Source organism: Aliiglaciecola sp. 2_MG-2023 (assembly GCF_030548145.1).
Lineage (GTDB): Bacteria > Pseudomonadota > Gammaproteobacteria > Enterobacterales > Alteromonadaceae > Aliiglaciecola > Aliiglaciecola lipolytica_A.
This window is the reverse complement of sequence record NZ_JAUORY010000001.1, coordinates 57,672-115,342: the sequence shown is the minus strand read 5'-3', so window position 1 is coordinate 115,342 and position 57,671 is coordinate 57,672. Positions and strand designations below refer to the sequence as shown.

Below are 57,671 nucleotides of genomic sequence, written 5' to 3'. Positions count from 1 at the left end.
GTCGCAGTCCTTCACATATGGTGGTCACTGCATTCGCCTTGTTGACCACATGAGTTTCCATTTTTTGGGTCAAACGATAGCGTAAATCCCCTTCTTTACAGGTACCGTGGTCAACCGCCGCATCTTCCCAAAACGCGCGGATCTCATAGACTAGGGGCAATCCTGTTTTTTTTGCCGCTTTGATAGCAGCTAAGCCGTTTAGTGCTGGAGAGTGGGCATGTAAAATATCAGGTTTTTCAATTTCAATGGCTTCTAAAATCCTGTCTCTTAACGGATTAACTAAAGACAATTGATTCAAAACCGGTAATTTACTGGCAATGCCATCGGGCGGCGTAGTGCGATAAAATTTTAGGCCATCAACCTCTTCAATGTTGGCCTCACATATTCCTTGTTTAGCACTAGTAACATGACAAGTTTCCCAGCCCCTTGCACGCTGCTGATTCAGGATAGAGCGGGTACGAAACGTATAACCGCTATGCAAAGGGATAGAATGATCCAAAATATGCATTATTTTCACAACTTACTGGGCCTTCTGTTGACGTAAAAACGACTCAAACATCATTAATGTCCATAATGACGCACTATTATCTCGTCGCCCCGAGACATGATCATTAATCAATCGTTGTAACTGAGATTTGTTAAAATAACCTGATTCTGTCATTTGCTTCGACAGCACGCCTTCGTAGAGACGCTCTTTCAAGGGCCCTCTAAACCAATTTGCTAACGGCACCGCAAAACCCATTTTTTTGCGATAAAGAACATCGTGGGGAAGATGTGGTTCTAACGCCTTTTTAAATGAGAGCTTACCCACGCCATTTGCAAGGTTTTTACTTGTGGGAACATTAAATGCCCACTCTACAAATTTGTGATCGATAATAGGCACTCGGACTTCCAATGAATGGGCCATAGATGCCCTATCCACTTTAGTTAAAATATCGCCAACTAAATAGGTCTTCATATCGATATATTGTGCAATTTTGGTTTCATCCAAATGCTTAACTTTGTCACCGTATTTTCTAAAAATCTCTAGTGACGTATAGCCATTAAGGCTTTGTTTATAGTCTTCAGAAAATAATTTAGCTCGATCACCTGTGCGCAGAATACTCATGGTATTGTGATACCCTTCGACGGTATCCATAGCCATAGATTGAAAGGTTGTTTTTGCTCGCAGAAACTTCGGTGCCCAATCGGCTTTAGGATATAACTTGCCCAGTGGACCAAAGATAGGTTTGCGTATTCCCAGCGGCAATAAATTACGAATTTTTTCTTCCCCCTGGTGCATTCTGTAGCGACTATAACCAGCAAATAGCTCATCACCACCATCACCAGATAAGGCAACGGTCACATGCTTCCTGGCTAATTCGCACACCCTAAAAGTGGGGATTGCCGAACTATCCGCGTAAGGCTCATCGTATAAATGTGCCAACTGATCCACAAGGTCAAAATCATCCTGCCCAACGACTTCAACTCGATGATTAGTTTTATAGCGATCTGCGACTGATTGTGCATATTCTGTTTCGTTAAACTCTTTTACATCAAAACCGATTGCACAGGTATTCACAGGTTCCGTTTGCAACTGCGACATCATAGCGACAACGGCACTTGAGTCTACGCCTCCGGATAAAAATGAACCTAAAGGCACATCAGCAACCATACGGATATCGACCGCTTCTTTGAGACGCTCTACAAGTTGCTCATCGATTTCCTTCTGATCGAGCGGATGGTCATAGTTTACAGGTACATCCCAATACTCTTTAGATTCTGGTAATCCTCTATCACCTTTGTGCAACATTAAGGTGTGACCAGGTGACAACTTAAAGGCGTTTTGATAAATAGTGTGAGGCTCTGGAACATAACCTAGGCTGAAGTAGTCTTCAATAGTGGTATTTCTAAGATCACGATTAAAAGCTGGGTGAGCTGTGATGACTTTTAATTCAGAGCCGAAAATAAACTCACCGCTAGGTAATAGACTGTAGAAAAAAGGTTTAATGCCCAAACGGTCACGGGCAATAAACAAACACTCTTTTTGTCTATCCCATATAGCAAAGGCAAACATCCCTCTTAGTTTATGTACACATTCTTCACCCCACTCTAACCAAGCATTAAGGATAGTTTCAGTGTCACCATGGGTATTGAATGTGTAACCTTTAGCAGAAAGCTCTGTATGCAATTCTTTAAAGTTGTATATTTCGCCGTTAAAGACAACACAAGCACGCTTATCAGCGCTTAACATCGGTTGAGGGCTGCCTTCTAAATCGATAATAGATAGACGTCTGTGAGCAAGCGCCACGCCTGGGTCAAAAAAGTAATCACCTGCATCAGGTCCTCGATGAATTTGTCGATCATTCATCTTTGCAATCAAATCAGCATCAACTCGGGTTTGATCTGACAGGTGAAAAATACCAGCTATTCCGCACATTCGTTAATCCTCAACCACTAAAGGCTTGATAAAGCTCATTATATTTTCCAACCATTGTATCTATACTAAAGTTTGCCACGCAATGGTTTCTTACGATAAGGCCATTTTTATGCTTGAGTTCAGGCGAACTAACATATTGACTCATCGCCGAGACTAGTGCGTTAATATCATTAACTTCAACTAGATGTGACTTTTTTAAATCTGCTGCAATCAATTCAGGATTTCCACCAACATTGGTGGCAATCACCGGTAAGCCGCTTGCCGATGCTTCAAGAATAGTGTTCGAAATCCCCTCAGCTAAGGAAGGCAATACAAAAACATCCATACAGTTCATTAGCTGTGCCACATCGGAACGATTGCCAGCAAACCAAACTTGCGATGACAAATCTGCTTGTTGTGTCCTAGCCAACATTTTTTCCATCAGCACGCCATCACCAACAATGACTAAACGGAGACGCTCTTTATGTTCAGGAAATTGACCAACAAGCGCGATGAATGCTTCGAGTAAAAAGGGTTGATTTTTAACTTCGGCTAAACGACCTACAGTGCCAAAAACAAGCATGTTTTCGGTAGCGAAATGTTCAGGAAATAAGCTGAGGTCAGAATTTTGAGGAGTAAATTTATCGACATCGACACCATTACAAATATGTCGGATGTCATCAGTATAAACACCAATCGTATCGCGCAAATAATCAAAGGCTTCAGTAGATAACGCAACATACTTATGAATATAGGTTTTCATAAAGCGCCTAAGCATTTGATATTTTTTGTTTTGGCCATGCATATCATTGACATCCCAACCGTGTTCACCATGAATACGGTATGGCACCCTGCACCACCATCCTACCAGCTGATTTTCGATAGTAGCAGTATTACGAGTGTGCAGAATATCTGGGTTGAGCTTTTTTAATAATTTACGCAATTTAAAAAAGATACTTATGTCGTTACCATCTTTTTTTGCTAAATCAAAAAACTGTACATTTTGAGTTTCAATACGCTGACAAAAAACCTCTGAGTTCCCTTTCAGAGTAACAATAGTATGTTGATACTGTTTTGAATCTAAACGGTTTATCAGATTGACCACGCCATTTTCTAATCCACCGGTATCAAACCGATAAATAATATGCATGATATGCGTTTTTTTGAAATCCATATCGGTGTCATTCCCCTCGTGATAATGCTTACTGCCTGCCAACCTTATTTATAACGGTAATATGTATCATCCACCATTACGCTCACTCAGTATTGATTGTAATTCACTGTTAAAAAGCTCTTCTGACATCTCTTCTAAGGCTTGCTTGCCTTTCTCATTCTTATTATCAGGCACTGATAACATGATTAAATAGCCATTTTGCGCTTGACCTAACAAAGCTTGAACTGCCTGAACTAATTTAATCTCTAAGGGTTTATGTGTCACCCGCCAAGGAGAAACATAGGTATAGGTTAATAAACGTTTATTCCCATAATTATCAATTATCTGCATAGTTCGATAAGTTGGATTTCTATCTTCTGACACGATTGACCATCTTTCGATGTTATACAATTTATTGCGACCGTTAATCAGTTCTTGCCCTTGAATATTGGCATTGTAATATGCGATATAAAATTCAATCCCATCTTTGGTACCGCGATAAACATTGGTTGGATTATAAAATATGGGCAACCAGGTCGCGTTATTATCAATTCCCTTTAAGTCAAAAGCCTTGGCAAAATCAGGATTGACAGGGCTAACTGGATTTTCGAAAGAAGACTTATATGCAATGCTTAGGGACAAAATAACTACTAAAGCACCAATTGGTTTGATAATTGACGAAGTTGGATACTTAGGCCCAAATTCATTTTCTAACTTTTCAGCTTTTGGCAGCGGATCGGCCCAGCGCCCCCCTACCGTAAACATAATCAGAATAACCAAACCAAAAAATAGCCAACCATATATTAAGTGATCAACACCTGTGGCGTACTGCATATCTGACAGATGGGCTATCATAACGATACCGTAAGCTCTAATGCCATTAGCAATTAGTGGTAGAAAGATGGAAAACAGGATAAAAATTATGCGCTTTTTAGCATTGTTATAGTTTAAATAGGCAAACAAGGTGCCTAAGGTAAATGAAGCGATTAAATAACGAATACCTGAGCAGGCGACTGCCACCTCAAATAACCCACCTGGAATAGCGATATAAAGTCCTTCGCGAAAAACAGGAATACCGGTTAATTGAATAGCAAAGACGGTAATATCTGCGGTTAATTCCTGAAGCTGAGGGATCAAAAACTCGCCTGCAGGAACACTAAATAACCAAAAGACGGAGGTAAATAGCATAATTCGCGCGACTTGATTGCCCATGACGCACCAAATCATCATAGGTAACATCGCAAAACTTGCGAGCTGCTCTATCACCAGTACTTGCGCCATACTGCCAAACAACCAGACAAAAACTGTACCCAAAACAAAAATCAACGATATATAGGATGGTTTAAGGCTAGCGTTGTTTAATTTAGTCCATTTGAGTTTAATCAAATAAATACAAATGGGGAGAATAATAAAGCAATGAGTGAAGGTTTCAGATCGAATCCAGATGGCCACAGTTGACGCGATACTGTCATGGAAAACCGCGCCCCATAATACAAATATCGTGATTAAATATTTAAAGATGCTACTTTTCCAAAATGTCATAACTAAACCTTAAATAGTGCAGGTAACTTGCCCATAGTGGCAGTCCACTGTAAATTTTCCATAATCCACTGACGACTCTCAGGTACTTCAGTTTTCGAATCCAAATAATCACACACGGCCGAACAAAACAGTTCAGCATCATCAGTCACTTTGATATGCGCATTCTTTGCATCAATGCCTTCAATTGCCATATTTGTTGCAACAACAGGTTTTGCCATTGCTAACGCTTCTAATACTTTATTCTGAATGCCTCTGGCAATCTGCAATGGCGCTACAGACACTTTAGCGAGACGAATGAAAGGTCGAACATCTTTCACTCTTCCAGTCACCACAATTCCATCGGTGTTATTTAAAGACAATATTTGAGCCGTTGGATTGCCCCCTACCACATAAAAACTGGCTTTGGGATATCGCCTTCGAACGCTAGGCCAAACATGGTTAACAAACCAAATCACAGCATCTACATTGGCCCAATAATCCATCGCTCCGGTAAACACAACATCAACATTCAACGAGATGGGTTCCATCTCTGAATCCGGTGAAAAATATTCGACATCAACCCCATTTAACAACCCTTGCACTTTGTTAAATTGCGTATCGGCTAGTTGTTGTTTGAATAAATCGGCTTCAGGATCGGAAACAAATAAAGCACATTGTGAGCGCTCGCAAACTCGGGTTTCAAATGCTTGCAGTTTATGATGTTCACGATGATAAACCCACTTGGCGATACCTGATTTATTTTCTGCGTATTGGCGCCACTTGTCAGAATCTACGTCCACGTAATCAACAACTTGATGAATACTTTTGCTATGGGCAGAGGTATACATTGCCATCACTGAGGAATAAATAAACACTTGCGTAATATTTTGTTGATCCAGTGTTTTGTTAACCCATCGCTGCATTTTAGAATTGGCATAATAGGGTTCAGATATGGATTTGCCGGTGATAAAAGCGGTTAACCCTTTTACTTTAGCCCAGGTTTTATTCTGCCCAAGTAGAAAAACTTGCTTGCAATATTTATCTAATTTAGACGCATATTGCCAATCATAAGGATCATCAACAAAACTACCTAAATAAATATCGAATTGCTCGCTCAAGACTTTGAGCATATTGAACGAGCGAATCTTGTCGCCCTTGTTAGGCGGAAATGGTATACGGTGACACAAAAACAGCAGTGGTGGCTTAGTCATTCACTTCTATCCCAAAAATTTGGATAGAAAGGGACCGATACGACGGCTCAACCAAACAGGTAACTTTTGCCACATTTTAATAAAAAACTGATATTTTGGATTATTAGGACTTAAATTAGGTAAGGCCTGGCTTTTTACCAAATGAAATTGGTAATGCAATGCAACGGGTTCCATTCCCCAAGTGCGCTTGTATTTAAATGCACCGGAATCATCCTTACTTCGACCAAAATCGAAATACGAGCACTCCTTGTTTTCTCGTGCATGGCACATTAATTGATAATACATAAAGTCATTACTTTTTAATGCTCTAGCATCAAACAAACCACCACCGTAAAAAGGTAACACTTGATTCTTATAATAAAAACTTAGTACCGACGAGACCGCTTTTTGATCTTTTTCCACGGTTAACACATCGCAATTATCACCAAACTCTTGTTTCAGTGATGCAAAATACTTCTTCGGAAAGACCGGTGTACCTAGGTTTCGTACACTTTCTGAATAAACATCGTAGGCGGTTTTAGTGTCTTCTTCGATACGAAAATTCAAGTCGTTTTTCAACGAGTGCCTGACTACCGCTCTCTGTTTCTTTTTAATTCCCGCAAGAATGGCCTCTGGTGTTTCCGCAAGCTCCCATCCAAAGGAAGAATGAGCGCATTTTTCAGTCAATTCAGGGTTATTACGAGTAAAAGGGTAACGCATTTCTAAATAATCGACGCCCAATTTGTGCGCAAGTGCAATAGCCTGGTTTTCAAGAAATAAGGTAGCGTCTTCAGAGTTAGATGCAACGCCACCATAAACACAAAATGGTGTGGAAATAAGAGCATGGCCAAAAAGTAAACTTTTTTGTTCAACTAAGGGAAGCACACCGACAATTTTGTTATCGGTTGTGGCGTAGAGATAATGACAGGCATGCCCGTAGACTGATTCGATAACCCGCTTCCAGCCAGTCAAGTGGAAAAAGGTGCCGGTTTCAATACTATCTACAAAATCATCCCATTTTTGCGACTCTTGCGCGTCATCACCTAACCTACAGAGTTGGTAGTTTTCCGTCACTTATGCTACTCCATATACATCTTTCATCGTCGACCAATTAAAGTCTGCCAGTAATCTCTCTAATTTTGCCTCAGTTTTATCCAAATTTATATAATGTCTAAATCGAGACTTTAATGGTGCATTGGTCAACCTAGGTTGCTCACCGTCAATCTCCCACGGGTGAAAATAGAAAGAATAAGGTTGCTTTTCCTGATTCAAATAACGATTGACTAACATTTGTGTCATCTTGTAGGGATATAACCGAAAGTAACCACCGCCACCAATAGGAACTTGTTTTCCCATTAATTTCAAAGTCGGAATAGGAATTTCAATGATATTTTCAGGACGTTGGTAGGCAAACCTTGGCCAGTCTGGCGTGCCGTATAAATCGTGTTTGACCGGATAGGTACTCGAACTATACTTAAATTTAAGCTCCGCCAAGACTTCAAACGCCCACTCATTGTCATAACCGATTGAAAAGCTCGGTGCTCGATAACCAATGACATCTTCACCAATAAGATCTTCTAAATGATTTTTTGAGCGAATAATATCTGCGGTCAGTTCTTCACGTGTTTGCTGGTAAGCCCGCCTATGAGCATATCCATGACTGGCAATTTCATGACCTTGGGCATGAATATCTTTAATCAATTGAGGATAAAGTTCAGCCACCCAACCGAGTACAAAAAATGTCGATTTCACATTCGCTTTGGCAAAAACATCGAGTAACCTTCGGGTGTTAGCGTCAACACGGGGTTTGTACTGATCCCAATCTTCAGGCTTGATAATTGAGTCGAATGCAGAGACGTGAAAAAAATCTTCGACATCAACTGTCATTGCATTTAGAGCCGTATTTTTCGCCACTTCATCGTCCCTTTCCAAACAGCACCACTTCGACTGTTCGAATAAAAATAAGCATATCTAACAGTAAACTCTGATGTTTTACGTAATAAAGATCAAATTTCAACTTTTCCATTGAATCTTCCACACTCGCGCCATAAGGGTAATTGAGTTGAGCCCAACCAGCTAGTCCGGGTTTGACGTTATGGCGCTGATTGTAATATGGAATTTCTCTAATTAATTGCTCAACAAATTGAGGCCTTTCTGGGCGCGGACCAATAAATGCCATTTCACCTTTTAGCACATTAATTAACTGAGGTAATTCATCAATACGATACTTACGTATAAAAGCCCCTATCCGGGTTACGCGGTTATCATTTGCCGAAGCCCACTTGGCACCATCTTTTTCGGCATCTGGGCGCATACTACGAAACTTGATAATTTTAAATAGCTTACCGTTTAGCCCTACCCGTTCTTGCTTATAAAAAACCGAAGTTCCTGTACGTCGACCATCATCAAGATAAATAATGACGGCGGTTAGCAACATGAAAGGCCAGGTAAACAGCATCACAAAAATCGCCACAAAGGCATTGATACCATATTCAAGAATATCTCTTAAATAGTTTTGCGAATTAAATCCATTTGAATATACCACCCAACTCGGATACATCAAGTTCACCACAATTTGGCCCGTTTCCCGTTCCATGAAATCAAGCAAATCGGTAATCTCAACACCGCGTAACCTGCAATCAAATAAAACTTCGATGGGTAAGGTACCTCTTCGCTGGTCGCAGGCAATAATAATTTCGTCAATTTCATTATCAATAACGTAATTACGGAAATTGTCGTCAATTTTCACATGCACAAGGCGCTCATTACGAATACCGTCCTCTCGATTGTCTCCTGGGATAGGAATGAAGCCCAATAATTCAAAACCTAACCTATCCACATCTCGGCGCATGCGCTTTTCAATAATAGAGGCTCTTTCCCCCGCTCCAATGACGACAATTCGAGTACGCCCGAGTCCCAGTAGTCCTAAACGATTAGTAAAATAGCGGAATGTCACCAGCGACAGAATCACCACCCCTGAAGCAACCGGCAAGAAATAAGGATGCATCCTCAGTTCTTCCATGAAGGTACTGGTAATTACTTCTACAACGAAATAAGTTAGGGCTAAGCTAACAAAGATTCGTCTTATAATGCCACGGAAGGTTTCTCTTAATTTGGCTTCATACAATCCCACAGAGAGAGATGAAACCAACACTAAAAAGGTCATAAGAGAGATATTAGCCGCTAGTTTTAAAATGCTTGGAGATTCTACATCTAGAATACTCACTACTAAAAAGTTTGCTAAGTACGCAGAATAAGAAACGATCACTGCTTCTGCGAGAACAAGAGCATTGGACCTTTTATTTTGTTTGTTGGTCGCTGCCATTAGCTCTTACCTATGGATTTATTTGATAAATTTATCATATGCTAAACGAATTATTTGAGATAGACTAACTTTTCTGGTCAGCTATTATAGAGATTAAAACGCTCGGGTAAATGGCTGATTTGCTACATTTGTTTCTGTTTGGATAGGAAAGACATAATATGAAAGCAAGTAGAATAGCTCAGTTACTGATTGCAGCAGCTGCATTTACGGCAATAAATGCATGTACTAGCTCAGGCAGTTCGTTGCCTCAGGCAACAACAAGAGCATCTTTAACCACTAATATCGATGACTATAGCTATTTGATTGGACCAGGTGATAACCTTTCGATTTTTGTATGGCGCAACCCAGATGTATCCGGATCATTTTTGGTTCGTCCAGATGGCATGATTACTACATCTTTGGTTGAAGACATCCCCGTTTCCGGTAAAACCCCAACAGCTCTAGCGCGAGATTTAGAGCAAGAGTTGGGTAAATATATTCGCGATCCTATTGTCACAGTTAGTGTTAGTGGTTTTAATGGTCCCTTTAGTGAACAGGTTAGAGTGATAGGTGAAGCATCTTCTCCTAGAGCAATTAGTTATTCGGAAGACATGACATTATTAGACCTAATGATTCAAGTTGGCGGATTAACTGAGTTTGCGGATGGCGACGGTGCAAAATTAATTAGAGTCGTTAATGGTGAGCAAAAGGAATTTTCAGTGAAGTTAGATTCACTGGTTAAAGAAGGGAATATTTCAGACAATGTAGACATACTTCCCGGCGATATATTAATTATTCCAGAAGCTTGGTTTTAGGCTTTTGCGCATAGTAATAATTAGTAATTTAAAGGTTAAGAAGACATATCTATGTTAGGAATTCAGGAAACGATAGACCAGGTCCTCACTTACTTAAAGGGTGTTTGGATAAAGAAACGCTACATTATTATTTCAACTTGGTTAATTTGCCCAATTGGATGGGCCTATGTAGCAAGCTTACCCGACCAATATGCATCATCTGCACGTTTATTTGTTGATACTAGTAGCCTGTTGCGCCCTCTATTGCGAGGGCTGGCTGTATACAATAATCCCAGTGATCAAGTTAGTTTAGTCGCCAGAACTTTGTTAAGTCGTCCTAATCTGGAAAAGATTGCGCGAGAAGCGGATTTAGATATCACCGTGACCACGCAAGCAGAAATGGATGACCTAATAAACAATATGCGCAAAGAGATTAAGCTCAATAGTACTGCTGAGCAAAATATCTATAACATTAGCTATAATTCCCCGAGCCCAGAATTAGCTCAGAAAATTGTGCAAATTACCCTTAATGAGTTTGTCGAAAACTCTTTGGGTAATAATCGCCAGAGTAGTGACTCCGCTGAAGAGTTTATCAATCGACAAATTGAAGAATATGAACAACGTTTGGAAGAAGCCGAGCAACGATTGGCTGAATTTAAAGTTAATCGCATCGATAGAGCTCCAGGCACATCGAGGGACTATAACACTCAGCTTCAAAGAGAGATAAGTGAACTTCAAGCAACAGAACTTCGGGCACTCGAACTGACCTCTCAACTAAATGCCGCAAGAGCCCAAATGGAGGGTGAAGCCCCAGTATTCGGTTTAACGGCTCCTGACTCGCGAGTTGCACCATCAATAAATACAAAGTATGACTCTAGGATCGAAGCTTTAGAAGAACAATTGAATAATCTGTTGATTCAATATACCGAAGCACACCCAGAAGTCAAAAATACTCAAAGCTTGTTGGATAAACTTTACGATGATAGAGAAGAGCACATCAAGGGTCTAACCAACGTTGCAGAAGAAACCGGGTCATATAGCCAATTTGGTAACATAAATCAAAACCCGGTTTATCAAGAATTAAAACTCTCTGTTGCCCAATATGAAGGTCAGGTCGCTCAATTAAATGTGAGAGCTGATAATATTAGGGCGAAAATTATTGAGTTAGAAAAAATTGTTGATTTAGTTCCGCAAATTGAAGCGGAAGCCCAAGGTTTGAACCGTGACTACCAGATAACCAAAGAAAAGTACCTAGAGTTAATTAGTAGACGGGAACAAGCTGAATTGTCTCGTAAAGCAGAGGCCACCTCTGATGATGTGCAATTTAGAGTAATCGACCCGCCTACCTTACCTACCAAGCCTTCGGGCCCAAACAGAGTAATTTTTTACACTATGATTTTGTTAGTTGGATTTGGCTCTGGTCTGGGTATAGCATTTTTACTGAGTCAAATTAACCCTGTTGTTTTGAGTCCAAGTCAATTGGTAAGCAACTTTGGCATTCCCGTATTTGGTAAGGTGTCGCATATTGATGCTAAAGAGTTGGCAAAAGTAGATAGACGACGTATGTTGTTATTTAGTGCTTCAAGTCTAGCAATCTTCATAATCTTCTTAGGGCTTGTATATGCAGATATTGCTTATGGCAGATTACCTATTTATCTTTTGGAGAACTTAATATGAGTACAATAGAAAAAGCACTGCAAAAGAATAAAAAGCAAAAAGCTGAAAATAGAGACAAGTCTTTAATCGAAGCGGCGCGAGAAAAAGCGCAGGTAATGACTCAACCAAATGAAGCGGAAGAAGCGGTAACAGCAGAATCCCCGTCCATTACAAATGATAATCTGAGAGAATCAGATGGCGACGCGACCGTTTCTTTGGATACAAACTTAGCAAGTTCTTCGACAGAAAACTCAAGGTTTGACATTTCTTCCAGCATTTCTATAACCGATTCAGATGATAATATATCGAAGGAAAAGTTTATTCCTTTAACTCATATTCAAAAAGACGGTTTTGTCTCTAATATGGGTAGAAATACCATTAACGAAGAATATCGAGCTATTAAACGAAAAGTGCTTAGTAATGCGTTTGGCCCTTTGTCTAAAACATTGACCAACGCCAATATTGTGATGGTCACTAGCCCTAACCCTAATGAAGGGAAAACATTCACAGCTATTAATTTAGCCTTGAGTATCGCCCTAGAGCAAGATAAGACTGTGTTATTGGTTGATGCAGATGTGCTTAGGCCAAGCGTTATGAAAACCATTGATCAACCGTTTGAAAGTGGCTTAATGGAGTATTTATTAGGGGAAGTGGATGATTTGTCCGATGTGATCCATCACACTAGCTTAGATACGTTGAGGATTATCCCTGCGGGTAAATCCCACCATTTGTCAACCGAATTACTAGCCAGTGAAAAAATGCTAGAGTCTGTTAGCGAATTTGCGAATCGATATCCGGATCGGGTAGTTATTATCGATAGCCCTCCTCTGTTAGGCATTAATGAAACCGCTATTTTGGCTAATTTGGCAGGTCAAGCTGTGGTGGTAGTTCAAGAAGGCAAAACATCTTTAAACCGCTTATCTCAAGCTGTAGAACACCTTAATCCAGACATGGCGAAAGGTTTCATTATTAATAAGGCTAAGAAAAGTGGTACCGATGGTGCTGGATATTATGGGTATTATTACGGGAACGATGAGTAGACCGTGATTATTAGGAGTAAAGATTTGACTAAAGTTATTTACCCATTCGCACTAATGCTGTACTTCCCGCTCTGCCTTCATGCAGAATTGCGAACTACCATGTCATTAGATTCTTCATTCTTGTCTTATCAAGTTTCAGGTGAAGATTTTGATGATAGAAGTTCTACTAGTTTACAAATACAACCTAGTGTCGGTGCGATATTGAATGGGCAGCGTTTCTCTGCATCTGCTAATGCAAGTCATCGCTATATTGACAGCACTAACTCATCATCTGGGCTAGACGGTGTTGACTTTAATGATAAGAATAACCTAACCAATTACTCAGTTGATAGTAATCTTCAAATAGTTCAAGGAATTTTGAGCGTCAATGCCCGTGGTAGCCAAAGTTTTCAGAATACAGATACGGTTAATTCGTTGATTAGCAACGATGGTTTCAACAATAGTCAAATTACTAAAACCCAAACTGAATCTTTAGGGTTCAATTTTATTTTAGACAATTCTAATTTTATGGGGTTTAACCTACTAGGTTATCAAACCCATGTTAAAACAGACCGTTCTTATAACAGTTTGGGGGGCATTGATAGCGATAATAGCTCCTTGAGCGCCCGATTCTATTCAAAAGAAAACTTTAATCGAGTTAACTGGTATTTTACTGGTGATTATATTGATACCAATGGCCAAGGTACAAACGACATTACCTCTTATGTTTATAGTGGCAAAGTATATTTAGGTTTAATAAACGACTTTAGACTCGTCATTAACGGCAATATGGAAAGCAATGAATTTAGCTCAGAAGATGTGGACGATGTCACTGAGATTGAGTATAACAGTGCTGGTGTAGGTTTATCATATTATCGGTCGGCTGCTCAACATATTGATGTTACCTATAATGTGTCATCAGAAAACGAGGGAGATAGAGAGCAGTTTGTTGGCGTTGATTTTGACTGGAGATTTAGTGCCAGAACGTCTGCTTCAGGTTCTTATGGGCGCCGATTTTTTGGAGACAGTGGTCGTTTAGATTTTAGTTATGGTGTCCGTAAATTAAAAGCCACGGTGACCTATACTGAAAGCGTCTCTAACTTTACCCGTTTAGTAGCAGGGCAACAGGTTTCAGGAGTGATCGTATGTCCTGTTGCGTCTGTAGATTTTACTGATTGCTTTGTACCACCGAGTAGCGATTATACATTGGGTCCGGGTGAAGAATACCAAAGTTTCAATTTTAATTTGGCTGAATTGAGTGAAAATACAACCATACGAAAGAGTTTACAATCAAGTATCGGATTAAATTTACGCAGAATTACCGGATCTTTATCTTTACAGCATAGTAATACAGAATTTGTTGAAACTGGTAGAGAACAATCTAGCTACAGTGTTGTAGCCTCTGCAAACCTTTCTTTGAGTAGGAAATCAAATATTAGCTGGTCAAACAGTTATACATATACAGATCGTAGTGATGTTGATGATGCTTCAAGTGTTACAGACAAAACCCTATCGTCATCTTTATCTTTAAGTCATGATTTCTCACCTAAGCTAAAAACTTCTGTGCGTCTACAAATTATTGATAAAAATTCGCCTATTCAAAATAGAGATTTTGTCTCGAGACAGCTCTTTCTAAGAATGTCGTATAAATTTAAATAACCTTCGCACTATTTAAAATCCAGCTTAAAATAGATATAGCAATGATCAGGGTAAATATTTCTTTATTATATTTCCCATGAAAATAAGCCTTTCTTCTATTTCTAAATTGTTCGTGAAATCTAGCTCCGCTGCTACCCGAACTTTTTAACGGTCGCATAACGCCCCCTTGAATATAGGTAAAATATATACTCTTCATCGGTTAGATATCTATACACACAATTAGTTCAATTTTCAACCAACTGTTCTGATATTTTTTACAATGTTGCAGTATTTTTACCTAAATCACTAATTAATTCAATAAATTAGTAACAAATCAAGGTCTAGTTTTTAATCATCAGATTTTAAGCGAACATAGGTTTTGTATTTTTTCTTTAATAAATTATCTATATATCGAGTCAACTTTATTTTGTGGCTGATGGCGTCGTCTAACGCATCAGTCAACTCATTTAGCATGGTTTTGTAATATTGCACATCTTTGACTCTGCCATCAGGTGTCAATTCTGACATCACCTCAGCCCCACCGTCAGTCTTTGGTTCGGGGGCTTTGGGCTGCGGTTGTCCTGCAGCAGGCAATGGTGTTACCCCTGTCCCCTCTTCGGGACGGAACATTTCATCAGCCACTTCTGCAGTCACGGTATCAACCGCCTTTTCATCTAAATACGTCAGCTCTTCTAAAAATCCATATAAAAGAATTCGATCCATTAGTGTATTTATTCGGCGAGGAACGCCGTTGGTAAATTGATATATTTTGTCAAAGGCACCGTCTGCAAACAGTTTGTCATTTTCTAAACCCGCATGTTTTAAGCGGTACTCAATATATTCCCTGCACTCGGGTTCATTGAGAGGCGCAAGATGACATGATGCAACAATACGCTGACGAAACTGCTCCATATTGGGTGCTCTTAGAATCGGTTGCAATTCTTCTTGCCCCAATAAAAAGCTCTGTAGCAATGGTTTACCTTGTTGTTGAAAGTTCGACAGCATTCGCAACTCTTCAATTGTTTCCAACGGTAAGTTTTGCGCCTCATCCACAATCAACAGTGCTCGCTTGCCTAACTTGTGCAAATCAAATAAGTACTTTTCCAAGTCTTTTAGAATGTCAGCTTTGGTTTTATTTAACGTATCGACTTCAAATTTACTAGCAACCATTTTTACTAATTCATCTGGCGACAGCTTTGGCGTCACAATTTGTGCAGCCACAATATCATCTTCGATGTTATCAAGAAGACTATTAGCAATAGTTGTTTTACCGGTACCTATATCACCAGTAATTACGATAAATCCTTCCGCCTGCGACAATCCATATTGAAGATAAGACATAGCTCTTTTGTGCCATTTACTGGCAAAAAAGAAACTAGGATCAGGTGTAAGTTGGAAAGGCTTCGACGAGAGTCCATAATAATTTTCATACATAGCGCAAAATCACCTGAGATACTGATTACTTTTGAGGTGAGTAGCTTAGCGGGGTGTGCTGCAAGTCGCAAATTTTTTATACAAAATGACGATGCTTAAAAGGAGAAAACTACCCTTTTGATATATGCAAATAAAAATTTATGCTTTTCTTTTAAACTTTGCAATACTCTCAATTCAAGCAACCTTCAAGCGGTACAAAAAATGGACGAAACTATGCAAAATGGCTCAGATACGATTGATATGATCACTGAGACAGGAATAGAGTTATCAATGACCTATGGGCCAAAGCTAGTGCTCGCCTTGGTCGTATTAATTGTTGGATTTTGGGTCATTGGCGTCATTTTAAAGGGCATTGACCGAGCTTTGGCAGGGGCTAAAGTTGACGAGACCTTAAACAAATTTTTACACAGTATAATCAGTGTCACGCTCAAACTAATGTTAGTAATAGTGTTTGCCTCAATGATAGGGGTAGAAACAGCGTCGTTAATCGCTATGCTTGGCGCAGCTGGTTTGGCTATAGGACTCGCACTACAGGGCAGTTTGGCCAATTTTGCTGGCGGGGTGCTGATTTTATTATTTAAACCTTTTAAAGCCGGTGATGTCATTGAAGCTCAAGGATTTTTAGGTAAAGTCAAAGAAATTCAAATTTTTAATACGATTGTACTGACTCTTGATAACCGAAGGGTAGTCATCCCCAACTCATTACTTTCTAACGGTTGTGTTACTAATTTATTTTGCGAAGAAAAACGTCGTGTAGAAGTCACTTTTGGGATTAGTTATGACGATGATATTGCTAAAGTAAAACAAATTCTAAAAGATGTATTAAGTGCTGACGAACGCATTTTAACCGATCCTGAGATGGAAATTTTTGTTTCTGCACACGCCGACAGCTCTATTAATATACTCACCCGTTGTTGGGTAAAAAGTGAAGACTATTGGCAGGTGCATTTCGGATTACATGAAAAAGTGAAATACGCGTTTGACGAAAACGACATCACAATTCCTTTCCCACAACGGGATGTGCATCTATTTCAAGCTAAGTAAATTGGCAGCAATTAGCTGCAGTAAATATGCAGCAATGAGCACTGCTGATACCTAAATAACGAACACTACGGATACCTAAATCAGGTATCCGTGGATTGCACTATTGTTTTGATGATACTTGATGTAGACACACCGTCTTCGAAATTCAGTACTTTCACTTCCCCACCGTTTGCCATAACTTGCTTGCCACCGGCGATTTCAGAAACACTATAGTCCCCACCTTTGACCAGCACGTCCGGTAACAATTCGCTAATCAAACGCTCGGGAGTGTCCTCATCAAATTCAACCACCCAATAAACTGACGCTAAACCAGCCAATACCGACATACGTCGATTAACGTTATTTACCGGTCTTCCAGGACCTTTTAAAAGACGCACTGAATCATCGGAATTCACCGCGACAATTAATTTATCACCGAGTTTTGCGGCATTTTCCAGATAAGAAACGTGGCCTGCGTGGAGAATATCAAAACAACCATTGGTCATCACAATTTTATCACCACTACGCTTGGCACTGTGAACAGCAATGGACAACTGCTGTTGGGTCATAACCCCTCGACCATAATGCTCAACTTTCTCGACTGCTTGACGCAACTCAGAGCTACTTACCGTGGATGTTCCTAACTTTCCAACCACGATGCTTGCTGCGGTGTTCGCTAGAAAACTTGCTTCAGAAAAACTGCAACCAGCAGCAATTGCGACAGACAAAGTTGAAATAACAGTATCCCCTGCCCCAGTTACGTCATACACCTCTTTGGCTTTAGCTGGGAAGTGAACTTCATCCTGATTGCCTTGCAAAAGCGTCATACCGTTTTCTGAACGGGTCAACAAGAAGGCATCTAAATTTAAGTTTGAGATAAGTTGCTGCGCTCTCTCAACCAGAACACTTTCGTCATGACACTGACCAACAATGGCTTCGAATTCCCCCATGTTCGGTGTCAATAACGTAGCTCCACGGTATTTGTCGAAATCGTCCCCTTTAGGATCAACAACCACTGGCACATTGTGCTGTTTAGCAAGAGCTATCAGCGTTTCCACATCGCTTAAAGCGCCCTTAGCATAGTCAGACAGTATAACTAAATCGGCGTTCTCTAGGTGCTGAATAAAGCGTTCTTGCAATTGAGCTTTATCTACGTCAGCAAAACTCTTTTCAAAGTCCAAACGAATTAATTGTTGATTTCGACTCAATACCCGAAGCTTGGTGATGGTATCAAATCCGGATATTTGACAAAAATCGCACAAAACACCCAAAGAATTTAAGCCGCGCTGCAGAATCTGAGCAGATTCATCCTGCCCAGTCATGCCCAGCAATGTCACATTAGACCCTAGCGCTGCCACATTCATTGCTACGTTTGCAGCTCCTCCTGGCCGGTCTTCGATATCACGAATCGCCACTACAGGCACTGGGGCTTCTGGAGAAATACGTCCTGTAGGACCGGTCCAATATCGATCGAGCATGACATCGCCCACGACTAGGATACGACTTTTCGAAAAATCAGGTAACAGCATAAACCTATTCCGTAACTAAACTTAATTAGCTGAATTATACTTAAGTTAAACGGAATTGCTTTACTCTAAATAACAAAATAGTAAATAGCGAAATAATGACAAGCACACCCAGCAATAACAAACAGGTGCCAAATGGCATGGGTAAACGCCAGATGTTTTTTAACGTAGAAAATTACGCCTATACTAAAAAACAGCCCTCCGGCCACCAGCAGTAATAGGCCATATGCTGCCAAATTTTGGTATAACGGGTAGACCAAAATAACCGACAACCATCCCATGACTAAATACGTGATAACAGATACTTTAGGAAAACGATGACGAACAAAACACTTAAACACCACGCCGAATATTGCAATCGACCAGATAACAGCTATTGAAGCCCATCCAACCCAACCGCCAATACTGATGGCCAAAATCGGCGTGTAAGTACCAGCTATCAACAAATATATTGCACTATGATCCAATAACTTGAAAAATTGCTTGGCATGGGGGCCTCTCACCCAATGATAAATTGTCGACGACAAAAACATAATGGTTAAGCTTGCCCCATATATAGCAGATGATGTGACCGATGTTGCTGTGTCACTTCTTAAGACAAGATATACTAAACCGATAATCGCGAAAACTAAGCCAATAGCATGGCTCACAACATTCATGACTTCTTCTTTGTGGGAATAAGCTTGCTCGGAAGTATTGACTAATGGAGCCGGTCTCACGATTAAATCCTGTTCTAAGGTTGACAGAATTTTAAGTGTACTCACTGAGCGTACACTTGTACACTGAATTATTTATAGGCGAACGATGGTAGAAAAACAATGGTCGATTTACATGATCGAAAACCGATTAGGTATGAACTATTGCGGAATTTGCACTGATTTATCTAGGCGATTCTATGAACATGCCAGCAACTCCAAACGTTGCGCAAAAGCGTTACGGGGAAAAGGCCCGCTAGTATTAAAATATGCGGCAATAGTCGGCGACCATTCAAGCGCTTTAAAGCTCGAGTATTGGTTCAAAAAACAATCAAGAACGACAAAATTGAAAATAATTAAGGGGCAGTTAAATCTGCCATCAGACCCAATTAAAGTTGAGCAGAGCCAACTAAATGAGCTTCAACAGCAAATCGAAAATAAATTGATGACGGGTACCTCTCCTGACACTTGAATAATTAATGTCAGACTAAGTAAACAATCCGCTTACGATTAATGCAAGGCCGACACTGAGCACCATTTCAATACTGGCTACGCCCACATTGTGCTGCTGTTCAACCTCCTGAACTAAATTCAAACCAGCCAAAATAACCTTTTTGGCGATAATCACCAAAACAACCAATAATAAAGATAATCCCATACCGACAATCAACCAACCGGTTAAATTACTTACGTAACCGATCGGATTATAAATCAGCAGGTTACTACTGGCTGAAACAACGATTGCCGTTGCAAGTAAATTGCCCGAATGCTGAACCGCAACAGCCAATTGACCTTTGCCAATGGTTTGCTGGAATGTGCTACTTTGATTAGTGGCCAGAAAACGACGTTCATAAATGCGTGTTCTGATTAACAAAATAGCTTGGGTAACGATAAATCCGGATATGACCGCAAACAAAGCGTTTAAATCGGTGCCAATAACCCACAACATAACGTTACTGACAATCAAGGCGGTAGAAACTGAGCTAGCGGCATCTATCATTGCAACGCTGGTATTGCGCTCTTTGATCATTTCTTCTTTGTTAATGCGATTTAAAATAATCTTGTCGTGTAAAATTCTGCCAATTTTTATCAAAAAGATACCGACTAAACCATACAACAACATACTCAAAGCAGCTTCTTGGTAGCCATTTGTGTCAGAGCTCGCGGCAGCCGCAGATAACACCAAACATAGCGCTAACATACGTCCAGCTACACTAATGCCGAAGGCTATATTATCTTGCGAGCCAAGTTCCTCGGTGGTACTTACTGATGCCATTTTTCCCGACATTAACCGCAAGGCAAATAAAAGGCAAATAGCGATGCAAATATCAATCCCCAGATAAACCCAAGTCTCAGGTGATAATGGCACTAAGTTAACCAAATCTTGCATAAACAATAATTCCAAACTTCTAATGTTCCAATTTTCATATTAACAGTTTAACGCTAGAAAACACTAGGGTTGTTAGCGTTACTGCACGAATTTTACCCGCTGCTTTTGTGCTTTATATTTGGCATCCCTCACAATTCATTCGTGAAAAATCTTGTCGCCCTAGTGAAATACAATCAATTAATATAATTAAACGTTAGAAACAAATTAAAAGTTCAGATCTAGTACAGAATTGATTTAACCTTTTGATTGTAGCGGCACATGATATAGCATTGATATTTATGATCATTCAAGACAACTCCAATTTGGTTGCAATCACTATGAATACTTCTTTCCCGTTGGTAAATAAAACCGCTGAAAAAAACTGGCAACAGTTATCTGAAATATCCGCTATTGAACAGCAACCAAGTGCAATTCAGAAAAAGATAAAACAGCTTCTAGGATTAAGTGACTTTATCAGTGACGCCTTACTTGCTGATCCACTGAAGCTAGAGCCACTCATACAAACACTCGAAAATCCCACGCAGAATTTTGAATATAAACAATGGCTAGCAGAGCAGTTAGAAAAAGTAACCAGCGAGCCTGAACTGTTGGATTGTTTGCGGATATTTCGAAAACAACAAATGATGGCTATTGCAGGTTTAGATTTATTAAATCTACAATCCATTGAACGTTCATTAACCCTTACCTCGGAGTTGGCAGATACTCTCATCAACGGAGCCTATTCTTGGTTATATGATAATTTTTGTGCCCGTTATGGCACCCCTATGGGCGACTTTGGGCCCCAGCCACTATTAATTTTAGGGATGGGTAAGTTAGGCGGCAAAGAGCTCAACTTTTCTTCCGACATAGATCTGATTTTTTGCTACCCAAGCAAAGGAGAAATAGATAATGGCAAAAAATCCCTAGAGCATCAGCAGTTCTTTAGCCGACTTGCACAACGCCTTATTCATGCCCTGAACCACACCAATCAGCAGGGGCAAGTGTTTCGTGTAGACATGCGATTACGTCCCCTAGGTGAAAGCGGCCCCTTAGTCATGCACATGGCGGCTTTTGAGGACTACTATCAAGAACAAGGTCGCGAATGGGAACGCTACGCCATGGTCAAAGCTCGCATCCTCAACGATCAATCTGAATATGCACAAGAATTACACGACATACTCAAACCTTTTATTTACCGACGATATTTAGATTACAGTGCTATCGACTCCCTCAGAGATATGAAGTCGTTAATCAATCAAGAAGTTAGACGTCGCGGATTGACCAATAATATTAAACTGGGTTCTGGCGGGATTCGTGAAGTGGAGTTTATTGCGCAGAGTTTTCAACTTATCAAAGGTGGTCGAGAGCCGCGCTTACAATTTCCAAGTTTACTCTACACCCTTGAGCAGTTGACGCAGTTAGATCTGTTACCTGAAAAAGAATCCTTGCAGCTTAAAGAAAGTTACTTGTTTTTGCGCAAAGTTGAACATTGTCTGCAACAATTTGCAGATAAACAAACCCAAGTATTACCAGAAACAGCGTTAGATGAAGAGCGTCTTAGTAGTATTATGCAATGCAAGGATTATTCTGAATTGCAACAACAATTGAGTAAGCATTGCAGTTGGATAAATCAGCAGTTTCAAATGTTAATTGGTGATAATCCAAGTGACAATGATGACCAAGACCTGACTCACATTAGTGCATTTATGGATGCATGGAAGTTAGATCTGAGCATACAAGAAATATCAGATTTATTCGACCAATTGGCCTCACCAGAAACCTCGCAATTACTTGCACAACACATCAATGAATTAAAAAGTCAGGTTGAGAAAAAGCATCCATCACCAAAAGCAATTGTCGCCTTGAATACTTTAGTCCCGCAGTTGTTAGCGAACATTATTAGCCTCGATGAATCGAATATAGATGGCAGTGAATTATCGGTGTTACTCGACCGAATTAATCATATTCTATTAACGGTTTTAAGAAGAACCACCTATTTACAATTACTGGTTGAAAATCAAGGAGCGCAGCATCAGTTAGTCAGACTGTGTTATGCAAGCCCATGGATAGCCGAACAAATAGCAAAATATCCAATTTTACTGGATGAACTCCTCAACCCAGCGTTGTTATATCACCCCACAGAATTGCATGAATACCCAGATGAATTGCGCCAATCACTGTTGCGAGTAGAGCCGGATGATCTTGAACTGCAAATGGAAACCCTAAGGCAATTTAAACAAATCCAGCAACTTAAAATTGCAGCCGCAGATGTCACCGGTGTGTTACCCATAATGAAGGTAAGTGATCATCTCACCTATTTAGCCGAGGCAATTATCAGTGAAGTGGTGAATATGGCCTGGGAACAAATGAAGGAAAAATATGGTGTTCCTGAAGGCAGTTCTGAACAAGATAAAAAGTTTGCAGTAATAGGCTACGGCAAGCTAGGCGGAATAGAGTTAGGTTATGGTTCAGATCTGGATTTGGTCTTTGTTCACGAATGTGATTCACAGACCGTCACCGATGGTACTAAATCAATAGAAGCCAACCAGTTCTACACGAAATTAGCGCAACGTATTATGCACTTATTCATGACCAAAACGCCATCAGGTCAATTGTACGATATCGATATGCGCTTGCGTCCATCCGGCAATGCTGGTTTGCTGGTTTGTCATATAAATGGCTTTGAACAATACCAATCGCAGGAAGCGTGGACATGGGAACACCAAGCTCTAGTCCGCGCAAGAGTAGTAAATGGCACGGTAGAATTTACCCAGCGCATTGAGGCTATTAGACGGGATATCTTGTGCCGCCCCAGAGATAACCAAATTCTACAACAGGATGTTGCAAAGATGCGGCAAAAAATGCGCGATCATTTAAATAAAGGAAACGAGGACTGGTTAGATGTTAAACAAGACGCTGGAGCTATGGCTGACATCGAGTTTTTAGTGCAATTTTGGGTGCTCAAAAATGCCCAGCATTTTCCTAAAATGGTAGATTGGTCTGATAACATTCGATTACTGGAACAATTGTGTCAAGCTGATTGCATTAGTGCTGAGTGTAAAACACAACTAGAAGAAGCTTACTTAGATTACCGCAACCGCTCTCACAGATTAACCTTGTTAGAAAAAGACAATTTAGTCGATAAAAGCCAGTATTCAGAACACCAAAAAAATGTAAAACAGATCTGGGATGCGACATTTGAACCAAGTAATTAGCGTAGTTATGTTAGCCCTTTAACATCATTGCATTTTCAATTTATATGATGTTAAAGGGCACGTCTTACTCTAATAAAGTACAATTTTCCCGAACATACTCATTGAGTTCTTGAGTGACAATCATCGAACGTTGTTTGGGGCAAATATAAGCTTTTACTTCCCCTTCAAAACTGCCATTTACAGCACTGGCTATTTCGGCAATTGAGCCTGTAATGGTATCGTCTAATTGGAACTGACTTTTAATAATGAAGTCTTTATCCAGCTCCCACAATACTTGCATCCCCTCAGATTGAGCATAATTGGTAATTGCTTCTCGAAGGGTGCTACCCGCTCGAAAACTTCGATACTTGTGTTCTCCAACCCACCTAGGATTAATATTACTTTGAATACTTTCCATTTTTTTCAAGCGTTCTTCTAAGGGCTGTTTGGGGGGATTGACAGGTAACACAAAATCACCAATATCATCTTCAAAGGGTTTCGATGAAGACATCCGGTAAGCTGCATAAAAGTCAGTCATACCTTGGGAAACACTTTTTTGCTCTGACTGCCCTTCAGGTTTAGGGCTGGACATATTAAAACGTTGAAAATTAAGAACTATCGCGGCAATTATAATCAACGCTAAAGCTAAGCCGATGTGCCTAATCCAAAACAGAAAGTTCGATGTTCTCTTGCTCATATTTCGAGCCTCATTTCCAAGTTAAATGGTTAATCATATAACGAAGGGTCATCTTCATGGGGACGCGTTTTAAAACGTTTATGCATCCAAAGGTATTGTTCAGGAGCAATACTAACCAACTCTTCAATTTTTTGATTAATTCTAGTTATATCTTGTTTATCGTCCCCAGACGGAAAATTATTAAGTCCTGGTACGAATTTGACTTTATAACCATCTTTGGTGCGCAACGATACAATAAACACCATCTCGCTATTTGAATTTTTCGAAAACAGTATGGTTCCTTTAGTTGAGGCCACTTCTTCAACCGCAAAGAAAGGGACAAACTCACTAAAATGACGCCCATAATCTTGGTCTGGCAAATAGAAACAGACTTCTTTTTGGTTTAGTGCCTTGACTAATCCTTTGGCGTTGCGTTTATGAATCATGTACTTATTAGAACGCGCCCGACCGTGATACTGCATGTATTCCATCAACGCATTATTGTGTTTTCGATAAAATGCCACTGAAGGATTTTTTAAACCCGCTATTCTACATCCTAGTTCTAAATTCATATTATGGATAGCTAATCCAAAGACACCTTTGCCTTTATCTAAAATCGCCTGCACGTGCTCGTAGCCTTCGATTTGCCCATGACGCTTAACCCGCCAATCTGGCCACCACCATCCCATACTCGACTCTAGGACTGCCATGCCAGCATACTCGATGTTTTTAGCCAGTATCTCAGCTCGCTGCTCTTCAGTTTTCTCTGGAAAACACAATTCGAGGTTACGTTTGGCAACGGCAACACGCTTTTTACCAAAAACTTTTAATAAAAAGCTAATTCCTTTACCAATAAATATCTGCAATCGGTAAGGCAGCCATGAAATGCTATAGAGCACCCCCACACCAATCCAAACAGGCCAGTATTGGGGCAGTAAGAAAGACATTTTAAATGGGGGGGCAGTCACCCGAGCGTTCGACAAGCGTTAACCTCTTATTAGAAATTTTCGCTATTGTAATTAACAAACGCCACAGTTACCAATATTGTCACCGTGAAAATTATTGCGACACTAGATTAAACTATCGACTGAATGAGATTGATGACGAGAAACTGTGCCGCCATGGCTTAATTTAAAATTCCGAGTTCAATAGCGATAATGAGATATGAATGCCTTGGCGTATATTTCCGATTCGGATGTTCTCATTCGGGCTGTGTTGGTTATTGTCCATGTTTACCATAGGAACAATCACCGTGGGAATATTCAGCGCATTTATGATTGGCACAATCGGAACCGTGCCGCCCATCATACGAATAACCACTGGTTCTTCGCCCATGCCCTTAGCAAGGCTCGCTCTTACCTGTAAGCCGAAATCGGAATCTGGATCAGTTCTAAACGCACTCACCCCTTTTGAACCATTGAATTTAACAATTTTTTTATATTCACGTCGTTCAGCGTCGGTGGGATCACGATCAATGACGTAATATCCTAAACCTTCAATATGCTTTTTAATCTTATCCAACTGCACTGCCCCTTGCGTTTCTGGAACCAAGCGGACATCAAGGTTAGCGGTAGCATATTCAGGGATCACCGTTTTTAATCCCTCACCTTTCCAAGATGTACCGATTTGACGCACATTAAGTGATGGATACTGCAATGCTTGCTGGTAATTAGCGCCTACCTGTTCTGCGGAATGAATACCTAACGCTTGATTTACTTTTTCGCCATCAAAGGGCACTGCGTTGAGAAGCTTTTGCGTGTCTGGATTTAGCACTATTCCTTGGTAATAATCTTTAATTAACACTCGACCATTATCATCTTTCATAGACGACAGAAGATTCGCTAAAGTAAACACAGGATTGGGAGAATAGTTACCATAATGTCCACTGTGTTGCGGCAGTTTAGCGCCAAAAGTTGTGATACTAGCAGTCGCTATGCCGCGACAACCAAATGTGACTGTTGGTTTATTAGAGTCGTGAGCGGGGCCATCCATCACGATAAAATAATCGGCCTGATAACGCGCTTTGTATTTGTTCAAGGTGGACTGTAACCCACGTGAACCGTATTCTTCTTCTGGATCGAAGATAACTTTAACGTTGATTTTGGGCTTTTCCCCTTGCATCTCAAGAGTTTTAAGGGCGCTGAGAAACATTGTTATAGGCGCCTTATCATCAGCAGCCGCACGCGCAAAAATACGCCACTCATCGTCAATACGTTGATTTAATGTTTGCCAATCGATAGTGCGCCATTCACCTCTTGCGTCTTGTTCTTTCAGCTCAGGTACGAATGGATCTGCTTGCACCCAAGCTGCTGGATTAACAGGCTGACCGTCGATGTGAAAGTAAAATAATATGGTTTTATAACTTGGATCAAAGACTCTTTCCGCCAGCAAGATAGGTAACGAAGGAGTTTCTAATAAAGTCGTTTTGAACCCCAAGTTGTTATATTGCGCTTCAGCCCAATGAATATTCTCAAGCATCTGTTCAGGATTCGCAGGCAAACTGGGGATACTTACCAGTTCTTTGTGCAGTAAAATTGTTTCTTTGAAATTTTCATCAACAAGTAATTCAAGATCAGGCTTGGCCACTACCGTCAATGAAACAAAAACAAGAGTGACCGCAATAATCCGCGTTAAATGTGCACTGACTTGGGTTTTCATTTTGCTCCTTTTTATTCTCAGGTTGAATTTTTTTGCACTCAATTGACGCAAACTTAGCGATTTTCAGACTTATTTAAATAATTTTAGCCCGTTTGCGAACTTTAGGTGTTTTTAAGGCAAACTTTAAGCCAATATGAGTATTGTAAATGGATTAGTCATTATTATTTGTTTTCAATAAATTGACAGGTCTCAATAACACGATCTTTTGCACTAATGTTAAATCTGGATTGGTTGTAAAAGAGGGTAAACACAAACTGATTGTATTTACCGTAAAAAAGAATTCTTTATCTATAATGGTAGGGGTAGAGAATTCTCTTATAGGATATTTGAACGTGACAAAAAAAGATAATTGGAAACTTGATGTAGCTCAATCGTTATTCGAGCAAAGTTCCATTGCAATGATAGTCTGCAATACCACCGGCCAAGTAGCCAATTTAAACAACGCGGCGCGGCGATTATTTGATGTTGATACCTCATCAATAATTGGCAATCCGGTTGATGGGCTTTTCACCTTAGATCACAGCAGAGCTATTTTTGTCGAATTATTTAAGCAGTTAAATGCTCCCCACGAACTTAACCTACACTTTGAATTAAATGACGGCGATCCCATCGCTATTTCAACCCCAACTTTCGCCATTAGTTATGTCACCGTTTTAATCGATGAATTATCCAACAATGATTTCCAAGGTGTGGTCATTTCCTTCAGCCCTGCGAAAAAGCTTCTATCCGCTCAAACCATCGTTAAAAATCTATTGGCAAGGTATGAAGTGGCGAAACAGTCGGGCATTGGTGTTTGGCAATATGACTTTTCTACTAAACAAATGGTGTGGGACGAGCAGATGTGTCGATTGTACGACGTATCTCCAGAGAATTACTCAACTGACATACAAGATTGGTTTTCATTTATCCACCCTGAAGATAGAGAAATGGCGATCAACGAATTTCAGCAAGCCAATAAATTAAACAATAAATATGAAGCTGAATTTCGAATTAAAACCGCAACTGAAAAAGAAAAATACATTCAAGCGTTTGGTCAGGTTATACGCACAGGCGACAACAGCCCACTTAAAATTACGGGTATCAATATTGACTTAACGGAGCAATATGAAACCCAACAAAAACTACTAGAAAGCAAAGCGGAAAATGAGTTTTTAGCCAGCATTGTGCAAGAATCCGAAAACGCGATCATGATATTTAACCCAGATATGACAATCGAATGGGTTAATCCGGCGTTTATCAAATTGAGTGGCTTCACCCTAGCGGAAATCGTCGGTAAATCCCCTCAAGAGTTTTTGTTTGGTCCTCAAACAGACACCTCAACGGTGCTTAAAATCAAACAAGCAATCGCTAATGGCAAGGGCCACAGTTACGAGTTAATTCATTATAATAAACAAGGTCAAACTCTTTGGTTTCGGGCAAATATAAAACCGCTATTTGAGAACGACAAAATCGTTCGAATCATCGTTGTTGCCACAGATATTACAAAATCTAAACAACAAGAACTCGAGCTCGTAAACTACAGTAACATGCAGGACGCTATTCTAAATAGTGCCAATCTGATCATTATGTCCACCAATTTATCGGGCAATATCATCACTTACAATAACTTTGCAGAAAAGACACTTGAGTATCATCGAAGTTCGGTCGTTGGTCTATTAACCCCAGAGTTGTTCTTTAAATCAGAGTCATTAGCAGTTCATGCCAAACACCTCAGCACCAAGCTAGGTAAAGAGATCCCATCAGGAATGGCGTCAATAACCTATTCCGCCAGACAAGGGATTGCTGACGAATTTGAAACTCAATTTATAAGCAAGAGTGGCAAGCCAATTCCAATTCAGTTAACGATAACCCCAGTGATGAATGCTGACAAAGATGTTGAAGGCTTTTTATTAATAGGGCGAGATATCACTGAACTTAAGCGCATTGAAGAAGAAAAAGAGCGCAGCGCTTCGCTATTGATGGCTACTGGTAAAGTAGCCAAGTTAGGGGCCTGGGAAGTGAATTTCACAACGGGCGAGATATATTGGTCTGATGAAGTCTATCGCATTCATGAACTGCCCATCGGTAGCAAAATTGATGTTGAAAATGCGATTAATTTTTATCTGCCAGAAGACCGTCAAAAAGTACAAGACGCATTAACCGAAGCAACCACTAACAACATCCCATTCGATTTTCAATTGCCGTTTATCACCGCAAATAACAAAAAAATATGGGTGAAGTCTTTTGGGTTTAGAGAACACAACCAAAAAGGTGAGGTTATTTTACGAGGCGCATTTCAAGACATAACGGAATTAAAAGAAGCAGAGGAAAAAGCAAAAGTTGCCAGTCAGGCCAAAAGCGACTTTTTAGCGAATATGAGTCACGAAATTCGAACTCCCATAAATGGCATTATTGGTATGAATGATCTTCTGCTAAATACGCCGTTGTCAGAACAACAGTTAAAATATGCAGAGTTGGCGCAAAGTAGTGGTCACATTTTGCTGACCTTAATTAATGATATTTTAGACTTTTCAAAAATCGAAGCCGGTAAGCTAGAAATCGAAAATATAGAATTCGATTTACATGAAATGCTGAATAAATTTATTGAGAGTTTCTCAATTCGAGCAGAAGACAAACATTTGGAACTGATATTTTCCATGCACCCAAGTGTTCCAAGGTGGATTCAAGGTGATCCTGGCAGAATACGGCAAATACTCACAAACTTAACCAGTAACGCAATCAAATTCACCCAACAAGGTGAAATCGTTATTAAAGTTAATTTGACCAGTGAAAATAAACTGATCTTTTGTGTGATAGATTCTGGAATGGGTATTTCCAAAGAAAAACAACAACAACTGTTCCACAAGTTTAGTCAATTAGACGCCTCAACCACGCGCAAATTTGGTGGCACGGGTTTGGGTCTTTCCATCGCCAAAGAACTGGTAGAGTTATTGAACGGCGAAATTGGGGTTAACAGTGAATGGCAAAAAGGCTCAGAATTTTGGTTTACCCTTCAGTTTGAGCCTGCTGTAAACAAGCATAACACGCAAAAATACGATTTATCCAAAGCAAATCTAGCGCAATTGAAAGTGCTGGTTGTGGATGATAACCAAACCAGTCGAGACGTTTTGTCATCCATTCTGGAATCGGAAAAAATTAAGGTTGTGCAAGCCAAAAATTCTCCTGAAGCTTTAAAAACACTGCGTAAACATTGTGAAATTAGAGACAAAATAGATATCGCAATTATCGATGCGGATATGCCTGGTATCAATGGCACAGAATTAGGCAAAGCGATTAAAAGTGATGAAAGGTTTGCATCGTTGAATATGATTTTAATGACAGCAAGTGCAAGACGAGGAGATGCTCAGAAGTTTAAAAATATAGGTTTTGATGCATACTTTCATAAACCCATTAAAAATGACGATTTGTTTTTTGCAATTACCCAAATTAGTAATCAAAAACTCATTAAATCAGAAACAAGAAAACAACAAATTGAATTAATAACCCGACACAACGCTACCAGTCCATCAAAAGCAGTGCCGCGTATTTTGTTAGTCGAAGACAATGCGATTAACCAAGCAGTAGCAAAGGAAATGCTTAAAAAATTAGACTGTATTACTGAGTTAGCAAATAACGGTATGGAAGCAATTGAACAGTTGAGCCGAGCGACGACTCCTTTTGATATTGTACTAATGGATTGCCAGATGCCAATAATGGATGGCTACGAAGCCAGTAGAATAATACGTGGATATCAAGGTGTAAATTTTGATCCGAACATTCCGATTATCGCGTTAACCGCCAATGCAATGAAAGGAGATAAGGAAAAGTGCTTTGATGCTGGAATGGATGGATATATCAGTAAACCAATAATCATCGAAGATTTAGAGCAAGGTATACTCAAGTGGATCGAAAAGTAGCATTAAACAAATAAAAAAGGTGTGTCTAATAAATTAGACACACCTTTCAGAATTTTGAGAATCCCTCTCAGCTTTCCTTCGCTATTAAACCATCCCGGTCAACATCCGTATACGCCCCTTTCCCTCTATTCTCGCTCATCCTTAAGTGAGTCACTCTTCCTAAGTGAGTCCCTTTCCTTTATTCCTTATTTAGCTGCACATCCTTACTTACAGCATTTCTCATCCTTAAGATTGTCCTTCGTCTTCCCTATCTATCCTTGAGTTTGTAGTCCTTTACTAAATGCTCATCCTGACCATTTTCTTTCATCCAATGAAAGTGTCCTTCTGGCTTTCCTTAAGTCTTCCTGACCCGTCGTATTTCCCTGTGACGAGGTATAAGATAAAGCAATTAAAAGTTTCTACTAGTACCCAATCTAGCTTTATTTTGTAAGCCATTATACTAAAGTCTACATTTTGAAAAATAAATCTTTAAATTCATAAGGTTAAATAAAAGGTAAGCTTTACCCTAAGTGTTTATTCCGCTTAAGACCTACAGCCATGTACGAAATATCTTACAAATAAAAAGGTTATTTTCTTACTCTAGAATTTGAACCTAATGGATTTAATGAAAATGAATTTAAAATTTTACTGATTTTGCGGATTTTAGATTGCTGAAAAAGACATGGCGAAACGGTATTAGTAGGGTAAAGTAAGACTAAACAATGCAACATGGTTACTTTACCCTTTAGAATAAATTCCGCGGTTTTTTACTCTGACCGAGGTCTAAACATTATTTGCCCAGTTATGCGTGAGACTTTTAGTTCATCAATATGGTCATATTTTCCGTCGGAGAAGAATGACAAACATTTAGGTAGAGTGACATAAACCCCAACACCTTCACTTTTTTCTTCTTCTAGCACAATACTATCAATCGCACTCATTAAAACGTGTCCAAGACCTCTGTGCTGATGATCTGGATGCACTCCAATAAACGACAACATATGGTATTTTTCATGGGGAATACGCTCTCTTACCCGCTGTTCCTTTTCGATCATTTGCTTGGTGCCTATATAACCAGCGGTAAGCAACATCTTTAAGCGCCAATGCCAAAATCGGTCGGGGTTGAACGCACTATCAGGTTTAATCATACATGCTACTGCCAATAAACGTTCATCTTCAAAAAGACCAATCATTGGCTGTTTAGCGGTCCAAAAGGCATTTAACTCTTCTCTAATTGCGCCCCTTAAACGGGATTCATACCCTTCCTTCTCAGAATCGAATATATCTAAAAACAGCGGATCATCATGATAAGCTTGATATAAAATTGATGCGGCAATTTTTAAATCTTCAGCGGCCAGATAAACAGCTTTGATTTTATCTAGCGGATTTATGTCTTGTGCAGTATTTGACATAGTTCGACTCTCTTCAATTAGGAAGTTTCACTCTACATAATTATTAACCAATTGTTAACAACTCATTAAAAATAACGGCAAACTAATTTTACTATTTTGGCTAGATGAGGTTGATTTATAGCCTATTCCCCCCAAGACTTAAGTAGAAGCAGTGAAAGGGTGCGAATGACAATGAACTTGATTGACTTAGTGAGAACAAGTAATCCAAACTTTCTCAACGAGTATCAATCTACATGAAATGCCAACACAACTCGAGTTTAAAATTCCATCAAGGAGACATTAAATGCTAACTGAAAATTTAGAGTTAAAGGATTTGTTTCTGCAATTAGGTTTAGCCAATGACGAGGAGTCAATTGAAAACTTTATAGCCAAACACAAAGGATTGGATAAATCGACAAAACTAGAAGAAGCTAGTTTTTGGACACAGGCTCAATCGACTTTTATTAGACAATCTTTTTTTGAAGATGCGGAATGGACTGAGTTGATCGATCAGCTAGACAATCGACTACGATAATATTAATAGCAGGCCAAGAATATGGCTTGGCCTGCTGCTTCCAAACTAGGCGTAGCAGAAAAAGTGAAGCTTAGATATTGTTGTAAGCAGAGTCGCCCCAACCAATTAAATTACCATTTTTGAACACCAAAGGCGTGCATTCATCTTTAGTTGTGACACCATCACCTTCGCGACGCTGGGTGCGATAAAACAAAACATTTATTTCATCATTATTTTGTTGATATAGTTCACTGAAATCTGGCGTGCCCATGCGACTTCTAATATCTTCGATGGCTGTATTGGATTCCAGTCTTGCAATCGCCTTTCTATTTTTACGTTCTTTTTGTTCCCAATCCGATTGGTATGAGTAATCCCCTTCCCCACCGACCGATATAACACATCCAGATAATGTCAGTGGTAATACTAATGCTGCAGCAACAAGCGTTTTTTTCATTTTAGTTTCCTTGGTGTTGTATTTATGTTTGTTAATTAGCATTCCACAATACAAAATCGAGGCCAAAATTTAACTTATTGTTTTATATATAAAAAAATTAATGCATGTGATTACCAATACCGCTAAGATAGGCACATTCGCTAAATATTAGTGTTTTTCATCATGTCTAATCAGTTTCAGTATATTGCGTCACTATGTAAGAACTTAAAATCCAACGGGAAAGTTCCCAGTGTGGCATTAATTAAAAAAGCCTCAAATCGTCCGTTACCATTGCGGGATATCATTGATGTACTAAAACGCTGGCAAGACGATCCAGATCAATTCCCTTCTACACCAGTTGAGGAAGCATCGCCTCAAAAACCAAATGATTTAATGCAGCATATTGTTACATTGGAAAAGCGCATCGAGTCATTGGAACAGCAAGTATTGAATTTAACCCAGTCCCTGCAAAAATAATTGCCCCCCCTATTCCATGGCCTGTAGGCGGTGGCTTTAGCCCCGCGTTGGAACGGTATTATTCCATGGCCTGAAGACCATGCTACAACGGCGTTGAAACGGTATTATTCCATGGCCTGTAGGCCATGCTACACCGGCTGTGGATTGATTTATTCCATGGCCTGTAGGCCATGCTACAACGGCGTTGGATTGATTTATTCCATGGCCTAAAGACCATGCTACAACGGCGTTGGAACGGTATTATTCCATGGCCTAAAGGCCATGCTACAACGGCGGTGGATTGGTTTATTCCATGGCCTGTAGGCGGTGGCTTTAGCCCCGCGTTGGAACGATATTATTCCATGGCCTGAAGGCCATGCTACAACGGCGATGGATTGGTTTATCCCATGGCCTGTAGGCGGGTGTTTTAACCCCGCGGGAGATTAGATAGATTCCATGGCCTGTAGGCGGGTGTTTTAACCCCGCGGGAGATTAGATAGATTCCATGGCCTGTAGGCGGTGGCTTTAGCCCCGCGTTGGAACGGTATTATTCCATGGCCTGAAGGCCATGCTACAGGCGTGGTGATAACTGCTGGATGAATTCGATTAATGAGTCCGCTAAGGTTTCTTGGGGCTCTAACCCTATCTGCTCTAACATTACTCGCCCAGACTCATTGTGTACACTGACAATAAAATCATCTTCGTCGGTAACGGCAAAGAACAATGTATCTTGTTGACCTAAACGTCTTTTCATCAATACATGGGCAACTAAATTTTGCTGTAATCGCTCAAAATCTTCGTCGTTCCACGGCATCAACAATTGCAAGTTTCCCCGTGCCGTTTTAGCATTTAGATTATCACTCCAAAAGCAGGTATAGTACTCCTTAAGTTGTTCATCCATCTTAATTTCAAGGGCTTGCTCAAAGTGCTCGAAGTGCTTTTGACTTGTTTGTTTGACGGGTATCCAAGGAACCCATTCATCTTGCTCACCGGTTTGTTGATAGCATTTTGATGGCCAATTTTCATTATACTGAATAACTAACGGGTGCTGATTGCGTTGATGACAATCGACATATTCAGAAACAAAATTTTGTAGTGCCGAATCAATGCTCACAGACTACACTTCCTTATATTTAAATTTAAGATGACTTGAAACAATCAAGGTGAATACCAATTATCTGCGATAATACGCAAACAAAACCGGTCAAAAGTACAGATACCTAAGATAAATCAACACTTAAGGTATACTGCAGAAGTATTGTATAACGAGAAGGCTAAATGACAAATAAAACCGATGAGATACGTAATTCGTCTCCGGCACTAGAAAAGCTTACATTAGGTAAGACAGTAGAATATGTGCAAACCTATTCCCCCGATTTACTTCAGGCAGTTCCGCGCAGTCTAAGCCGGCAAGCAATTGGTTTAACCGATAAACTGCCATTTAGCGGCGAAGATATCTGGAACGGTTATGAGCTTTCATGGCTTAATCTGCGAGGTAAACCCCAAGTCGCAATCATGCAATGTATCGTTCCTTGTGACTCGCCAAATCTAATTGAATCAAAAAGCTTCAAATTATATCTAAACAGTTTCAACCAATCTAAAGTTGAGTCAGTTGAACAGTTAACTCAAACTTTGCAGTCTGATTTGTCAAACTGCGCTGGAAAACCGGTTCAGATAAAAGTGATTTTACCCAAGGATTTCGCAGCCCAGAAAATCCAAGAAATGGCTGGCCAAAATATTGATGACCAAGATTTAGAGTTTACCGATTATCAATTAGATGCCTCGGCATTGAAGGTAACCGCTAAGCAAGTTAATGAAACCTTGTACAGTAACTTACTAAAATCCAATTGTTTGATCACCAATCAACCCGATTGGGGAAGTATCATGATACGTTACACTGGTGCACAAATAGACCAAGAATCACTTCTGCGTTACCTCATCTCATTTCGCATGCATAATGAGTTTCATGAACAATGTGTAGAACGAATTTTTCGCGATATTAAACACTTTTGCGAACCATCTAAATTGACAGTTTATGCGCGATACACTCGTCGTGGTGGGCTCGACATTAATCCTTTTAGAAGTGACTTCGAATCGGCTTACAGCATTTCAAGACAAGCGCGTCAGTAAGAAATTAAAATAGGACAATCTATGCTTTCAATACAATTAAACCCAGTTGGGCCCCTAAGCCAACTGTCACAGTACGAAGTAGATAGACTCAAACAATCGGTAAACAGTGATCTGTATAGACTTTTTAGAAACTGTTGTTTAGCTGTATTGAATTCAGGTGTAGAAGAAGACAATTCCGAGCAACTTTTTTCACCCTACGAGAACTTTGAAGTCAACCTAATCAGGCGCGAACGCGGAGTAAAAATTGAATTAGTCAATCCTCCAGCAGTGGCATTCGTGGACGGACAATTAATTAAAGGTGTTCATGAACATTTATTTGCCGTGCTCAGAGATATTCTGCACATGGGAGTGAAATATAAGCTTGATGAAGTTCATGAATCCCAATCTCGAGATTTAACCGATTTAGTGTTTGACATGTTACGCCACGCAGAAGTCATTAAAGTGGGCAGCGATCCTAATATGGTTGTGTGCTGGGGCGGTCATTCAATTGGCGAAGTCGAGTACAAATACACCAAAGAAGTGGGATACCAGCTTGGCCTTCGAGAAATGAATATTTGCACCGGCTGTGGTCCAGGGGCGATGAAAGGCCCGATGAAAGGCGCCGCAATTGGACACGCCAAACAACGCTACAAAACCGGCCGTTACTTAGGTATGACAGAGCCATCTATTATTGCCGCAGAGCCGCCCAATGCTATCGTCAACGAACTGGTTATCATGCCTGATATTGAAAAACGTCTGGAAGCATTTGTGCGTGTTGCCCACGCTATTGTGATTTTCCCTGGCGGCGTAGGGACAGCAGAAGAATTGTTATATCTGCTCGGTGTGCTTCTAAATGAAGATAATCGAGAGCAAATTGTCCCAATCATTCTAACTGGACCTGCCCATTGTAAAGACTACTTTGAATCAATCGACAAGTTTGTGGGTGCCACCTTGGGACCAGAAGCACAAGCTCTATATGAAATTATTGTTGATGATGCCGTGAAGGTCGCGCAAAAAATAAAAAGCAAACAATTAGAAGTACGTGCACACAGACGCAATACTGGTGATTCATATTTGTTTAATTGGCTATTAAAAATTGAACCGGAATTTCAAAAACCCTTCGAGCCGACTCATCAAAGCATGCAAGAACTGAATTTGCATTTTTCTCAACCCAAAGCCGAACTTGCTGCCGCACTGCGCAAAGCATTTTCAGGAATTGTGGCGGGAAATGTGAAATCAGAAGGGATTAAACAAATAAGACAACATGGTCCGTTTAAAATTAACGGCGATCCTAAATTAATGAGTATGCTAGACACCCTATTGCAATCATTTGTAAAACAGCAACGAATGAAGTTACCCGGCAGTGAATATAGCCCGTGTTACCAAGTAATAACCTAAGTTAAGCCATCCGTTTTTCACGTTTAGTGGCCTTTATTCATCCCGGCATTTTGATTAAAATGAGGATAATTGAGTTTGAGAAAAATTTATGAATAGTAAAGTAATACAACGTATCGGAATTGGCGTATTTATCTACGTATCGCTAGTTGTAATGCTGATATTGTTTAATCCAGATGATACATCCAGTATGGGATGGGAAGATCGTCAGGAGTACAATAAGGTACAGTTGACCAAAATTAAAATAGGCGACCTTAGATCAGGGATCGTCGAATTATTAGGGCCACCAGACATTAGTGAAGCCAAACTGGTGGGAGATACCCAATTACAGGTCATGTTTTACCGCACGACTTGGAACCAATCGGATGGCATAACCACCCAAGACGAATGTACCCCACTTTTGTTTGAAGATGAAAAGTTAATTGCCTGGGGCGAAGGCACGTATCAAAGTTACTTAAAACTCTAGTGGCTTTTATGCATTTATTAGTGGTTGTTAATTAATGCCAACGCAGAGCTTGTTAAAAGCATTCGGGCAGGTTTCCACGGTACTTGAAGAAGTGCGACAAAACCCCGTTGGACCTGAGCAAATTAAACGCATTGTCAAAGTTTCTGAATACTTTTTATCTGCATTTAAACTCTCGCCTGATGTTTTTGTCGCCCAACCGCTTCTGTACAAATCTAGAAGTGGTTTTTTAAATAATCTAACGTTTAACACCCTAGTCTATTGTGCACTCATTTGTAACCGAGCACGCATCAACGACTTATGCTGCCAACAATTATTGAGTTGCATACTCACTCTTTATTGTGAACGTCAGGAAGATCTACAAGGGTTTTATCAACAAAACCAACGCCCTTCCCACCACCGGAAAAGCGTTCGACTATTGCAAATTCTTAACAGAGCCAATCTACAAACTTGGATGGATGGGTATCAAGTCTACAAATACCTTTTTTCTAAATTTGAAAATAACCGGAGTTGGCCAAAAGATCTGACCAAAAACCAACAGGTTATTTTGTTGGCCCATCAACTTGCGACGCAAGTTACTCCCAGTGAGGTAAAAAAGCCGGTCCATTTCTCCAGTGCAATCCGAAAACTGACTCAAACCTGTCCAGAGAGTTACTTAAATAGCTTAAATGGATTGCTCCAATATCCAACGCTGATTTGTCCCGGCACGCTAGTAAAGCTTGATCAACAGCAGCCTGCGGTTGTGTTGAGTGTATCTGAAGATAAAGTACTGGTAATTGTGATTAATTCAAAAGGAGATGAGAAAGCCCAATTGAAGCGCGTATTTAACGACAATATTCAACGGGTATCAGCGACACAAACAGTAACTGGCTTTAGTCAAATTCAGCGATGGTGGGATATCAATTGGCAAATTGAAAAAAGCGATTGTATCAACCCAATAGAAGATAACTTCCCATTAGACAAACCGCCTACATTACTGCTGGAAGTTCAAAAGCACCTTAATAGCGGTTCAGTGGATATCGACAAATTAGCATTGCAAATTAGTTCCGAGCCCGCCTTTGCTGATTACCTAAAACAAACAGCGACAATTTCGAATAGAAATAAGCTACCAGTGCAACAGGTAAAGCATGGTTTAATGATGCACGGTTACGTGAAAGCAAATTCAATGCTTATTCAACAAGCTTTGTTATTGAGATTGAATCAAAGTCATTTCCCCTTGCAACAAAACTTTACGCAATTTATTCGATTGGCCTGTCAAATTGCAGCCAACCTCAGCGCACAAAATAAGCATGTATCTCCAGAGGAAGCATCAACATTGTTGTGTTTTGCCTGCAGTGGCCTATTTACCCAACCAGCACTAAAAACCCGTACTCAATGGACTCGGCGTCAAGAGCGCCAACAAGACATTAGCTATTTATTCGATTTTCGTAATCCCGAAACGTTACGCAATCACAGCCTAAAGTTATGCCAAGCTTGGCAACAACCCACTTCTTACAGTGATGCAATAATGGCAAATAGTCAGGATTCCGATGAACTGTCGAAAAATCCGATTCTTAACACATTGACAGTAACACTAGGTTTGAGTGTTCTATTAGCCAGACGACTGTATTTTTCCGAACACCAATTAAATGATGTATCGCAACGTTTTTATACTAACAGCTTAAGGTTTTTAAAATTAAATGAACAAAAAGTTAGTGAATTGTTAGCTAACTCACTGCAACAAAGTCACAGTTACTGCGCTTTACCTTAAAATTCAAAAAATCTGCTGGAATAACGGTGAAATGGCGGTAATACGTGGAAAATTAACTGAAAAAATGGTATAAATCCGCCCCTAAATTTCAGTCTAGACGCCGGTTAAATACCCAGCCCTCAAAGTGTAAAATAGGAATTCATCATGACACAACAACGTATTACCGTTATCAAAGGCGATGGTATCGGACCTGATATCGTCGATTCTGCCCTACAGATATTAGAAAAAGTTGGCTGCGACTTTGCGTATGATTTTGCCGATGCAGGTTTAATGGCACTGGAGAATCACGGCGAACTGTTACCGCAAGAGACTTTAGATCTTATTGAAAAGAACAAAGTTGCGTTAAAAGGTCCACTGACAACGCCAGTGGGAGAAGGCTTTACTTCTATTAACGTTAGCTTGCGTAAAAAGTTCCAGATGTACGCAAACGTTCGTCCAGTTTTGTCTTTCAAAGGTACAAAAGCACGTTACGAAGACATTGATATCATTACCGTCAGAGAAAATACTGAAGGAATGTACTCAGGCTTAGGGCAAGTGGTTTCAGACGACGGCACAGAAGCCGAAGCAAAGAGTATCATTACGCGCAAAGGCGCAGAACGTATTATCACATTCGCTTACGAGTTAGCTCGCCGCGAAGGACGTAAAAAAGTTACGGCAGTACACAAAGCGAATATTTTAAAATCAACATCAGGTTTGTTTTTAAAAGTAGCCAGAGAAATAGCCGATAAATATCCCGATATCGAGTCAACAGAGATGATCGTTGACAATGCGTGTATGCAATTGGTTATGAACCCACATCAATTTGATGTCATGGTAACCACCAACTTGTTTGGTGATATTCTATCCGACCTGTGTGCAGGCCTAGTGGGCGGTTTAGGTATGGCACCAGGTGCAAACATAGGTTCAGACTGTGCCATTTTTGAAGCGGTACATGGCTCAGCACCAGATATTGCAGGTAAAAACCTAGCGAATCCAACCTCTGTTATTCTTGCCTCAGTACAAATGCTTGAATATTTACAGATGGGTGATAAAGCTGAAAAAATCCGTAATGCCCTCAAAGACGTTATCGAATCTGGTGATCGCACCACACGAGATCTTGGCGGCCAGCACGGCACCACAGACTTTACTCAAGCGGTATTAGATAGACTTTAAACACTTATTTATGGTGAATTTGAAAGCTGGAACTTTTCCAGCTTTTTTTTCGCCTATCCTCATTCATATAAAAACTAGACTTTACATGTATTCAAAGCCGGACTAATTTTAAATCGTGCAAATTAAGCACTAACGGATTAAAAATGAACACGGAGAATCTATATGAAAAAGTTCTTACCTACTTTAGTAGTTGCTTGTGCAGTCTTTTTAGCAAGCAGCCCACTAACCATTCAAGCGAAAAGTTTAAATCAAAAAGTTGAAACTGCGAAGACTCAGTTACAAACTCAGTCAACACCTATCAATTTAAATACAGCAACAGCCGACGATTTAGAAGCCTTACCTGGTATTGGTTCAAAAAAAGCGCAAGACATAGTCGATTATAGAAAAGCCAATGGCAGCTTCAAGCGTGTGGAAGATATCACCAACGTTAAAGGCATTGGGAATCGAATGTTAGAGAAATTGAAAACATCTATTTCGGTGAAATAAAAAAATGGCGCCAAATTGGCGCCATTTTTAAGTTCTTTCAGTATTATTTAATCGTCTCTTTCAGAAACTCAAGAAACTCATCTTTAATTTCTTCGTGGCGCAGGCCGTATTCGATATTGGCTTTCATATAACCTAACTTACTTCCACAATCATGGCTTTTACCGGTCATGTAATATGCATCAACCTGTTCTTTTTCCATCATGGTATCAATGGCATCAGTGAGTTGAATTTCATCGCCAGCACCTGGCTGAGTTTTTTCCAATTCATCCCAAATACTTTCAGATAAAACATAACGACCAACAACAGCTAAATTAGAAGGCGCTTCTTCCAAAGGTGGCTTTTCTACCATCTTATGGATTTTAGCTGACTCACCTTCACCTAGCTCTTTTCCAGCTAAATCAACCACACCGTATTTATGAACCTGATCATCAGGCACCGCTTCCACCATGATTTGACTTACCTGACTGGTATTAAAAGTAGCCACCATATCAGCCAAGTTATCTTTCTTGGGATTACATGCGGCATCATCAATGATGACATCAGGTAAGACAACAGCAAAGGGGTTGTCGCCTATCATTGGACGGGCACATAGAATAGCGTGGCCCAAGCCTTTCGCTACACCTTGACGCACATGCATAATGGTTACATCTTTAGGGCAGATAGCTTGCACCGCTTCGAGCAATTGGCGTTTAACACGTTTTTCTAATGTGGCTTCCAATTCGAAACTGGTATCGAAATGGTTTTCGATACTGTTTTTACTCGCATGAGTTACTAATATAATTTCTTTCAAACCTGCGGCAACACATTCCCCAACCACGTACTGAATCAGTGGTTTATCGACTACTGGCAACATTTCCTTTGGAATAGCTTTTGTTGCTGGTAACATCCTCGTCCCCAGTCCTGCAACTGGAATGACTGCTTTTTTAACCTGACTCATATTAACGTTCCTTTATTGATAATCCACGACCTATGGCGTAGTAATGCAATCCGTATTCCTGCATTAACGAAGGTTCAAATAAATTTCGTCCATCAAATAATAATGGCTCAGATAACGACTGTTTTATTAACTCAAAATCAGGTGCTCTAAACGCCTGCCACTCTGTACAAATAACCAAGAAATCAGCACCTTTAAGTGCGGCTTCTTTGGTACCTGTTAAACTCAAATCATCACGTACGCCGTAAATACGCTGTGTCTCTTCCATCGCTTCAGGGTCGTAGGCTTGTACCTTTGCGCCAGCTTCCCATAGATTTTCCATCAAAACACGACTAGACGCTTCGCGCATATCATCTGTATTGGGTTTGAACGACAACCCCCAAATGGCGACAGTTTTGCCTTTCAAATCATTGTTGAAATGACGACAGATATATTCGAATAACTTTTCTTTTTGTTTGTAATTAACGGCTTCAACCGACTCAAGAATCTTTGCAGTATAACCAGCTTCACTTGCACTACGAGCGAGCGCTTGCACATCTTTGGGGAAACACGAACCTCCATAACCACAACCAGGATAAATAAACTGATAGCCAATTCGTGGATCAGAACCTATGCCCAGTCGCACATTTTCAATGTCAGCACCAAACACCTCGGCTAAATTAGCCATTTCATTCATAAAGCTGATTTTAGTTGCCAACATACAGTTCGCTGCATATTTAGTTAATTCAGCACTGCGAATATCCATAACAATAATTTTGTCATGGTTGCGGTTAAATGGTGCATAAAGCTCTCTTAGCTTCTTCTCTGCACCAACACTGTCAGTACCGATAATAATACGGTCAGGTCGCATACAGTCATTAACGGCAGCGCCTTCTTTTAAAAACTCAGGGTTAGAAACCACATCGAAGGTAATTGATTTACCAAGTGACTCTTGGACTTCAGCAATTTTAGCTTTCACTTTATCCGCAGTACCAACAGGAACCGTTGATTTGTTAATCACAATTTTATGTTGATTCATAGCTTCGGAAATCGTTTTCGCTACCGCAAGCACATATTTTAAATCTGCAGAGCCATCTTCATCAGGAGGCGTACCTACGGCAATGAAAATCACATCACCATGCTCTACCCCTGCTTTGGCATCAGTGGTAAATTTAACTCGCCCAGCCTCAAAGTTAGACTTAACTAAAGGCGTCAAACCTGGTTCAAAAATAGGAATTATTCCTTTTTCCAAGTTGTCCACTTTGTTTTGGTCCACATCAACACAAACAACTTGGTGACCGACTTCTGCCAATACAGCTGCTTGCACTAACCCCACATAACCAATACCAAAAACGGTTACTTTCATTATCTTTAGTTCCTTTAATTATTTAGCTGTATTTTTGTGAGCAATTTTCATGCAAATAATTCAAATGAGTATTTTGTGAGTGATATCACAAATGGTGGATAGTGTATAACTTCAGAAATGAAAAATACAGGTTGAAAACAAGACTAGAGAGTAAATAGATAACACCTGGTTTACCAGTTGTCTGAAAAAGCCCCGTTCTTTTTGCATAAACCGTCCCACAAACCACACAACATAAACTTAATGCGTTCTAATTTACGGTCTTGTAATAAACTGTTGGCAAAAAATCGAATGGGTAACACACAAATATTGCGCATTTTCCAATATCGAGGCACATACCCACGTCTCGTTAAAAGCAGCACATTGCGAAACTGATAGTAAAGTCGAATAGGACTACCCACTTTGTAAGTAATGCCTGCAAATTTGCTACGAGAATCACCTAAGCGGTGAATCATCTCAACCTTATCTGCAATGGCTACCATTAAATTTTGTTGCTTCGCGCGCCAGCACCATTCGTGATCAACACCATCAATAAACAACGTCTCATCTTTGTAACCAATGGCATCGAGTTTAGATAAGTCGATCATCATTCCTGAGGAAATAATTTGGGTTACGCACACGATCTCATCGTACACTAAGACTTCACGTTGCACTCTGGGTTTAACGGTCTTTTCAGAAAATGAGCAGATAATGCGCGGCCCAATGGCCACCACTGGACGATTTTCGACCTTAGATGCCACCAGCAGCGATGACAACCTAAATGCAAAGTCGTCGTCTATGGTGCTATCTTGGTCTAACAACATCCCGAATTCACACCCCGAAGAGCGTAAGTCGCGCAAGCCCACATTGTGAGCTGCAGCAATACCTATATTATTGGGGAAATGATGGTAATGCATATTGGATTTATCAAACAGCAGTTCAGTGGCAACAGGAGAATTATCCACAATCGAAACCACATCCACTTGTTGCAAAACTGTCTCAAGTAGATCCTGGGTAATACCCATATCTGGTTTGTATAAAATGACGGTAGCGCCTATCACTCGTGTCGAACCCGCTTATTCAAAAGGTAGCGGTCTATCTTATACGCTAATTTAACAATTTTGGAAGGCATGAGCCGTAAAAAGAGTACCGCAAAAGCGTAAACAATATTGCCAATACTATAACGCTTTAACACTTTCATAGCGTAAAAACGTGCTTTAAATTCATTGATTGATTTGCTCAAGCCGCGACGTTTATAGAAGTCATTGACTCGTCTAAACTCAAGCAGTGGCTCCGGAAGGTTAGCAAATTTGTAGCCCGCAGCACAAAGCTCAGCCCACAAAAAATAATCTTGGGTGTTTTGCAAGTCTTCACGGTAACGATAACCTTGTTGGAAAACTTCCATTCTAACGACGACAGTCGGATGATTGATTGCACAACGTTTCGGTAAAATTCGAAAAATATCACCGTGTTTTTTAGGCAGCTTTCGCTTACCCACTTTTTTCCCATTCTCGTTTATTTCAACCAAAGAAGTGCCCAATACTTGCGTTTTTTGATGCGTCTTCAGAAATTTGATTTGTTTTTCAAAACGATCCGAAAGGGAAATGTCATCAGCATCCATTCTAAAAAAGAACTTTACCGAAGGCAGGTTTTCAATGGTCCAGTCAATAACGTAATTCATGCAGGCACTCAAGCCCACGTTAGCCGCAGACTTCATCAGTTGCACATTATTGCGTTCGGTACTCAATTTTGAAAGGTAATTGAACACATCTTCTTTAACCTCACCGTCTAACACCAAGACTAGCTGAAAGTGCTGGTAACTTTGAGAAAGAACGGACTCCACCGATTGCACCACCCAATCCAGCTGATCTTCAATGTAAACACCCATGCCGACTACAGAATCAACCGGGTCAACCAAATTGATTCGGGTTACTGGGGTAAATTGATTATTCAAATGAGGTTACAACCTGTTTAATGTGGCATAAATTTACGGATATATCGTGACCGCGCAGTATACCAAAAAAAATAGTCATTTCATCAGTGTTTGTGCCAAGCGATGTACAAATAAACAATCAGACAATAAAAATACGCTATTCCGCAAATAGTTTTTTTAATTGTTTATTAAACGACCGCATTGCATCCTGCTTTGTTTGTTCATTTTCTGACTGCAAACTCTGATAATGATCCCGATACAGTTCAATATCTTTGATAGCAATATCGATAAACTCTTCTACGTTAAATAATGACGTATCAAGGGCCAGCTCCGATGAGAAAAACTCAACCAATGGCTCAGGGTCTAACATACTAATTGCTGAACCATGGGCTGCACGACTGCTTTTTTTCGGAAAAAACAATGAGGGTAATGTGGTTACTTGGGTAAAAAATGAGAATGATTTTACACGAGGCTGCAAGATAGAAGTATATACTCCTGCACACATAGGGCGACGACCAAGAACATAGATCTTTGCTTTAAGCTCACTTAATAACTCCAAAATATGCAATCCTCCACCTTCAGCAAATACAATCTCTGTTGCGCTTTTATATATTTCAAGCTGCTCAAGTAATGGATGCTCTTGGGGATAAAATATTTGATAACCTTGTTTTGCAAAATAGTTTTCTAAGTAACTTTCCCCCGCATAAGAACCACGAAACTTAAAGTGGATTCTACTGACATAAATTTTTTTAACCCCTTCTCTTGTCCCTTTTATATTGTTTCGACGCTCACAACGTTTAAGAAACGCCAGATAAGCACTGCCAACTGATGTTTTAGAACGAAAAAAGCTGGCCTGCTCAGGTACGATTAATTGACTAAACGTCGACGGGGTGAACAGGTATTTTATGTTTTTCTCTGGGATCCCCAAATAGCTTAGGGTTTGTAAAAAAATAGAAGGCAATTTATATTTGAATTGCCGCACCCATGGAAACTTATTGGGTATTTGGGGAAGCAAAATGAGTTTTTTAACCGACTCACCAAGCCCTTGTGTCACATATTCATAGCCCCAAGCCCGATGAATGCACTCCGCCAAAAAGTGCCCAAAATTATTGAACACTGGACCTAAATAGAGATATTGCCCAGCATTTTTGCGGTTTCCAATATCAATAGATTCAAGCAAAGTATCATTTGTAACATGATCAAGCTCTTGGCTATTTTGAAAAACAGTCTTTCCTCTATATTGTCCTGTAAAATCTGGTTTATTTGGATGCAGAACACCGCCAATCACCCTACCTGGATTGCTGCCGGGCGCCATGGGAACTACCTGCGCATTTTCTAACACACATATCCTTGCAGAAGGAGCGATTTCAATTGCTGACTTTATCGTTTTTTTCAATTTACCTTTTTCACCTATTCTTTAAGTGAAAAATTTTCACGTTTGAGCGTTAAGTTTGGGTTGTAGGCAGGATCATGCTCAATGTATGCTTTCCAAGTGTCTTGCAGATAAACTAGTTCACTTTCAAATCTAGCTCTTTTTTGAGCAGTATCATCAAGTCCTCGAGATATTGACTCGTGATGATAAAGCTCGGCTTCTGCACAATAGAGGTTTCGCCGGCCTAAGGATAAAATTCGCAAACAAAAATCAACATCATTGAAGGCGACAGTTAGGTCTGTTTCATTTAGTCCATTTACAGCCAAGTAGTCTGACTTTTTAACTAATAAACAAGCTGCTGTCACTGCGCTGAAATTGTGGGAAGCAATTAAGCGATTTAAATAACCTGGATGATAACGAGGAAAATATTTGTGAGCATGACCTGCACCGCCTCCGTATCCCATCACAACACCAGCGTGCTGAATACGATTATCTGGATAGAGCAATTTAGCGCCCACGCAACCGATATCTTCTCGTAAAACATGACCAACCATAAAATCAAGCCAGTCGGCTGAAATAACTTCAATATCATTGTTGACTAAGCCAACCACACTGCCATTGGCGTGTTCTACTGCAAAATTATTAATCGCGGAATAGTTAAAATCAAAGGGATATTTTAGTACTCGTACTTTTGCTTCATTTTGATCTAAGTGTTCAAAATAAGCCAATGCATCCGCATCATCAGAATTATTATCTACTAACAATATCTCGTAGTTACAATAATTTGTTTTTGAAATAATTGATTCAATACAGTTTTTTACCAATTCCTTGGCATTTTTAGTCGGCACGATAAGAGAAACCAATGGCTCACCTGGAGTGTCCCATTTAACCTGAGCAACCCCGCTATTTTCCCGATTGTTAGATGTAAATTTGGAGTAATTTAAACTTAATAACTCCCGTTCCCAATTAGAGGAATTTTTTAAACTCTTATGCACTAAACTAAATGGAATGTGAAGGATAGGTACTGAGGAGCTTTTCAGATAAACATCAACTAACCAAATCGCCAATAATGAAGAAGAAGTGTTTTCGTTAACGAATTGGCAGAATTTATCGATGATATTTTCACCTACCAGCATTACCCCCGTATTCACGTATCCTGTGGCTAACTGCAAATCAGGATTCCAGTCAGGATAAAGTTCTGCGGAGTGTCTATCTTTTGAACTATCAAAATGATCTACATCACAATAGAGAATCTTATTCTCAGATAAGTCAGCAAGGTAGCTTTGCATGAGTGGGATAGCTTGAGAGTGCAGAAAATCTCCGCCCGATATGATAAAAAGAGGTACTGCTGCCTCTTCGTCAACTTTTTGTCTAAGGTCGCAAATATCTTTATCCGAAGGCAAATTCACTCCATTTAGACACTGTTCAACCGCCTTGGAACTCCCTGACACATATACCTTACAAATACTTGGGCTAATCATCAACGCCTCAATAGACGCTTTGTCATAGTTAAACTGCCCGGTTAATAAAAGCAGACAATTTACTTGTGCATAATCACTATATTTTTTCAGCCTTTTGGCAATTTCAGTGTTTTGCTTTTTAATGGTTTTAACATATAGTTTTTGTAACTTTTGAGGAGAAGGAAAACCATAAAATAAGCCTGATTTTTGCAGGTTATTACTGTAAAGATTAAACAACCAGATATTTTTTCGCATAGTCTTTCTAATTTCAGCAGGAAATAAACCTACAAAAAACTTAATTACGCGCATTAGCTGTTTTCGATGCTTAATATTCAATTACATTCTTCTTCTAATTTAAAGTCTTCAATGAGTGATAGACTTTATTTGATCTTACTTTTTAACGAATTTATTGCTTTTTTAATTCGAAAGCGAAATTGATAAAATCTATGCATATATTTGTATTTTGATGCACATGAGTTCACAAACAATAAGCGATAATTTTTATCTTCTGACACTTTCGAACTTTCTATTTTTTTTGTCAGTAAATAATAATCGACCTTCAATATATTTTGTAAATAGTCGCAAACCGATAAGAAATCAGTTTCATTTAATCCTTGCTCAAAAAACGGTTTGGGGTCGGGTGATTTCATGTCTGCAACTAATACTTGAAGACAGCTTGCATTTAAATCTCGCGCGAAACCATCAATAATGGAGGAGTAATAAATACTATCTTCAACATATTTTGTGGATTGAATAAGGGAGTAATGGCTTGTTCCCCCTGTATAGCCCTGCAGTGCTCGGTCTACTAACACTTGATAATCGTGCAGTTCAAACTGGTTAAACCATCTTTTAAATTCCAATGCTTCAAACTGATAAGAACTATTCACCATGGGTAATGTAGCTCTCACATCTACCCCTAACACTGAAAGCAAATCTGAAACAATGTTGCCATTTTTGAAATATTTATCACCATATACCCGCAAATATAAATCATCAGCTTTAAACTGTGTAATAAATTCAACAAACCTATCCATGTAAGGCAGGCGTTTGCTTCTATCGACATTTATTGTTTGAACTTGAAAGTGTCGTTTAACAGATTGGTTATACGTCGACTCCTTAATTTCCATGGGGTTTCTTATGTATGCAATAAAGTTCGCATCTGGAATCGCCCGTTTAAGCTCCTCCATTCTTCTGAAAAAGAATTCTGATGATAAAAGCAAAGTTGTAAAATCACTTTTGTAGAATCCATCCAACAATTTAGAAAGGTTATCGGTGTTTAAACTTAATTGTTTATTTGCGTTAATGTCATAGATAGACCTGACGTTTCCGGAGCTAACGCCATTAGAATCAACATTGTGAGAAGGGTAAAAAATTCCGTTTTCTTTTAAAAAATCTTGATTACTATTCAGCCACTTTTGAACTGCTGAAGTACCCGTTTTAGGGGGACCAACATGTATGTAAACGTTTTTTATCAATTCAACATCCTGATATTGACTCATTCAAGCACAAACATCCTAAATAGAGGTTTGTGCCCAGAGCTTTTAATCTATAACAAAATACTTGATACAGAGGCGAAACCGCGAGATGCGGCATTTTAGCTTGTAATGGGAGGGAAAAAAAGTAGAACAGGATGCTAGGTTAAATTAAATCGCTCTAACCTAACCGAGCCATGATTTTTCTTTTTGTTTAGTTAAACTGTTAAGCCCATCACTGGCATTAAGTCCTGTGTCATTTATCAATTTTTTATATTTTCGACTCAACGTTTGCCTTGAGTTGTCATATTTAACACCGTCAAAATCGACGTTTTCTATAACAGTTTCTAATGTGGTAGCTCGCGTTATTTTATCAAGTTGATAGGTAGGGAGCGCCATTATGTCAGCTAATTCTTGGGTTCGGGAATCGTGCGGCATGAAAATACTGGGTGTCCCTGCTTGAAGCGCTAACATATTACCATGAAGTCTCGTTCCAACAGATAAATCAAACTGATGCAATTGATACATCCATTCATTCACATCAAAATAAGATACAAACTGATTACTCACGATTTTATTGAAGTACGATAGTGAAACTGATGGTGCTAATAAATTATGAACACGGCGCGTCAATTGACTATCAATATGTTTAGTTTCTCGATGAGAAAGCTTCAATAGATCAAGCGGTGCTTGGTTTACAATCTCAGTATTCCTGCCGATTGTCCAATTGAACATAACTCGAATTTTTTCAGCCAATTTTTGTGTGATATCAATATTTAAGACTAACTTTTCTACGTCAGAGATTGCTAAAAACTTTTGTGATATTTCATATCCAAGCTTTTTTGATGGATTGGTAAAATTAGAAGGACATCCCAAAACCTCAACATTGTTGACATTATTTTCGCTCAACACTTGCGCCGTGTAATTACCTCTTACGCCAACTTTAACTGCGCGTTCTGAAATGACTTTTAAAAAACGCTTAGTACCCGCATTAAAACTTAGCTTTTTACTCATATCAGAAGCTTGTGCCCCTAAACCACAAATTAATAGCGGCGTATCAGCTTTATCAATCAAGTCTGCTAGCCCGCCCATATCCCAGTCAGGGTTGAGTTGATTCGCTGCTGGAAAAACCAGAACATCATAGTCATTTTTGATTTTTTGCGGATCGAAAGACCAACCAAAATAGTCTTTAGGATCAGCGATGTGTTGACTCATTGCATACCAAAAAGCCAAATTCCCTGTATTTAGGCCGACTTCTTTAAATAAACTTTCCACAGGTTTAGTGAAACTATTTTCGATAAAGCCAGGACGTCCAATGAAAGCTACTCTTTTCTGTCTCATACATAATTAACTCTTGGTTTTTAATAATTGAGAGACTAAGTAGATTAGATGAACTTTCGATTACAAAAATGTGACAATTAAAATAATAGGGAAATGGCGAAAGGATTTACTTTTTGATAAAAGCAGGAAATATACGCTGAAAAATTGAAGGCTTCGCTTTTTGCTTTTGAAGTATCAATGCCACTCTTTCAACATGCTCTATATCCGATTTTGAATGCTGTTTGAGTGCATCACAAATGTTATCGAACAATTGAGGGTAGTGCTCAATAAAATACTGACATACTTTATTAAGTTGATTTTCGTTGAGATTTTGTTCCATATGTTGCATAGATTCTCGGTTTTTCAAAAACGTGACAAGCGCCTTACCATTAGAGACCTTGTAGTTTTGAATAAAATCTCTCGTACTATGCAAAGATTGTTTCTGATATCGGCTAAACAAATCTTCAGGTAACATTGAAAATTGCTTTAACCCGCCATCATAAGCTTGCAAAGCTTGATCAATTAGCCCATCAAGCTCTTTTAGACCAAACTGATTTAACCAGCGTTTGAATTCAAGCGCTTCAAAAGTATATGAGCTATTTGTAAACCTCTGTGAAGATTTAAGAGCCGGTAAACTTGCAGCCACGCCGAAATCTTCAATCAAATCAAAATTTTGTTCAAAAGAAGACAAATATGCTCGTAAAATAAATCGTTTACGCCCGATAACATCAATCGCTTCAGAGAGTAAATTTAAAGTGGTTAAATGCAGGTTTTTCCCAAATACAATAGGCGTTGTACGCATATGCCGCTTAACAGATTGGTTATACGATGATTCAAAGGTTTCTAAAGGGCAGCGGATATAAGCAATAAACTTAGCACTAGGGATAATTTGTGCAATTTCTTGGGTTAAATAGAAAAAATATTCAGAACTAAGCAACAGTGTATGTGCTTTAGACATTTCAAATTGACTTACAATGTTAGCGACTTTATCTGCGCAAACAGCCCATTTACTGTCTTTATCTAAAGTCAAAATTGCATTTAAATTGCCTGAACTTATGCCGTTGGGACCGACTTCATGCTCAGGATAATCAATCCCATTTTGCAATAACAAATCTCTGTTTTTATTGAGTGCATTTTGCACAGCCGAAGTCCCACTTTTCGGTGGGCCTATATGGATAAGTATCGCTTTATTCATTAATGTAGATTGATTCAGTAATTCAATGCTTAATCAGCACTTGAACTTATGACTTCAATGATTTCGGTAGTCGATATTGACGGCGTTCTTGGTAAATATACGACTTCACAAATATCCTTTAAATGATCGAATTTACCTTCCCAATCATCCCCCATTACCAAAACATCGGCTTTGTAATATTTTATATAATCAGCCTTTTTCTCGAGAGACTCTTCTGGAAAACAAAGATTAACATAGCGAAGACTATTAATTATCTTCATTCTATCGTTTTGGTTATATACGGGATTTCTGCCTTTTTTAGAAAAATTCAGTTTGTCTGTAGACACACCAACGATTAAACAATCTCCATGCATAGAAGCGCGTTGAAGAAGATTAATGTGCCCAACATGAAACACATCAAAAGTACCAAAAGTTATTACTGTTCTCATTAATTCTCTAATCAATTAAAAATAAAGAAACGCAAAATCTTGTTTCGCTTTGCCCCAATTAAACGTCCAAAGTGGATCTGGGTTACGCCAGTTATCACCGTAGTTTAACACTAATAAGGGTTCAGGGTTCTGTGGAAAATACAAAATATTGCCGTTAATACTTTGTTTACTCAAAGGCAATACGGCGTCAATAGGAACTTCTTTTCTTCCTATTGGATTCATGCTGCACTTACCTTCTTCGGTGAACCCTGTAAAGATATCTAAGTTTAATCCGCCTGGCGTGGTACACCAATAATGTGCAATACCAGAAGGGGAAAGTCTGCAACCTTTTTCCGTTAAAAATGCAACAAGCCTTTTTCTTTCTTCAAGTATAGCCTGCTCGCCCTGTTCTTTACTAATATAACAAATATCGACATCATCATCGTGACCAATTAATTTGCCATCACGCACTAAACCTAAAAGCGTCCCAGAAGACACAAAAGCCGGTACGCCAAACTCTTCATTTAACCACTTTAGTAATATTGAAAGCTCGCGAAAAACTTTGTTTTTTTCCGCATCCGTTTTTAAATCAAAGGTCTTCATAAAACCATGAGGTCCAAAAGCAACCCCTTTACTTTTTACTAACTGATTAATTAGTCTATGAAAAGATAAGGCTTTTTCATCTTGCTCTAGGTTTTTTAGTTTTTTCAAATACGCTGCCGGAGGGCCAGGGTTCAATATTCCGGCATGGAGTAGTGCTTGCTCAAATTCTGACAAACTACCGTCTTTATAGGTTTTTATAAAACCCCAGTTATCATGAACTAAGTGCCAATGTCTTAGATCTCTTGACGTTTCCACTTTCAAGCTCAAAGCTCGAGTAAAAAATTCTCCTTCCCTGTTATAGACAACGATTTTAGCTAAATTGCGGATTGAACCTAAGTCTATTACTAACCAAGGATTGTGTTCACGTTTGGTATGAAATCCAGCGCCACCATTCTTTTTGCCATTTATAGCACCTTGGCCATTATATTTTTCTTCATCATTGTAAGTAGAACTAATAATTGTATTTTTATTTGGTGCTACGTTACGGCCAGCTTGATTAAAGATTTCTATTGCATCTAGGTGAAATGAAGACTCAACCTGCAAGCTTAAGCGAATGAAACGCGCTTTGTTGCTGGTCTCAATAACAAGTGGATCGTTACTCTTAACCCCTTTAAATTCTCTAAGCGGATTGTTAGCTAAATAACTACTCACCTCGTTAAGAATCTTTTGTTCATCCTCAACTGGTGTATCAGATGACGTTGCTTTTTTTCTAAAAAACATATGTTTCCTGCTTTAAATTACGGATCTACAACTCAAATGTAGGATCCGGAGTTACCCACCCTTTGCCATAGCGATCCTCAAGAAACGCTTCTATCTTAGCTGGTGCGTAAAATTCATGACCACAAAACTCCAATGTAGAAATGGGCTCCAATAAACTGCGTTTCACTTCCCGAGTTTGGTAACCTTCCATGTGTGTCCATACAAGATTTGGCTTGTCAGGGATTCGATAAATCATAAACAAATCCATATCGAAGTCTTCGAAATAACAATGCAAGTTTAAACTAGTCGGTGTAGGTGGACGACATGGCACTCCCAACTGTCGCAAAGTTTCTGCCCATTGCTTAGTAGCATCTAGATAATCAGTATCGGCGGGTAAATCAACTATAACTGCCAAATCAATATCATCATCATGGGGAAGAAAGTCTCCATCTCGATGAATACCTAGCAAAGTTCCGTAGCACGGAAAAGCTTGTAGGTTGAGATTTTCATCTAAGAAGTTCGTGAAGCGTTTCATCCTATCCGCCAAAAATGCAGAATCGATGTGTTCAAAAGGTATAGTTAATCCATGACGAGTGTAAATTACGGGTGGCAAAAAACTAGCGCTGCTTCCCCCCCGCTCAACGCCCTCGTAAAACGACGGCAACAAATCTCTATTGGCTCTTAAAAGAGGCTTCACTGTACGAGCCTGACTCATACGATAAGTGGCCAAAAAATGCCCTAATTGTTCAACAAACACATGGTCCCAAGTTTCACCTAACAGCCACTCTTGAGCCGTTAGTAATGCAAGTCTTGCTGCAAAACGTTCAAACGTAGATTCTATGGTTTGCCAGGTTTTATTATCCGCAGATACTTGAATTTGACGCTGAACAAATGCGTCTCCACTATAAAAATCATCACACCATAGTTCTACTTTTTTAATATCCCCTTTCGATTCAACAGGAATATTAAATATGTGTGGATGCTGAAGCGTCCAAATACACTTATTATTTTGAAAATGCGCTTCCATAAAATCAGGATCATGTTCTTCTAATAAAGTGGAAGTGCTACCGTCAAGTCTAACTTTTAGGGTTACAGGACGCATTAGCTTGCGTCGGTATCCTATTACCCTAAGGTACTTCGCATCTGCAGGTACAGTGACAACTAACGCTTTATCAAGTTCGTTAGGTAAATCAGGCGTGTCACTTTCGATTAAGGTTTGACACTTTTGTAAACAAGTTAACAATGACCCGCGCTTCTCGGCGTCAATAGTGTTATCCGTTAAATATTCAACAAACTTTTGCTCGATTTCAGTTGCTTGATTTTTTAAACCTTTCGAATTAAGAAAATCCGTACATTTTTCCAGTAATGGCAATCCCCAATCGTAAAACGCCTGCTTAGCGCCTTTCTTAATGACATTACCTGCCTGAAAAACTATTTTATCTTTTTCATTTAGACAAGAGAGCAGCATACTTTTAGACCGAACACCCCACTTGTCTTTACGATTGTAAAACTCAATGAAAGCCACATGATGAACTTTATCGAATTTAACTATCCACCACGGTTTAATCTCTCGTTTTGAATGAACAGAAACCGAATTAGCACCATCCCCTAACATTGCCTGAGTTGGATCGGGGAGCACCTTAGAGACACTACTCATTTGGCATTCATAATCGCCAGTAACCTTACACAGCTTATTGTTGTCATCCCTGGCCCAAATAGCTATATGGTTAAAGTTTAGAACTTCGTTATACTCCGCAATTAATGATAGTCGAACAGCTTTGACTGGCATCTCTACTTGAAATCTATGGGCCGCGACATTTCTAAATGGACCATAAACAAAACCTGGGAGGCCGCTTTTTAACAATAAGGCATCGTTGCTCTGTTTAACGGAATAGAGATCCGATAAAGACATTAATTTTGAATTTTTTTGAGCTTTGAACTTATCTCGACCTAATCGAATACGCCTGGAAAGTCCTTTTTTCAATCTGCTTATCATTGGGGATGAAATTTACACTTATTCTAAAAACGGGCTAGTATACCGAAATGTCATATAACTGCCATAAATATGCAATATTTATATGTGTCCTAGTATTTTAATTTTTTGTAAATACCCGAAGATTAAATGTTTGTGTATGTCGGACTTAATCAACCGATAAAAAGTAATCGTAAAATTTGAACTCTCATCATTTAGGAGTGCTGGAACTAAGCCAATTTCATTATTAACTTTTACCGATGGGTTATACGCTTAAGGGGAAAGCATAGCTGGATCTCTAAAAATTGCTGGACATTTCCCACCTTGGTTCATGACTAGGCTTCTCGTCAAAGGTCCCCTGACTGCGTGATATTTAGCCTTTTTACTTATTTGTAGAGCCGACTCCGTTCCAAATGAGCCAGCCCCCCATACAATTCAATTATTCTGGACACGGGATATAATTGAGCCTTCCGAAATATAAGTTGGATTTTTAAGAAGTTCCTTATCTGGATCGGGCCCAACTCTTACCAGTTTTGTTTCTTTACCGGTAAGCTTGCTAAATAGCCATGGTGAAAGTAGATCACCAAAATTAGGTGACTGCACCCAATAAGTAAGAGGAACTTTATCCCCTTCAAGTAACAAATTATCATTGTCTACTCGGAAACCATCAAGGGCACTGCTGGGAACCGGCGTACTTCTGTTAAAAAACGACTTAAACAATTTAAAAAACCTAACATATGAGTTAACCGCTTAAATCACCACTTGAGAAATAGAATTTAAAGTAAATCTTTCTGTAACAGAAAGATACTTGCTTTACTTTTCATGTGAAGATTACTTTTTTAGTTCAATGTCTATTAGGTGTAGTACTTGGAAACTAACTTTATAAAACGCAGTTACGCGATTATCAACGCAGTGATCATCAATCCACCATACATATGGTCAATTAAAGTAGTTGTGCGTTCTGGCCACTTGTAGCCGATAATATAAGACAAAATAATATCGCCTGTTGGAATTGAAAGAACGAAACTTAACTTAGAAGGTTTAAAATTAACTCACTAGATTTTTTATCAAATACGCTGAAAAGTTTAATATTTGTTTTTCTGACAATTTAGGAATATTTTTTAATTGCTCTTCAGATGGCATCTCAGTAAAAAGCAGCCCATCCTCTCTCCCTAAAAACTCTCGAGCTATATCACTGTTCCCCTCGTGAAACCCATCTAAAAAACTACTCGCCTCACTATAATCAAAAAAGACCGCTTTTTCGCGCTCGTTATCACTTCTTTCTTTGTCATACTGAGATAAAGTTGCTGCTACTTTTTTATTAATTGCTGGTGGTAATTTTTTTGCATTCAACAATCGTTTAAATTCCATCGTATCAGAGCAATACGATTCATTAATTTGATTTATTAGTGGTTCAAACTTTTCATTCCACTTTAATCCAATAGTATGAACAAAATCCTTAAGTAAATCACCTTCGATCAACTGCGAACGCTCAACCACTCTTACCCTAATATCATTTGTCAGTGCTTTCCACTTTGTACACTGCTTGTAAAGGTCTAAATTATAGTGACTATCTTCGTTTATAGTACCACTGAAGGTGCCTTGCTTAACCATCTGACTATAAACAGATTGCTTCAGTAAGTCTTGCCGCCTTAAATAAATAATTATGACTAGTTGAGTGTTTGAGGGCAGTAATGACGTAATCATTGGA

49 protein-coding genes (2 of these 49 cut by a window edge) are annotated in these 57,671 nt (G+C 39.5%); 17 read left to right on the top strand and 32 right to left on the bottom strand.

Annotation, left to right across the window (positions count from 1 at the left end; genetic code table 11):
- From Q4567_RS00470 to Q4567_RS00435, 8 genes are all read right to left on the bottom strand, one after another.
- Positions 1–508: the beginning of a TIGR04063 family PEP-CTERM/XrtA system glycosyltransferase gene (locus Q4567_RS00470; protein WP_303498912.1), read on the bottom strand. Its footprint begins 689 nt before the window's first position; the window shows 508 of its 1,197 coding nt (coding positions 1–508); its start codon is at positions 506–508; its stop codon lies beyond the left edge, outside the window.
- A 12-nt stretch (positions 509–520) separates the two neighbouring features.
- Positions 521–2,419 carry an XrtA/PEP-CTERM system amidotransferase gene (locus Q4567_RS00465; protein WP_303498910.1) on the bottom strand — a complete coding sequence of 633 codons (1,899 nt, stop codon included), beginning with the start codon at positions 2,417–2,419 and terminating at the stop codon, positions 521–523.
- A 10-nt stretch (positions 2,420–2,429) separates the two neighbouring features.
- Positions 2,430–3,572: a TIGR03088 family PEP-CTERM/XrtA system glycosyltransferase gene (locus Q4567_RS00460; protein ID WP_303498909.1), complete on the bottom strand. Its 1,143-nt coding sequence runs from the start codon at positions 3,570–3,572 to the stop codon at positions 2,430–2,432.
- A gap of 66 nt (positions 3,573–3,638) precedes the next feature.
- Positions 3,639–5,093, bottom strand: a complete 1,455-nt coding sequence (gene xrtA / locus Q4567_RS00455; protein ID WP_303498908.1) for an exosortase A — start codon at positions 5,091–5,093, stop codon at positions 3,639–3,641.
- A 2-nt stretch (positions 5,094–5,095) separates the two neighbouring features.
- Positions 5,096–6,283: a TIGR03087 family PEP-CTERM/XrtA system glycosyltransferase gene (locus tag Q4567_RS00450; RefSeq protein ID WP_303498906.1), complete on the bottom strand. Its 1,188-nt coding sequence runs from the start codon at positions 6,281–6,283 to the stop codon at positions 5,096–5,098.
- 6 nt (positions 6,284–6,289) lie between these two features.
- Positions 6,290–7,336, bottom strand: coding sequence for a FemAB family XrtA/PEP-CTERM system-associated protein (locus tag Q4567_RS00445; RefSeq protein WP_303498904.1), 1,047 nt, complete (start codon positions 7,334–7,336; stop codon positions 6,290–6,292).
- Entirely contained in the window at positions 7,337–8,149 is an 813-nt protein-coding gene (locus tag Q4567_RS00440) for an XrtA system polysaccharide deacetylase (RefSeq protein WP_303499137.1), read from the bottom strand. It abuts the gene before it with no gap.
- Between the two features lie 28 nt (positions 8,150–8,177).
- On the bottom strand, positions 8,178–9,587 hold the full coding sequence (locus Q4567_RS00435) for a TIGR03013 family XrtA/PEP-CTERM system glycosyltransferase (protein ID WP_303498902.1): 1,410 nt from the start codon (positions 9,585–9,587) through the stop codon (positions 8,178–8,180).
- A gap of 158 nt (positions 9,588–9,745) precedes the next feature.
- On the opposite strand from Q4567_RS00435, the gene Q4567_RS00430 reads away from it, so the two are divergent.
- The 4 genes from Q4567_RS00430 to Q4567_RS00415 are packed head-to-tail and all read left to right on the top strand — an operon-like array spanning position 9,746 to position 14,694.
- Positions 9,746–10,381, top strand: coding sequence for an XrtA/PEP-CTERM system exopolysaccharide export protein (locus tag Q4567_RS00430; RefSeq protein ID WP_303498901.1), 636 nt, complete (start codon positions 9,746–9,748; stop codon positions 10,379–10,381).
- 51 nt (positions 10,382–10,432) lie between these two features.
- Positions 10,433–12,037, top strand: coding sequence for an XrtA system polysaccharide chain length determinant (locus tag Q4567_RS00425; RefSeq protein WP_303498899.1), 1,605 nt, complete (start codon positions 10,433–10,435; stop codon positions 12,035–12,037).
- On the top strand, positions 12,034–13,056 hold the full coding sequence (locus tag Q4567_RS00420; RefSeq protein ID WP_303498898.1) for an XrtA-associated tyrosine autokinase: 1,023 nt from the start codon (positions 12,034–12,036) through the stop codon (positions 13,054–13,056). Before Q4567_RS00425 ends, Q4567_RS00420 begins: the two co-directional genes overlap by 4 nt.
- A gap of 24 nt (positions 13,057–13,080) precedes the next feature.
- Complete coding sequence (locus Q4567_RS00415; protein ID WP_303498897.1) at positions 13,081–14,694, top strand: hypothetical protein; 1,614 nt, start codon at positions 13,081–13,083, stop codon at positions 14,692–14,694.
- 327 nt (positions 14,695–15,021) lie between these two features.
- On the opposite strand, the gene Q4567_RS00410 is transcribed toward Q4567_RS00415, so the two are convergent.
- Positions 15,022–16,107, bottom strand: a complete 1,086-nt coding sequence (locus Q4567_RS00410; protein WP_303498896.1) for an XrtA/PEP-CTERM system-associated ATPase — start codon at positions 16,105–16,107, stop codon at positions 15,022–15,024.
- A 201-nt stretch (positions 16,108–16,308) separates the two neighbouring features.
- Here Q4567_RS00410 and Q4567_RS00405 point away from each other — a divergent pair, with 201 nt between their 5' ends.
- Positions 16,309–17,151: a mechanosensitive ion channel family protein gene (locus Q4567_RS00405; protein ID WP_216048091.1), complete on the top strand. Its 843-nt coding sequence runs from the start codon at positions 16,309–16,311 to the stop codon at positions 17,149–17,151.
- Between the two features lie 80 nt (positions 17,152–17,231).
- Here the strand turns inward: Q4567_RS00405 and hldE are convergent, their stop codons facing one another.
- Positions 17,232–18,659, bottom strand: a complete 1,428-nt coding sequence (gene hldE, locus Q4567_RS00400; protein WP_303498895.1) for a bifunctional D-glycero-beta-D-manno-heptose-7-phosphate kinase/D-glycero-beta-D-manno-heptose 1-phosphate adenylyltransferase HldE — start codon at positions 18,657–18,659, stop codon at positions 17,232–17,234.
- Between the two features lie 65 nt (positions 18,660–18,724).
- Positions 18,725–19,375 (bottom strand): hemolysin III family protein, encoded by a 651-nt coding sequence (locus tag Q4567_RS00395; RefSeq protein WP_216048559.1) that lies wholly within the window; start codon positions 19,373–19,375, stop codon positions 18,725–18,727.
- An 85-nt stretch (positions 19,376–19,460) separates the two neighbouring features.
- Here Q4567_RS00395 and Q4567_RS00390 point away from each other — a divergent pair, with 85 nt between their 5' ends.
- Entirely contained in the window at positions 19,461–19,823 is a 363-nt protein-coding gene (locus Q4567_RS00390; RefSeq protein ID WP_303498894.1) for a GIY-YIG nuclease family protein, read from the top strand.
- 15 nt (positions 19,824–19,838) lie between these two features.
- Here the strand turns inward: Q4567_RS00390 and Q4567_RS00385 are convergent, their stop codons facing one another.
- Positions 19,839–20,741 carry a DUF350 domain-containing protein gene (locus tag Q4567_RS00385; protein WP_303498892.1) on the bottom strand — a complete coding sequence of 301 codons (903 nt, stop codon included), beginning with the start codon at positions 20,739–20,741 and terminating at the stop codon, positions 19,839–19,841.
- Positions 20,742–21,058: 317 nt separating this feature from the next.
- Here Q4567_RS00385 and glnE point away from each other — a divergent pair, with 317 nt between their 5' ends.
- Complete coding sequence (glnE, locus tag Q4567_RS00380) at positions 21,059–23,935, top strand: bifunctional [glutamate--ammonia ligase]-adenylyl-L-tyrosine phosphorylase/[glutamate--ammonia-ligase] adenylyltransferase (protein ID WP_303498891.1); 2,877 nt, start codon at positions 21,059–21,061, stop codon at positions 23,933–23,935.
- A gap of 64 nt (positions 23,936–23,999) precedes the next feature.
- On the opposite strand, the gene Q4567_RS00375 is transcribed toward glnE, so the two are convergent.
- The 3 genes from Q4567_RS00375 to Q4567_RS00365 form a co-directional block, all read right to left on the bottom strand.
- On the bottom strand, positions 24,000–24,611 hold the full coding sequence (locus Q4567_RS00375; protein WP_216048086.1) for a TcpQ domain-containing protein: 612 nt from the start codon (positions 24,609–24,611) through the stop codon (positions 24,000–24,002).
- Between the two features lie 29 nt (positions 24,612–24,640).
- Complete coding sequence (lpxL, locus tag Q4567_RS00370) at positions 24,641–25,573, bottom strand: LpxL/LpxP family Kdo(2)-lipid IV(A) lauroyl/palmitoleoyl acyltransferase (protein ID WP_303498890.1); 933 nt, start codon at positions 25,571–25,573, stop codon at positions 24,641–24,643.
- 148 nt (positions 25,574–25,721) lie between these two features.
- Positions 25,722–27,248 (bottom strand): M20/M25/M40 family metallo-hydrolase, encoded by a 1,527-nt coding sequence (locus tag Q4567_RS00365; protein ID WP_303498889.1) that lies wholly within the window; start codon positions 27,246–27,248, stop codon positions 25,722–25,724.
- 332 nt (positions 27,249–27,580) lie between these two features.
- Between Q4567_RS00365 and Q4567_RS00360 the strand changes: the two genes are divergently transcribed.
- Positions 27,581–31,144, top strand: coding sequence for a response regulator (locus Q4567_RS00360; protein ID WP_303498888.1), 3,564 nt, complete (start codon positions 27,581–27,583; stop codon positions 31,142–31,144).
- 746 nt (positions 31,145–31,890) lie between these two features.
- Here Q4567_RS00360 and Q4567_RS00355 read toward each other — a convergent pair.
- On the bottom strand, positions 31,891–32,535 hold the full coding sequence (locus Q4567_RS00355) for a GNAT family N-acetyltransferase (protein WP_303498887.1): 645 nt from the start codon (positions 32,533–32,535) through the stop codon (positions 31,891–31,893).
- Positions 32,536–32,818: 283 nt separating this feature from the next.
- On the opposite strand from Q4567_RS00355, the gene Q4567_RS00350 reads away from it, so the two are divergent.
- Positions 32,819–33,049 carry a DUF2789 family protein gene (locus Q4567_RS00350; RefSeq protein WP_216048081.1) on the top strand — a complete coding sequence of 77 codons (231 nt, stop codon included), beginning with the start codon at positions 32,819–32,821 and terminating at the stop codon, positions 33,047–33,049.
- A 70-nt stretch (positions 33,050–33,119) separates the two neighbouring features.
- Here the strand turns inward: Q4567_RS00350 and Q4567_RS00345 are convergent, their stop codons facing one another.
- Positions 33,120–33,482, bottom strand: coding sequence for a DUF3192 domain-containing protein (locus tag Q4567_RS00345; RefSeq protein WP_216048080.1), 363 nt, complete (start codon positions 33,480–33,482; stop codon positions 33,120–33,122).
- Positions 33,483–33,644: 162 nt separating this feature from the next.
- On the opposite strand from Q4567_RS00345, the gene Q4567_RS00340 reads away from it, so the two are divergent.
- On the top strand, positions 33,645–33,938 hold the full coding sequence (locus tag Q4567_RS00340; RefSeq protein WP_216048079.1) for a hypothetical protein: 294 nt from the start codon (positions 33,645–33,647) through the stop codon (positions 33,936–33,938).
- A gap of 170 nt (positions 33,939–34,108) precedes the next feature.
- Complete coding sequence (locus Q4567_RS00335) at positions 34,109–34,288, top strand: hypothetical protein (RefSeq protein ID WP_303498885.1); 180 nt, start codon at positions 34,109–34,111, stop codon at positions 34,286–34,288.
- A gap of 200 nt (positions 34,289–34,488) precedes the next feature.
- On the opposite strand, the gene syd is transcribed toward Q4567_RS00335, so the two are convergent.
- The gene (gene syd / locus Q4567_RS00330) at positions 34,489–35,031 is read right to left on the bottom strand and encodes a SecY-interacting protein (protein WP_303498884.1); all 543 of its coding nucleotides are present in this window, start codon (positions 35,029–35,031) and stop codon (positions 34,489–34,491) included.
- A 164-nt stretch (positions 35,032–35,195) separates the two neighbouring features.
- Here syd and queF point away from each other — a divergent pair, with 164 nt between their 5' ends.
- The 6 genes from queF (at position 35,196) to Q4567_RS00300 (ending at position 41,272) form a co-directional block, all read left to right on the top strand.
- Positions 35,196–36,047: an NADPH-dependent 7-cyano-7-deazaguanine reductase QueF gene (gene queF, locus Q4567_RS00325; RefSeq protein WP_303498883.1), complete on the top strand. Its 852-nt coding sequence runs from the start codon at positions 35,196–35,198 to the stop codon at positions 36,045–36,047.
- A 21-nt stretch (positions 36,048–36,068) separates the two neighbouring features.
- Positions 36,069–37,424: a nucleotide 5'-monophosphate nucleosidase PpnN gene (gene ppnN, locus Q4567_RS00320; RefSeq protein WP_216048076.1), complete on the top strand. Its 1,356-nt coding sequence runs from the start codon at positions 36,069–36,071 to the stop codon at positions 37,422–37,424.
- A gap of 88 nt (positions 37,425–37,512) precedes the next feature.
- Positions 37,513–37,887, top strand: a complete 375-nt coding sequence (locus Q4567_RS00315) for a DUF3192 domain-containing protein (protein WP_216048075.1) — start codon at positions 37,513–37,515, stop codon at positions 37,885–37,887.
- A gap of 34 nt (positions 37,888–37,921) precedes the next feature.
- Complete coding sequence (locus Q4567_RS00310) at positions 37,922–39,634, top strand: hypothetical protein (protein WP_303498880.1); 1,713 nt, start codon at positions 37,922–37,924, stop codon at positions 39,632–39,634.
- Positions 39,635–39,778: 144 nt separating this feature from the next.
- On the top strand, positions 39,779–40,786 hold the full coding sequence (locus Q4567_RS00305; RefSeq protein ID WP_303498879.1) for an isocitrate dehydrogenase: 1,008 nt from the start codon (positions 39,779–39,781) through the stop codon (positions 40,784–40,786).
- Positions 40,787–40,948: 162 nt separating this feature from the next.
- Positions 40,949–41,272, top strand: coding sequence for a ComEA family DNA-binding protein (locus Q4567_RS00300; RefSeq protein WP_303498877.1), 324 nt, complete (start codon positions 40,949–40,951; stop codon positions 41,270–41,272).
- A 43-nt stretch (positions 41,273–41,315) separates the two neighbouring features.
- On the opposite strand, the gene galU is transcribed toward Q4567_RS00300, so the two are convergent.
- The 14 genes from galU to Q4567_RS00230 form a co-directional block, all read right to left on the bottom strand.
- Positions 41,316–42,209: a UTP--glucose-1-phosphate uridylyltransferase GalU gene (galU, locus tag Q4567_RS00295; RefSeq protein ID WP_303498875.1), complete on the bottom strand. Its 894-nt coding sequence runs from the start codon at positions 42,207–42,209 to the stop codon at positions 41,316–41,318.
- A 1-nt stretch (position 42,210) separates the two neighbouring features.
- A complete protein-coding gene (locus tag Q4567_RS00290) occupies positions 42,211–43,551 on the bottom strand; it encodes a UDP-glucose/GDP-mannose dehydrogenase family protein (protein WP_303498874.1) in 1,341 nt (446 codons plus the stop codon).
- 170 nt (positions 43,552–43,721) lie between these two features.
- Positions 43,722–44,588 carry a glycosyltransferase family 2 protein gene (locus Q4567_RS00285; RefSeq protein ID WP_216048069.1) on the bottom strand — a complete coding sequence of 289 codons (867 nt, stop codon included), beginning with the start codon at positions 44,586–44,588 and terminating at the stop codon, positions 43,722–43,724.
- The gene (locus Q4567_RS00280; RefSeq protein WP_368509173.1) at positions 44,585–45,481 is read right to left on the bottom strand and encodes a glycosyltransferase; all 897 of its coding nucleotides are present in this window, start codon (positions 45,479–45,481) and stop codon (positions 44,585–44,587) included. Before Q4567_RS00280 ends, Q4567_RS00285 begins: the two co-directional genes overlap by 4 nt.
- 136 nt (positions 45,482–45,617) lie before the next feature.
- Positions 45,618–46,856: a glycosyltransferase 61 family protein gene (locus Q4567_RS00275; RefSeq protein WP_303498871.1), complete on the bottom strand. Its 1,239-nt coding sequence runs from the start codon at positions 46,854–46,856 to the stop codon at positions 45,618–45,620.
- Between the two features lie 14 nt (positions 46,857–46,870).
- Positions 46,871–48,547: a glycosyltransferase gene (locus Q4567_RS00270; protein ID WP_303498870.1), complete on the bottom strand. Its 1,677-nt coding sequence runs from the start codon at positions 48,545–48,547 to the stop codon at positions 46,871–46,873.
- Positions 48,548–48,672: 125 nt separating this feature from the next.
- A complete protein-coding gene (locus Q4567_RS00265; protein WP_303498868.1) occupies positions 48,673–49,791 on the bottom strand; it encodes a hypothetical protein in 1,119 nt (372 codons plus the stop codon).
- 159 nt (positions 49,792–49,950) lie between these two features.
- Complete coding sequence (locus Q4567_RS00260; protein ID WP_303498867.1) at positions 49,951–51,105, bottom strand: polysaccharide pyruvyl transferase family protein; 1,155 nt, start codon at positions 51,103–51,105, stop codon at positions 49,951–49,953.
- 106 nt (positions 51,106–51,211) lie between these two features.
- Positions 51,212–52,225, bottom strand: a complete 1,014-nt coding sequence (locus Q4567_RS00255) for a hypothetical protein (RefSeq protein ID WP_303498866.1) — start codon at positions 52,223–52,225, stop codon at positions 51,212–51,214.
- Positions 52,226–52,308: 83 nt separating this feature from the next.
- Complete coding sequence (locus Q4567_RS00250; protein WP_303498865.1) at positions 52,309–52,707, bottom strand: adenylyltransferase/cytidyltransferase family protein; 399 nt, start codon at positions 52,705–52,707, stop codon at positions 52,309–52,311.
- 15 nt (positions 52,708–52,722) lie between these two features.
- Positions 52,723–54,009, bottom strand: a complete 1,287-nt coding sequence (locus tag Q4567_RS00245) for a discoidin domain-containing protein (protein WP_216048061.1) — start codon at positions 54,007–54,009, stop codon at positions 52,723–52,725.
- Positions 54,010–54,034: 25 nt separating this feature from the next.
- Complete coding sequence (locus Q4567_RS00240; RefSeq protein WP_303498863.1) at positions 54,035–55,972, bottom strand: LicD family protein; 1,938 nt, start codon at positions 55,970–55,972, stop codon at positions 54,035–54,037.
- A 423-nt stretch (positions 55,973–56,395) separates the two neighbouring features.
- On the bottom strand, positions 56,396–56,680 hold the full coding sequence (locus tag Q4567_RS00235) for a hypothetical protein (RefSeq protein WP_303498862.1): 285 nt from the start codon (positions 56,678–56,680) through the stop codon (positions 56,396–56,398).
- A gap of 327 nt (positions 56,681–57,007) precedes the next feature.
- Positions 57,008–57,671: the 3' portion of a hypothetical protein gene (locus Q4567_RS00230; RefSeq protein ID WP_303498860.1), read on the bottom strand. The gene runs 281 nt beyond the window's last position; only the last 664 of its 945 coding nucleotides appear in the window; its start codon lies beyond the right edge, outside the window — the gene reads right to left on this strand; it ends in the stop codon at positions 57,008–57,010.

Coding starts and splice junctions, on each gene's coding strand:
- Q4567_RS00465 (WP_303498910.1), bottom strand. CDS start 2,419: ATGTGCGGAATAGCTGGTATTTTTCACCTGTCAGATCAAACCCGAGTT.
- Q4567_RS00460 (WP_303498909.1), bottom strand. CDS start 3,572: ATGGATTTCAAAAAAACGCATATCATGCATATTATTTATCGGTTTGAT.
- xrtA (WP_303498908.1), bottom strand. CDS start 5,093: ATGACATTTTGGAAAAGTAGCATCTTTAAATATTTAATCACGATATTT.
- Q4567_RS00450 (WP_303498906.1), bottom strand. CDS start 6,283: ATGACTAAGCCACCACTGCTGTTTTTGTGTCACCGTATACCATTTCCG.
- Q4567_RS00440 (WP_303499137.1), bottom strand. CDS start 8,149: ATGACAGTTGATGTCGAAGATTTTTTTCACGTCTCTGCATTCGACTCA.
- Q4567_RS00435 (WP_303498902.1), bottom strand. CDS start 9,587: ATGGCAGCGACCAACAAACAAAATAAAAGGTCCAATGCTCTTGTTCTC.
- Q4567_RS00430 (WP_303498901.1), top strand. CDS start 9,746: ATGAAAGCAAGTAGAATAGCTCAGTTACTGATTGCAGCAGCTGCATTT.
- Q4567_RS00425 (WP_303498899.1), top strand. CDS start 10,433: ATGTTAGGAATTCAGGAAACGATAGACCAGGTCCTCACTTACTTAAAG.
- Q4567_RS00420 (WP_303498898.1), top strand. CDS start 12,034: ATGAGTACAATAGAAAAAGCACTGCAAAAGAATAAAAAGCAAAAAGCT.
- Q4567_RS00410 (WP_303498896.1), bottom strand. CDS start 16,107: ATGTATGAAAATTATTATGGACTCTCGTCGAAGCCTTTCCAACTTACA.
- Q4567_RS00405 (WP_216048091.1), top strand. CDS start 16,309: ATGGACGAAACTATGCAAAATGGCTCAGATACGATTGATATGATCACT.
- hldE (WP_303498895.1), bottom strand. CDS start 18,659: ATGCTGTTACCTGATTTTTCGAAAAGTCGTATCCTAGTCGTGGGCGAT.
- Q4567_RS00390 (WP_303498894.1), top strand. CDS start 19,461: ATGGTAGAAAAACAATGGTCGATTTACATGATCGAAAACCGATTAGGT.
- Q4567_RS00385 (WP_303498892.1), bottom strand. CDS start 20,741: ATGCAAGATTTGGTTAACTTAGTGCCATTATCACCTGAGACTTGGGTT.
- glnE (WP_303498891.1), top strand. CDS start 21,059: ATGAATACTTCTTTCCCGTTGGTAAATAAAACCGCTGAAAAAAACTGG.
- Q4567_RS00375 (WP_216048086.1), bottom strand. CDS start 24,611: ATGAGCAAGAGAACATCGAACTTTCTGTTTTGGATTAGGCACATCGGC.
- Q4567_RS00365 (WP_303498889.1), bottom strand. CDS start 27,248: ATGAAAACCCAAGTCAGTGCACATTTAACGCGGATTATTGCGGTCACT.
- Q4567_RS00355 (WP_303498887.1), bottom strand. CDS start 32,535: ATGTCAAATACTGCACAAGACATAAATCCGCTAGATAAAATCAAAGCT.
- Q4567_RS00350 (WP_216048081.1), top strand. CDS start 32,819: ATGCTAACTGAAAATTTAGAGTTAAAGGATTTGTTTCTGCAATTAGGT.
- Q4567_RS00345 (WP_216048080.1), bottom strand. CDS start 33,482: ATGAAAAAAACGCTTGTTGCTGCAGCATTAGTATTACCACTGACATTA.
- Q4567_RS00340 (WP_216048079.1), top strand. CDS start 33,645: ATGTCTAATCAGTTTCAGTATATTGCGTCACTATGTAAGAACTTAAAA.
- Q4567_RS00335 (WP_303498885.1), top strand. CDS start 34,109: ATGCTACAACGGCGTTGGATTGATTTATTCCATGGCCTAAAGACCATG.
- queF (WP_303498883.1), top strand. CDS start 35,196: ATGACAAATAAAACCGATGAGATACGTAATTCGTCTCCGGCACTAGAA.
- ppnN (WP_216048076.1), top strand. CDS start 36,069: ATGCTTTCAATACAATTAAACCCAGTTGGGCCCCTAAGCCAACTGTCA.
- Q4567_RS00315 (WP_216048075.1), top strand. CDS start 37,513: ATGAATAGTAAAGTAATACAACGTATCGGAATTGGCGTATTTATCTAC.
- Q4567_RS00310 (WP_303498880.1), top strand. CDS start 37,922: ATGCCAACGCAGAGCTTGTTAAAAGCATTCGGGCAGGTTTCCACGGTA.
- Q4567_RS00305 (WP_303498879.1), top strand. CDS start 39,779: ATGACACAACAACGTATTACCGTTATCAAAGGCGATGGTATCGGACCT.
- Q4567_RS00300 (WP_303498877.1), top strand. CDS start 40,949: ATGAAAAAGTTCTTACCTACTTTAGTAGTTGCTTGTGCAGTCTTTTTA.
- galU (WP_303498875.1), bottom strand. CDS start 42,209: ATGAGTCAGGTTAAAAAAGCAGTCATTCCAGTTGCAGGACTGGGGACG.
- Q4567_RS00290 (WP_303498874.1), bottom strand. CDS start 43,551: ATGAAAGTAACCGTTTTTGGTATTGGTTATGTGGGGTTAGTGCAAGCA.
- Q4567_RS00270 (WP_303498870.1), bottom strand. CDS start 48,547: ATGCGAAAAAATATCTGGTTGTTTAATCTTTACAGTAATAACCTGCAA.
- Q4567_RS00265 (WP_303498868.1), bottom strand. CDS start 49,791: ATGAGTCAATATCAGGATGTTGAATTGATAAAAAACGTTTACATACAT.
- Q4567_RS00260 (WP_303498867.1), bottom strand. CDS start 51,105: ATGAGACAGAAAAGAGTAGCTTTCATTGGACGTCCTGGCTTTATCGAA.
- Q4567_RS00250 (WP_303498865.1), bottom strand. CDS start 52,707: ATGAGAACAGTAATAACTTTTGGTACTTTTGATGTGTTTCATGTTGGG.
- Q4567_RS00245 (WP_216048061.1), bottom strand. CDS start 54,009: ATGTTTTTTAGAAAAAAAGCAACGTCATCTGATACACCAGTTGAGGAT.